This is a genomic window from Brevundimonas sp. (assembly GCF_041648615.1).
Classification (GTDB): Bacteria; Pseudomonadota; Alphaproteobacteria; order Caulobacterales; family Caulobacteraceae; genus Brevundimonas.
In genome coordinates this window covers 1-56,650 of record NZ_JBAZOS010000010.1, presented here as the reverse complement: position 1 = coordinate 56,650, position 56,650 = coordinate 1, and the positions used below count along the sequence as shown (strand labels likewise).

General features: G+C 68.9%; 49 protein-coding genes, 1 pseudogene and 1 riboswitch (1 of these 51 cut by a window edge). Of the genes and pseudogenes, 23 read left to right on the top strand and 27 right to left on the bottom strand.

The window, feature by feature from the left end; genetic code table 11:
- Window positions 1–761, bottom strand: partial view of a DUF4349 domain-containing protein gene (locus WC555_RS06145; protein WP_373252138.1) — the 5' portion only. 220 nt of this gene lie to the left of the window's left edge; the window shows 761 of its 981 coding nt (coding positions 1–761); the start codon lies at window positions 759–761; its stop codon lies beyond the left edge, outside the window.
- A gap of 159 nt (window positions 762–920) precedes the next feature.
- Here WC555_RS06145 and WC555_RS06140 point away from each other — a divergent pair, with 159 nt between their 5' ends.
- Window positions 921–2,192 carry a NupC/NupG family nucleoside CNT transporter gene (locus WC555_RS06140; protein WP_373252136.1) on the top strand — a complete coding sequence of 424 codons (1,272 nt, stop codon included), beginning with the start codon at window positions 921–923 and terminating at the stop codon, window positions 2,190–2,192.
- Window positions 2,193–2,209: 17 nt separating this feature from the next.
- Window positions 2,210–2,830, top strand: a complete 621-nt coding sequence (locus tag WC555_RS06135; RefSeq protein WP_373252134.1) for a glutathione S-transferase family protein — start codon at window positions 2,210–2,212, stop codon at window positions 2,828–2,830.
- A gap of 287 nt (window positions 2,831–3,117) precedes the next feature.
- Here WC555_RS06135 and WC555_RS06130 read toward each other — a convergent pair whose 3' ends face one another.
- Window positions 3,118–3,831, bottom strand: a complete 714-nt coding sequence (locus WC555_RS06130) for an NUDIX hydrolase (RefSeq protein WP_373252132.1) — start codon at window positions 3,829–3,831, stop codon at window positions 3,118–3,120.
- Window positions 3,832–3,884: 53 nt separating this feature from the next.
- On the opposite strand from WC555_RS06130, the gene WC555_RS06125 reads away from it, so the two are divergent.
- Window positions 3,885–4,655 (top strand): hypothetical protein, encoded by a 771-nt coding sequence (locus tag WC555_RS06125; protein ID WP_373252131.1) that lies wholly within the window; start codon window positions 3,885–3,887, stop codon window positions 4,653–4,655.
- Here the strand turns inward: WC555_RS06125 and rnr are convergent.
- Window positions 4,652–6,988, bottom strand: coding sequence for a ribonuclease R (gene rnr, locus WC555_RS06120; RefSeq protein ID WP_373252130.1), 2,337 nt, complete (start codon window positions 6,986–6,988; stop codon window positions 4,652–4,654). The genes WC555_RS06125 and rnr overlap by 4 nt on opposite strands.
- Window positions 6,989–7,098: 110 nt before the next feature.
- Here rnr and WC555_RS06115 point away from each other — a divergent pair, with 110 nt between their 5' ends.
- From WC555_RS06115 to WC555_RS06100, 4 genes are all read left to right on the top strand, one after another.
- Complete coding sequence (locus tag WC555_RS06115; RefSeq protein WP_373252127.1) at window positions 7,099–8,502, top strand: pyridoxal-phosphate dependent enzyme; 1,404 nt, start codon at window positions 7,099–7,101, stop codon at window positions 8,500–8,502.
- Between the two features lie 134 nt (window positions 8,503–8,636).
- Window positions 8,637–9,464: an alpha/beta hydrolase family protein gene (locus WC555_RS06110; RefSeq protein ID WP_373252125.1), complete on the top strand. Its 828-nt coding sequence runs from the start codon at window positions 8,637–8,639 to the stop codon at window positions 9,462–9,464.
- Window positions 9,465–9,471: 7 nt separating this feature from the next.
- Window positions 9,472–10,299 carry a dienelactone hydrolase family protein gene (locus WC555_RS06105; protein ID WP_373252123.1) on the top strand — a complete coding sequence of 276 codons (828 nt, stop codon included), beginning with the start codon at window positions 9,472–9,474 and terminating at the stop codon, window positions 10,297–10,299.
- Between the two features lie 109 nt (window positions 10,300–10,408).
- Window positions 10,409–11,572: a cystathionine gamma-synthase gene (locus WC555_RS06100; RefSeq protein WP_373252121.1), complete on the top strand. Its 1,164-nt coding sequence runs from the start codon at window positions 10,409–10,411 to the stop codon at window positions 11,570–11,572.
- Between the two features lie 104 nt (window positions 11,573–11,676).
- On the opposite strand, the gene WC555_RS06095 is transcribed toward WC555_RS06100, so the two are convergent.
- The 7 genes from WC555_RS06095 to WC555_RS06065 form a co-directional block, all read right to left on the bottom strand.
- Window positions 11,677–11,946 carry a hypothetical protein gene (locus tag WC555_RS06095; protein ID WP_373252118.1) on the bottom strand — a complete coding sequence of 90 codons (270 nt, stop codon included), beginning with the start codon at window positions 11,944–11,946 and terminating at the stop codon, window positions 11,677–11,679.
- Between the two features lie 101 nt (window positions 11,947–12,047).
- Window positions 12,048–12,260, bottom strand: a complete 213-nt coding sequence (locus WC555_RS06090; protein WP_055828885.1) for a cold-shock protein — start codon at window positions 12,258–12,260, stop codon at window positions 12,048–12,050.
- A 222-nt stretch (window positions 12,261–12,482) separates the two neighbouring features.
- Window positions 12,483–13,085 carry a fasciclin domain-containing protein gene (locus WC555_RS06085; RefSeq protein ID WP_373252116.1) on the bottom strand — a complete coding sequence of 201 codons (603 nt, stop codon included), beginning with the start codon at window positions 13,083–13,085 and terminating at the stop codon, window positions 12,483–12,485.
- A gap of 199 nt (window positions 13,086–13,284) precedes the next feature.
- Complete coding sequence (locus tag WC555_RS06080) at window positions 13,285–13,497, bottom strand: cold-shock protein (protein WP_055828888.1); 213 nt, start codon at window positions 13,495–13,497, stop codon at window positions 13,285–13,287.
- A 149-nt stretch (window positions 13,498–13,646) separates the two neighbouring features.
- Window positions 13,647–13,871, bottom strand: coding sequence for a hypothetical protein (locus tag WC555_RS06075; protein WP_373252115.1), 225 nt, complete (start codon window positions 13,869–13,871; stop codon window positions 13,647–13,649).
- A gap of 38 nt (window positions 13,872–13,909) precedes the next feature.
- A complete protein-coding gene (locus WC555_RS06070) occupies window positions 13,910–14,617 on the bottom strand; it encodes a TorF family putative porin (protein WP_373252113.1) in 708 nt (235 codons plus the stop codon).
- 29 nt (window positions 14,618–14,646) lie between these two features.
- A complete protein-coding gene (locus WC555_RS06065; protein WP_373252111.1) occupies window positions 14,647–15,573 on the bottom strand; it encodes an NAD(P)H-dependent flavin oxidoreductase in 927 nt (308 codons plus the stop codon).
- 238 nt (window positions 15,574–15,811) lie between these two features.
- Between WC555_RS06065 and queF the strand changes: the two genes are divergently transcribed.
- Window positions 15,812–16,273 (top strand): preQ(1) synthase, encoded by a 462-nt coding sequence (gene queF / locus WC555_RS06060; protein ID WP_373252108.1) that lies wholly within the window; start codon window positions 15,812–15,814, stop codon window positions 16,271–16,273.
- A gap of 49 nt (window positions 16,274–16,322) precedes the next feature.
- Here queF and WC555_RS06055 read toward each other — a convergent pair whose 3' ends face one another.
- From WC555_RS06055 to WC555_RS06045, 3 genes are read right to left on the bottom strand one after another with little or no spacing between them, the layout of a single operon-like run.
- Complete coding sequence (locus WC555_RS06055; protein WP_373252106.1) at window positions 16,323–17,912, bottom strand: sensor histidine kinase; 1,590 nt, start codon at window positions 17,910–17,912, stop codon at window positions 16,323–16,325.
- A complete protein-coding gene (locus WC555_RS06050) occupies window positions 17,909–18,619 on the bottom strand; it encodes a response regulator (protein ID WP_373252103.1) in 711 nt (236 codons plus the stop codon). The genes WC555_RS06055 and WC555_RS06050 overlap by 4 nt, the downstream gene beginning before the upstream one ends.
- Before the next feature lie 2 nt (window positions 18,620–18,621).
- Window positions 18,622–20,217, bottom strand: a complete 1,596-nt coding sequence (locus WC555_RS06045) for a DUF4173 domain-containing protein (protein WP_373252102.1) — start codon at window positions 20,215–20,217, stop codon at window positions 18,622–18,624.
- Between the two features lie 162 nt (window positions 20,218–20,379).
- On the opposite strand from WC555_RS06045, the gene WC555_RS06040 reads away from it, so the two are divergent.
- Window positions 20,380–21,963 (top strand): phytoene desaturase family protein, encoded by a 1,584-nt coding sequence (locus WC555_RS06040; RefSeq protein WP_373252099.1) that lies wholly within the window; start codon window positions 20,380–20,382, stop codon window positions 21,961–21,963.
- Window positions 21,964–22,018: 55 nt separating this feature from the next.
- Here the strand turns inward: WC555_RS06040 and WC555_RS06035 are convergent, their stop codons facing one another.
- Together WC555_RS06035 and WC555_RS06030 are read right to left on the bottom strand one after the other, a co-directional pair.
- On the bottom strand, window positions 22,019–22,396 hold the full coding sequence (locus tag WC555_RS06035; RefSeq protein ID WP_373252097.1) for a response regulator: 378 nt from the start codon (window positions 22,394–22,396) through the stop codon (window positions 22,019–22,021).
- Window positions 22,393–23,919 (bottom strand): sensor histidine kinase, encoded by a 1,527-nt coding sequence (locus tag WC555_RS06030; protein WP_373252095.1) that lies wholly within the window; start codon window positions 23,917–23,919, stop codon window positions 22,393–22,395. The genes WC555_RS06035 and WC555_RS06030 overlap by 4 nt, the downstream gene beginning before the upstream one ends.
- A 117-nt stretch (window positions 23,920–24,036) precedes the next feature.
- On the opposite strand from WC555_RS06030, the gene WC555_RS06025 reads away from it, so the two are divergent.
- Window positions 24,037–25,563, top strand: a complete 1,527-nt coding sequence (locus tag WC555_RS06025; RefSeq protein WP_373252093.1) for a carboxylesterase/lipase family protein — start codon at window positions 24,037–24,039, stop codon at window positions 25,561–25,563.
- Between the two features lie 164 nt (window positions 25,564–25,727).
- Here the strand turns inward: WC555_RS06025 and WC555_RS06020 are convergent, their stop codons facing one another.
- Window positions 25,728–27,095 (bottom strand): GH1 family beta-glucosidase, encoded by a 1,368-nt coding sequence (locus WC555_RS06020; protein WP_373252091.1) that lies wholly within the window; start codon window positions 27,093–27,095, stop codon window positions 25,728–25,730.
- 205 nt (window positions 27,096–27,300) lie between these two features.
- Between WC555_RS06020 and WC555_RS06015 the strand changes: the two genes are divergently transcribed.
- The 7 genes from WC555_RS06015 to WC555_RS05985 all read left to right on the top strand — a co-directional run bounded on the left by WC555_RS06015 (window position 27,301) and on the right by WC555_RS05985 (window position 39,635).
- Window positions 27,301–28,425 carry a LacI family DNA-binding transcriptional regulator gene (locus WC555_RS06015; protein WP_373252089.1) on the top strand — a complete coding sequence of 375 codons (1,125 nt, stop codon included), beginning with the start codon at window positions 27,301–27,303 and terminating at the stop codon, window positions 28,423–28,425.
- The gene (locus WC555_RS06010; RefSeq protein ID WP_373252087.1) at window positions 28,425–31,502 is read left to right on the top strand and encodes a carboxypeptidase regulatory-like domain-containing protein; all 3,078 of its coding nucleotides are present in this window, start codon (window positions 28,425–28,427) and stop codon (window positions 31,500–31,502) included. The genes WC555_RS06015 and WC555_RS06010 overlap by 1 nt, the downstream gene beginning before the upstream one ends.
- Before the next feature lie 90 nt (window positions 31,503–31,592).
- On the top strand, window positions 31,593–33,053 hold the full coding sequence (locus tag WC555_RS06005; protein WP_373252084.1) for a glucoamylase family protein: 1,461 nt from the start codon (window positions 31,593–31,595) through the stop codon (window positions 33,051–33,053).
- Window positions 33,050–34,327 (top strand): extracellular solute-binding protein, encoded by a 1,278-nt coding sequence (locus WC555_RS06000; RefSeq protein ID WP_373252082.1) that lies wholly within the window; start codon window positions 33,050–33,052, stop codon window positions 34,325–34,327. The genes WC555_RS06005 and WC555_RS06000 overlap by 4 nt, the downstream gene beginning before the upstream one ends.
- 163 nt (window positions 34,328–34,490) lie before the next feature.
- Window positions 34,491–35,426 (top strand): carbohydrate ABC transporter permease, encoded by a 936-nt coding sequence (locus WC555_RS05995; protein WP_373252080.1) that lies wholly within the window; start codon window positions 34,491–34,493, stop codon window positions 35,424–35,426.
- Window positions 35,427–35,604: 178 nt separating this feature from the next.
- The gene (locus WC555_RS05990; RefSeq protein ID WP_373252078.1) at window positions 35,605–36,420 is read left to right on the top strand and encodes a carbohydrate ABC transporter permease; all 816 of its coding nucleotides are present in this window, start codon (window positions 35,605–35,607) and stop codon (window positions 36,418–36,420) included.
- Window positions 36,417–39,635 (top strand): discoidin domain-containing protein, encoded by a 3,219-nt coding sequence (locus WC555_RS05985; protein WP_373252075.1) that lies wholly within the window; start codon window positions 36,417–36,419, stop codon window positions 39,633–39,635. Before WC555_RS05990 ends, WC555_RS05985 begins: the two co-directional genes overlap by 4 nt.
- Before the next feature lie 32 nt (window positions 39,636–39,667).
- On the opposite strand, the gene WC555_RS05980 is transcribed toward WC555_RS05985, so the two are convergent.
- The 8 genes from WC555_RS05980 to WC555_RS05945 form a co-directional block, all read right to left on the bottom strand.
- Window positions 39,668–41,158, bottom strand: coding sequence for a replicative DNA helicase (locus tag WC555_RS05980; protein ID WP_373252073.1), 1,491 nt, complete (start codon window positions 41,156–41,158; stop codon window positions 39,668–39,670).
- Between the two features lie 132 nt (window positions 41,159–41,290).
- A complete protein-coding gene (locus tag WC555_RS05975) occupies window positions 41,291–41,671 on the bottom strand; it encodes a hypothetical protein (RefSeq protein ID WP_373252072.1) in 381 nt (126 codons plus the stop codon).
- Window positions 41,672–41,861: 190 nt separating this feature from the next.
- Window positions 41,862–44,276, bottom strand: coding sequence for a TonB-dependent receptor plug domain-containing protein (locus WC555_RS05970; protein WP_373252070.1), 2,415 nt, complete (start codon window positions 44,274–44,276; stop codon window positions 41,862–41,864).
- Between the two features lie 281 nt (window positions 44,277–44,557).
- Window positions 44,558–44,668, bottom strand: a riboswitch (SAM riboswitch).
- A 108-nt stretch (window positions 44,669–44,776) separates the two neighbouring features.
- Entirely contained in the window at window positions 44,777–45,361 is a 585-nt protein-coding gene (gene rplI, locus WC555_RS05965) for a 50S ribosomal protein L9 (RefSeq protein WP_373252067.1), read from the bottom strand.
- A 1-nt stretch (window position 45,362) separates the two neighbouring features.
- On the bottom strand, window positions 45,363–45,638 hold the full coding sequence (gene rpsR, locus WC555_RS05960; protein ID WP_055828934.1) for a 30S ribosomal protein S18: 276 nt from the start codon (window positions 45,636–45,638) through the stop codon (window positions 45,363–45,365).
- Window positions 45,639–45,651: 13 nt separating this feature from the next.
- Window positions 45,652–46,044 (bottom strand): 30S ribosomal protein S6, encoded by a 393-nt coding sequence (gene rpsF / locus WC555_RS05955; protein WP_373252066.1) that lies wholly within the window; start codon window positions 46,042–46,044, stop codon window positions 45,652–45,654.
- A gap of 204 nt (window positions 46,045–46,248) precedes the next feature.
- Window positions 46,249–47,244, bottom strand: coding sequence for a GGDEF domain-containing protein (locus WC555_RS05950; protein WP_373252064.1), 996 nt, complete (start codon window positions 47,242–47,244; stop codon window positions 46,249–46,251).
- 244 nt (window positions 47,245–47,488) lie between these two features.
- Window positions 47,489–48,910 carry a D-alanyl-D-alanine carboxypeptidase gene (locus WC555_RS05945; RefSeq protein WP_373252062.1) on the bottom strand — a complete coding sequence of 474 codons (1,422 nt, stop codon included), beginning with the start codon at window positions 48,908–48,910 and terminating at the stop codon, window positions 47,489–47,491.
- Between the two features lie 285 nt (window positions 48,911–49,195).
- Here WC555_RS05945 and WC555_RS05940 point away from each other — a divergent pair, with 285 nt between their 5' ends.
- Window positions 49,196–49,702, top strand: a complete 507-nt coding sequence (locus tag WC555_RS05940) for a phasin family protein (protein WP_373252059.1) — start codon at window positions 49,196–49,198, stop codon at window positions 49,700–49,702.
- Between the two features lie 66 nt (window positions 49,703–49,768).
- Here the strand turns inward: WC555_RS05940 and WC555_RS05935 are convergent, their stop codons facing one another.
- Complete coding sequence (locus WC555_RS05935; protein ID WP_373252057.1) at window positions 49,769–50,257, bottom strand: nuclear transport factor 2 family protein; 489 nt, start codon at window positions 50,255–50,257, stop codon at window positions 49,769–49,771.
- 176 nt (window positions 50,258–50,433) lie between these two features.
- Here WC555_RS05935 and clpS point away from each other — a divergent pair, with 176 nt between their 5' ends.
- Entirely contained in the window at window positions 50,434–50,769 is a 336-nt protein-coding gene (gene clpS, locus WC555_RS05930; RefSeq protein WP_300467522.1) for an ATP-dependent Clp protease adapter ClpS, read from the top strand.
- Window positions 50,770–50,781: 12 nt separating this feature from the next.
- Entirely contained in the window at window positions 50,782–53,094 is a 2,313-nt protein-coding gene (clpA, locus tag WC555_RS05925) for an ATP-dependent Clp protease ATP-binding subunit ClpA (protein WP_373252055.1), read from the top strand.
- A gap of 74 nt (window positions 53,095–53,168) precedes the next feature.
- On the opposite strand, the gene WC555_RS05920 is transcribed toward clpA, so the two are convergent.
- On the bottom strand, window positions 53,169–53,474 hold the full coding sequence (locus WC555_RS05920) for a CsbD family protein (protein WP_373252053.1): 306 nt from the start codon (window positions 53,472–53,474) through the stop codon (window positions 53,169–53,171).
- 335 nt (window positions 53,475–53,809) lie between these two features.
- Here WC555_RS05920 and WC555_RS05915 point away from each other — a divergent pair, with 335 nt between their 5' ends.
- A complete protein-coding gene (locus tag WC555_RS05915; RefSeq protein WP_373252052.1) occupies window positions 53,810–54,385 on the top strand; it encodes a DUF2239 family protein in 576 nt (191 codons plus the stop codon).
- Window positions 54,386–54,422: 37 nt separating this feature from the next.
- Here the strand turns inward: WC555_RS05915 and cobS are convergent, their stop codons facing one another.
- A complete protein-coding gene (cobS, locus tag WC555_RS05910) occupies window positions 54,423–55,433 on the bottom strand; it encodes a cobaltochelatase subunit CobS (RefSeq protein WP_373252051.1) in 1,011 nt (336 codons plus the stop codon).
- 121 nt (window positions 55,434–55,554) lie between these two features.
- On the opposite strand from cobS, the gene WC555_RS05905 reads away from it, so the two are divergent.
- Together WC555_RS05905 and WC555_RS05900 are read left to right on the top strand one after the other, a co-directional pair.
- A complete protein-coding gene (locus WC555_RS05905; protein WP_373252049.1) occupies window positions 55,555–56,181 on the top strand; it encodes a TetR/AcrR family transcriptional regulator in 627 nt (208 codons plus the stop codon).
- Window positions 56,178–56,650: pseudogene (locus tag WC555_RS05900) on the top strand (secretion protein HlyD); the annotation flags it as partial. The gene WC555_RS05905 and the pseudogene WC555_RS05900, both read left to right, overlap by 4 nt.

Here is a 56,650-nt window from a genome sequence, read left to right as displayed (position 1 = left end):
TCGGGCGCCAGCTGGCCCTCGGCGGTGTAGCTGATGATCAGGCGCGAGGTCGCCACGCGGGTGCGCATCACCTCAAGCGTCGAGCGGCTGGCGTCTAATTCACCCTGCACACGCGCCAGTTCACGCTCGGTCGCCAGCAACTGTTCCAGCGGGGCGCTTCGGGTGGCGAGAAGCTGTTCCAGCCGGTCGCGCAGGGTCGTCAGCGCCCGCAGCCGGGCCTCGGTGTCGACGAGCGCGCGGGTCAGGTCTTCGCTGTCCGTCGCGGCCATGGCCACCCGGCCGCCGGCGGCCTCGGCGTCGCCCGCCAGACGCGCCCGGAAGGTTGTGATGAAGCCGGGGGTGGCGCGAATCTCGAGCTGCGCTGTCAGCTGGTCTCGGCCGTAGCGGTTGGATTCCGACCCGATGACCTGACAGACGGCTGGCCCGGCGGCTACGCAGGCCTGCTCGTGTCGGCTCATCAACGCGGGCGCGCGGTCGACCGGCAGCTCCAGTCCATAGCGATAGACATAGGCGATGCTGGCGGCCTGAACGGCCGCGGGGGGAGGTGAAGCGTTTGCGGACGCGGTCGCGGCAGCCGCGGGCGGCCGGGCCGCCATGGGGGCGGCGGGAGCCGCGTCAGCCGCCGCCGCAGCCTCGCTCGGAACGGCAAGCTCCATATCGACGGACTGGTTGCTGTTGGCCACCTCATGGCCAGCCTGACCGCAGCCCGCCGTCGCGGCCGTCAGAGCCAGGCCAGCGACGGTCATCAGTCTCGTGCGCATCTCGCGTCTCCCGCTCCGTGCTGATCACGGCAGCGTGAGTGCGCGCCCCGTTCGCGGCGGAAGCTTGACCACATCGCAGCCAGACAGCGGCTTGCCAGACGCGGCCGCCTGGCGTTCAACAGGGCCGGGTCGGCGGGGAGTCGGCGGGGATTGTCGTCCATGTTCAGCCTGCTGAATCTCCAGAGCCTGCTCGGGCTCGTCGTCATCGTCGCGGCGTGCTGGGCCCTGTCCGAGAACCGGCGGGCGTTTCCGTGGCGGCTGACGCTGGGGGCGGTGGCGGTGCAGGCGGCGCTGGTGCTGGCGCTGTTCGCCATCCCGGGCTCGCAGAATGTGCTGGCGGCGGTCACCGGCGCGGTCGACGGCCTGAACGCGGCGACGCAGCGGGGCACGCAGTTCGTGTTCGGCTATCTGGCCGGGGGCGATCAGCCCTATGCGGTGACCAACCAGCCCGCCCTGTTCACCTTCGCCTTCCAGGTCCTGCCGCTGATCCTGGTGATCTCGGCCCTGTCGGCCCTGCTGTGGCACTGGAAGATCCTGAAGTGGATCACCCACGGCTTCGGCTTCCTGTTCCAGCGCACCATGGGGCTGGGCGGCGCCTCGGCGCTGGCGGTGGCGGCCAACATCTTCCTCGGCATGATCGAGAGCCCGATCGTGATCCGGGCTTATCTGGACAAGCTGACCCGGTCCGAACTGTTCCTGATGATGGTGGTCGGGCTGGCGACGGTCGCGGGCTCGACCATGGTGGCCTACGCCTCCATCCTGGGGCCCGTGATGTCGAACGCGGCGGGCCATGTGCTGGTGGCCTCGATCGTGTCCGCGCCGGCGGGCGTGCTGCTGGCCCGGATCATGATCCCGGAGACGCCGGGACAGGGGGGCGCGGTCGCCGACTACAACTCCGCCCTCAAATACGACAGCGCCATCGACGCCATCGTCAAGGGCACGGCGGACGGGCTGATGGTGGTGCTGAACATCTCGGCGGTGCTGATCGTGTTCGTGGCCCTGGTGGCCCTGGTCAACATCATGCTGAGCGGCTTCTGGCTGTTCGACGGCCCGGTGACGGTCGAACGGCTGCTGGGCTGGCTGTTCATGCCGGTGGCCTGGCTGACCGGCGTGGAGTGGTCCGAGGCGGGCAAGGCGGGCTGGCTGCTGGGGGTCAAGCTGACCCTGACCGAATTCGTCGCCTTCATCGAGCTGGGCAAGGTCCCGGCCGGCGAGATGAGCGAACGGACGCGGATGCTGATGACCTACGCCCTGTGCGGCTTCGCCAATATCGGCTCGGTCGGCATCACCGTGACGGGCCTCAGCGTGCTGATGCCCGAGCGGCGCGAAGAGGTGCTGGGCCTGGTGTGGAAGGGGCTGTTCGCCGGCTTCCTCGCCACATTGATGACGGCCGCGGTTGTGGGCGCGATGCCCGCCGCCATATTCCGCTGACGCCGGAGACCAGACGCATGAAGCTCTATACCTCGCACCGCGCCCCCAATCCCCGCCGGGTGCGCTGGGTCATGGCCGAGAAGGGCATCGAGGACGTCGAGCTGGTCGAGATCGACATCATGGTCGGCGAGCACAAGACGCCCGAATACCGGTCGCGCGTGGGCGTGCCCCATGTGCCCGCGCTGGAGCTGGACGACGGGACCGTGATTTCGGAATCCATCGCCATCGGCCGCTATCTGGAGGCCCTGTATCCCGAGCCCAACCTGTTCGGCGTCGATGCGCGGGAACAGGCGGTGATCGAGATGTGGACCCGCCGGTGCGAATTCTATCTGGCCAATCCGATCATGCTGACCGTCCGCCATTCCCATCCGGCCCTGGCCGCGCTGGAGGCGGCGCAGATGCCCCAGCTGGCCGACTACAACCGGGCGGCGGCCGAGAAATTCATGAAGACCCTGGACCGTCGTCTGGCGGACCACGAGTTCCTCGCCGAGGACCGGTTCACCATCGCCGACATCGTCGCCGTGGTCGGCCTGGATTTCGCCCGGCTGATCAAATACCGGCCGCCGGAGGAACTGACCCATCTGGCGCGGTGGCTGGCGACTTGCCACGCGAGACCGGCCGCGAAGGCGGGCGCCTAGAGAATTCGGCAGGCGTTCAGCCGGCAGGGGCGGCGGGAAGAGGTTCATCACAAAGGACACAAAGGAGGCCACGAAGAACACGACGGGACCGAGGGACCTTTCGGGCCGGTGTTCACGGTCGCAGGGGATGAGATTGCGGCTTCGCCGCATAACCCGACACCTCTCACGCCGTCTGCGTTCGAATCTTTCATCCTCTCAGGACCCGTTGTGCCCTTTGTGGCCTCCTTTGTGTCCTTTGTGATGAACCAGCTCTCGCGGGGCAAGAGAGCGAACTCACCGATCGACCCCTAGTCCTGATGCTCGACGACGTGCCGTCCGCGCACCATGCGGACGAAGGGCAGGGGGCGGGCGGGATGCGCCAGCCGCTCCGACACCTCGCCCAGGACGAAGCGGGTGATGGCGGGCAGGTCGACGGCCCGGGCCTGTTCCAGCGGGAGCCAGGCGATCTCGTCGAGTTCGCCCGAGCCGGCGGTGGGTTCGGGGTGAAGCAGGGCCCTGGCGTCGGCCATGAAGAAGCGGGCGTCGAAGCGGCGGCTGCGGCCCGGCGGGGTGATGGCGCGGGCGACGTAGGACAGGGCGGCGAGGTCGGGCAGGGCGCCGATGGCGCGGAACTCTCGCCACGGGCCGGCGACCGAGGCGACGGGCGCGGGCTCGGCCAGCAGCAGGCCGACCTCCTCGAAGGTCTCGCGCACGGCGGTCAGGGCCAGGGCGCGGGCGCGGCGGGCCGCCATCTCGCGGGTCAGGCGGGCCATCTCGACGCCCGGCAGGTGGGTGGCCGAGGCCGCCGCGAAGTCGGAGCGGTCGATGCGGCCGCCGGGAAACACCCATTTGGCCGCCATGAAGACATGGCCGGGGGCGCGGCGGCCCATCAGCACCTCGGGCGCGCCCTTGCGGACCCGGGTCAGGATCAGGGTGGCGGCGTCCTTCGGCGTCTGGCGGCCGCCGGTGCGCGGGGCGTCTGACAGATCCTGGGCGGCGTCAAAGATTTCTGGTGTTCGCACCGGGGCGGCATAGCATGACCTTCGGGCCCGGTCGTCAGCGGGGGATGCGAACGATGAAACAGACCGTCGGACCCCGGAAGGGCGACGCCCTGACGATCGCCGCGATCGCGGTCCTGGCCGCGCTGACCGTGACCGTCAGCCATGAGGCCATTGGCCATGGCGGGGTCTGTCTGGCGATCGGCGGGCAGGTGACGCTGCTGACCTCGTCCCTGTTCCGGTGCGACACGCCATCGGACCTGATCGACCTCGGCGGCCCGCTGTTCAATCTGGTCGTCGGGCTGGCGGCCTTTCTGACCAGCGGCATCGTCGGCTCCCGACGGCCTGGCCTGAAGTTGTTCCTGATCCTGGTCGCCGCCTTCGTCGCCTTCTGGGAGGGTGGTTATCTGATGAAGGCCATGCTGCTGGCGGAGGGCGATCTCTACTTCGCCTGGAGCTATCTGGTCGGCCCGCCGAGTATGCTGGTCCGCGGCGTGGGGGCAGCCGCGGGACTGGCGCTCTGGCTGGCGGCCGTGGTCTTCGCCAATCGGAGCCTGTCGTCGCTGGCGGGCGCCGAGGGGGCGCGCCGGCTGGGGCGGATCGCCTGGCTCGCGGCTACGGCGGCGACCGCCGCCGCCGCCCTGTTCTATCGCGGAGGCCCGGGGCCGAATCTGAGGGATGCCTTCCTCGAGATCGGCGCGGCCTCGCTGCCGCTGCTGATGATCCGCGGTCGGGCCGTCGACGATGCGACGTATGCTCCGATCGGCCGGCGTCGGGGCGTGGTCCTGCTGGCGGCCGTGGTCTGGGTCGCCTTCGCCCTGACCCAGGGGCGCGGGCTGGGCGGCTAGCGCCGCTTGCCCTTGCGCACGCCTTTCAGCCCGCCGGAGGGCCGGCCGCCCTTGGGCGGCTTGGGTCCGCCCGGACGCTTGTCGCCGCGCTTGGGGAAGTCGCCGCCGCCGGGACCGCGACCGCGCACGCCCAGACGGGCGGCGGGCGCATTGGGATCGCGGGCGGCGGGCTCGGACAGCATTTCGAAGACCAGACCGCCGGTGATGGGCGTGGCCTCCTTCAGCCGGACCTCGACCGTGCGGCCCAGGGTCCAGCGCTGGCCGGAGCGTTCGCCGATCAGGGCGTGCTGCTTCTCGTCGTGGTGGAAATATTCGCCGCCCAGCGACGAGACGGGCACCAGACCGTCGGCGCCGGTTTCGTGCAGCCGGACGAACAGGCCGAAGCGGGTCACGCCGGTGATGCGGCCGGGGAAGGTCGCCCCCACGCGCTCCTGCAGGAAGGCGGCCATGTAGCGGTCCATGGCGGCGCGCTCGGCGGCCATGGAGCGGCGCTCGGTCATGGTGACCTGTTCGGCGATGGCAGGCAGTTCGACGACCTCGCGGTCGGTCAGCCCGTCATGGTTCCCCTTTGGGCCCAGCCCCAGCGCCCGGATCAGGCCGCGATGGACGATCAGGTCCGAATAGCGCCGGATCGGCGAGGTGAAGTGGGCGTAGCGATCGAGGTTCAGGCCGAAGTGGCCGACGTTCTCGGCCGAATAGATGGCCTGCATCTGGCTGCGCAGGACCACTTCGTTGACGACCTCGGCGTGGTCCCCCCCGCGCGTCTCGTCCAGCAGCTTGTTGAACCGTTTGGTCGTGGCCGGCTCGCCCTTGGTCCACGGCTTGCCGATGGTGTGGAGGAAGTCGGCCAGGTTGAACAGCTTCTCCTGGCTGGGGGCGTCATGGACGCGGTACAGCAGGGGCGTCTTCTTCTGCTCCAGGGTTTCGGCGGCGCAGACGTTGGCCTGGATCATCATCTCCTCGATCAGCCTGTGGGCCTCGAGGCTGACGCGGGGCTCGATCGAGATGATCTGGCCCTGGTCGTTCATGCGGATGCGCCGCTCGGGGCTTTCGATGGCCAGCGGGCTGCGCTTCATCCGGCCCTTGAGCATGGTCCGGTAGGCGTTCCACAGCGGATAGAGGATGGCCTCCATGATCGGGCCGGTGGTGTCGTCGGTCTGGCCGTCGATGGCCGACTGGGCCTGTTCGTAGCTGAGCTTGGCCTGCGACCGCATCAGGCCGCGGACGAACTTGTGTCCCGTCTTCCGGCCGTCCCGGTCGAAGACCATGCGCACGGCCATGCAGGCGCGGTTCTCGCCCTGCTTGAGACTGCACAGGCCGTTCGACAGCCGCTCGGGCAGCATCGGCTCGACGCGGTCGGGGAAGTAGGTGGAGTTGCCCTTCTCGCGCGCCTCCCGGTCGAGGTTGGTGTTGGGCCGGACGTAGGCGGCGACGTCGGCGATGGCGACCCAGACGACCCAGCCGTCGGCGTTCTTCGGGTCCTCGTCGCGCATCGCATAGACGGCGTCGTCGTGGTCGCGGGCGTCGGCGGGGTCGATGGTGATAAGGGGCAGGTCGCGCAGGTCCTCGCGGCCCTTCAGCGAGGGCAGCTCCTGATCCTCGGCCTCCTTCTCGACGGCCTCGGAGAAGCCCATCGGCACGTTGTGGGCGGCGATGGCGATCAGGGAGGCGGCGCGGGCGTCCCCCTCATGGCCGATCTTCTCGAGGATCTTGCCGCGTTTGGGGCCGTAGCGCTGGTCGCCCTTTTCGATGGCGGCCAGCACGAGGTCGCCGTCGCGCAGGCCCTCGGCCTGGGCGTGGGGGACGATCAGAACGTCCTTCGACTTGCGGTCGACGGGTTCGACCCGGACCTCCTTGTTGGACTTGCGGATGACGCCCAGCACCTTGTTGGCGCCGGCGTCGAGCTTCTTGATCAGCCGCGCTTCCCAGCCGTCCTCGCCGCGGGCGAATTTGACCAGGACCCGGTCGCCCATGCCGGGGGCGGGGCCGGTCTTGCCGCCGTTGTCGGGGACCAGCAGCGCGCGCGGGGCGTCCGCCGAGGCCTCGACCAGACGGACGTAGAGTTCGCCGTCGAGGTCGCGCTCGACCACGTCGGCGACGCCGACGGGGGGCAGGGCGCCGACCTCCGACAAGCCCTTGCGGCCGCGTTTGCCCAACTTTCCGGCGTCCTCAAGGGCGCGGATCATTTCGCGCAGGGCGCGGCGCTCGCCGCCCTTCAGGCCGAAGTGGCGGGCGATATCGGTTTTTTCGGCTGTTCCGGCTTCGCGGAGGAAGGCGATCAGCGTGGCTTCGTCGGGGAGTCCGGCGACGGGCCGGCGGGGTGATTTGCTCATTTGTATCCTTGATACCGCACGAAGGGCCTCTTCGGAGGCGAAATCTTGCGCGGCTTGTGATGGGCAGGGGCTGCGCCTAGCTTCCGGCGCGAACCTTCTGGAGTGATTGAATGTCGTTGGCCGCCAAGCCCGTCCTGTCCGGTCCGACCGGCTCGTTGCTGGACCTGATCGGCAAGACGCCGATGGTGGAGGTGACGAAGATCGACACCGGACCCTGCCGTCTGTTCCTCAAGCTGGAAGCCCAGAACCCGGGCGGGTCGATCAAGGACCGCATCGCCCTGTCGATGATCGCGGCGGCGGAGGCGGAGGGGTTTCTGAAACCCGGCGGGACCATCGTCGAGGCGACGGCCGGCAACACCGGTCTGGCGCTGACCCTGGTGGGTCAGGCCAAGGGCTATAAGGTGCTGCTGGTCATTCCGGACAAGATGTCCAAGGAAAAGATCCAGCATCTCAGGGCCATGGGCGCCGATGTTCGCCTGACGCGTTCGGACGTGCCGCACGGGCATCCCGAATACTACACCGACATGGCCGAGCGGCTGGCGCAGCAGATCCCGGGCGGCTTCTACGTCAACCAGTTCGCCAATGACGCCAACTCCCTGGCCCATTTCCAGACCACCGGGCCGGAGATCTGGGAGCAGATGGGCGGCGACATCGACGCCTTCGCGGCCGGCATCGGCTCGGGCGGCACCATCACCGGCATCGCCCAGTATCTGAAGAGCGTGGGATCGAAGGCCGAGATCCTCCTCGCCGATCCGGTCGGCTCGACCCTGGCCGGGATCGTAAATGAGGGCGTGCCGGGACCGGAGGGCAGCTATACGGTCGAAGGCATCGGCCAGAATTTCGTGCCCGACACCGCGAAGATGGAGCTGATCGACAAGGCCTATTCCATTCCCGACGCCGAGGCGATCGCCACCGTGCGGGAGCTGCTGCTCAAGGAGGGCATTCTGGCCGGCTCGTCGTCAGGCACCCTGATCGCGACGGCCCTGCGCTGGTGCCGCGAACAGACCGAGCCGAAGCGGGTCGTGACCTTCGTCTGCGACACCGGGGCCAAATATCTGTCCAAGGTCTACAATGACGCCTGGCTGGCCGATCAGGGGCTGGGCGACCAGCCCCTGCACGGCGACCTGTCCGACCTGATCTCGCGCAAATACGAGAAGGGCGACGTGGTCGTCGCGGGTCCGGACGACACCCTGGACACCGCCTTCAAGCGGATGCGCGGCGCCGACGTCTCACAGCTGCCGATCATCCAGGACGGCCGGCTGGTCGGGATTCTGGACGAGAGCGACATCGTGCATGTGATGAACACCGACGAGATCACGCGCCAGGAACGGTTCAAAAAGCCCGTCGGCACGGTGATGACCCGCGACCTCGACACGGTGCAGGTCGGGGAGAGCCTGGACGCCCTGATCCCGCTGTTCGACCGGGATCGCGTGGCGATCGTGCTGGACGGCGAGCGGTTCGTGGGTCTGATCACCCGGACAGATCTGATCAATCACCTGAGCCTGAACCGCTAGGTCGCTTCGCCAAACTGACGCGCTCGTGGCGCCGGCGCGTTCATAGTGTGGCGGATTCGTGGCGAATCGTCTGGACGGCGGCGAATTTGTAGGACTGACTGAGGGCCGGACTTCCTTTGCAGTCGAGACGATCGATGACACGCCTGCCGACCCTTGGCCTCGCCGCCGCCAGCCTGCTTTTGCTCGCCGCGCCCGCCTCCGCCCATACTCCGCCGCAAGCCGCACCCGCGGCGCCGTCCGCGACGGGGTGCCCGGAGGATGTGCGCCAGAATGCGACGCGCGAGTTGATCGAATTCACCAGTGACGGCCACGCCATCCACGCCCTCATCTACAAGCCGCGCTACCATAACGGAGCCGCCGTCGTGCTGCTGCCCGGCGCACTGGGGTTCGGGGGCGATGCCCAACGCTTTGACCCTCACGCCATCCAGCTGGCGTCGCGCGGCTATGTCGTGCTGGTCGCGAACTATTTTGACGCCCGCCCCTTCCGTGCGCGACGGACGGGCGTGGACATGGCCGCCTGGGCCCGGGTCGGGGCGGACGCGGTGCGCTTCGTCGGAGGCCAGCCGAACGTCGATCCGCGGCGGGTCGCGTTGTGGGGCTATTCCTACGGCGGCTTCCTGGCCACCGACGGCTCAGTGGTTCCGGACGCCCCCGCGGCTGTCGCCATCGGTCTGGAAACCGGCACGGATATCTGGAGCGAGCCCTCGCGCGGGCGGCGCGAAATGCCGGTGCTGTTGATGCACGGGCGCGCCGATACGGCGGTCAGCCCCAGCTCGATGCGCAGCCTGGCGGCCAACCTCCGCCTGCGAGGCGCGACCGTCGACATTCAGATGCTGGATTCCGGCCAGCACGACCTGAATCCCGCGGCCTGGTGCGAGGCGTTCCGGCTGACGCGAGGCTTCCTGGACGCGAACCTGCTGGTCGAGGGCGCGCCGCCGGTCCCGACGACGCCCGCCGGGTGAGCCGCCCATGCGCCGCCGCGACCGCCTGAACCTGCTCGCCGCGAGCCTGGCCACGGCCACGGTTCTGGGGCTCGCGGGCGGGTCGGCCGCTATAGCGCAGGCCCCGCAAGCCGCTCAGGTCGGCGTTCCCGGTTGCGCGGACGACGTGGCGGTGCGGGCGTCGCGCGAACTGATCACCTTCCGGAGCCGGGGCCGCCCGGTGCGGGCCTACCTCTACACCCCGCGCGGCGAGGTCAACGGAGCGGGAGTCGTGATGCTGCACGGCGGCACGGGGTTCGAGATGAACGCCATCCTGTTCGACGCCCACGCCATCCAGCTGGCGTCGCGGGGCTACCGGGTTATCCTGCCGGCCTATTTCGACGCCGCCGCGCCGGACCCCCGCCGGCGCACGGTCAACGCCCGGGCCTGGCGTGAGACGGCGTTGGACGCGGCCCGGCGCCTGGCCGCCGAGCCCGGGGTCTCTCCCGGCCATGTGGCCCTGTGGGGGTACTCGCGCGGCGCGGGCGTCGCGGTCGATGCGGCTGCGTCGGATGGAAATATCCGTTCCGCGGTGATCGTGGCCGGGGGCGGGCGGGTCGACGAGCCGCTGGGCGGCCGCGACCTGTCGTTTCTCCTGCTCCACGCCCGGAGCGACGAGGCCGTGCCCGTCCGCGCGACCCTGGACCTGGCCGACAGTCTGCGGGCGGCCGGCGCGGCGGTCGAGGTTCAGGCGCTCGACTTCGACGGGCATCAGTATGACCTGCCGGCCTGGTGCTCGGTCATGGCGCTGACGCGGGCCTTCGTCGAGGCGCGGCGCGAGCGGTCCCCGGCGGCCCCCGGCGCTCCGACGGGTTGAACTGTCGGCCCGTCCCGGCCATCTGTTCCTGCCGCCCGAAACGGACGGACACAGTCCCCGCCGCCGGCCTTTCATCCGGCGCATCCGCCGCCCCGCCCAAGGACAGACCATGACCAAGCTGAAGAACAGCCAGGGGTTCTCGACCCGCGCCATCCACGCCGGCCAGCGGCCGGACCCGACCACGGGCGCGGTGATGACGCCGATCTACGCCACCTCGACCTATGCCCAGGAAAGCCCGGGGGTGAACAAGGGCTATGAGTACGCCCGGGGCAAGAACCCGACGCGCGAGGCGTTCGAGGCCTGTCTGGCCGATCTGGAGGGCGGGACCCACGGGTTCGGCTTCGCCAGCGGCATGGCCGCGACCTCGACGGCGCTGGAGCTGCTGGACGCCGGTTCGCACATCGTCACGGGCGACGACCTGTACGGCGGCTCGTGGCGGCTGTTCGAGCGGGTGCGGCGGCGGTCGATGGGGCTGGACTTCGCCTATGTCGACCTCAGCGATCTGGCGAAGGTCGAGGCCGCCATCACGCCGAAGACGAAACTGATCTGGGCCGAGACGCCGACCAATCCGCTGATGAAGCTGGCCGACATCGAGGGACTGTCGCGGATCGCGAAAGCCCATGGCCTGCTGCTGATCGTCGACAACACCTTCGCCACGCCCTGGAGCCAGCAGCCGCTGAAGCTGGGCGCCGACGTGGTCATGCATTCGGCGACCAAATACCTGAACGGCCACTCGGACATCATCGGCGGGGCGCTGGTGACGGCGAACCCGGACCTGGCGAAGGAGATCAAGTTTCTGCAGAACTCGGTCGGCGGTGTCATGGGGCCGTTCGACGCCTTCCTGGCCAACCGGGGCCTGAAGACCCTGGGCCTGCGCATGAAGGCCCACAACGAGAACGCCATGGCCGTGGCGCGCTGGCTGGAAGACCGGAAAGGGGTGGCGAAGGTCATCTATCCGGGGCTGATCAGCCACCCGCAGCACGCCCTGGCGTCACGCCAGATGAACGGCCAGTACGGCGGCATGGTCACCGTCCTGATCGACGGCGATCTGGAGCGGACCAAACGGGTGCTGGAGCGGGTCCGGGTCTTCACCCTGGCGGAGTCGCTGGGCGGCGTCGAAAGCCTGGTCAATCACCCGGCCATCATGACCCACGCCTCGGTGCCGAAGGAGCTGCGCGAGGCGGGCGGCGTGACCGACAACCTGATCCGGCTGTCGGTCGGCGTGGAGGAGGTCGAGGACCTGATCGCGGATCTGGATCAGGCGCTGGGGTAGTCGCTTCGGAGGCCGGCCCGTCTCGCGGGCCGTCGTCCGGGGCGCGGCCCCACGTCGGATCCTCGGGTCAAGCCCGAGGATGACGGTGGGGGTGGGCGATGGGCTCAGGCGGCCTTGGAGTCCGGCAGGGCGGTCTGGTGGCCGGTGGCGGGGACGACCTTCTTCTTGGCCGGGGCGCGGGGCTTCTTGACGGCGGTGGTCTTGTCGGCGGCGCGTTTCGCGATCTCGGCGTCGATCAGCGGGACCACGTCGGTGGCCGAGGCGATCTGGGTCAGCGAGGCGGTGGTCGAGGCGGACAGGCGCAGGGCGTTCAGGCGCAGGGCCTTCAGGTCCGGGTCGCTCATGGTCGGGATCATGTCGGCAAGCGGGGTCATCGAAGTCTCCTGGATTTGAAAAGCAGTCGGGCCGGCGCCTGTTCGGCGGCCGGCCCTTCCGTCAGCCGGGGATTACCCCCGGCAGGGTCGCTTGTCGGAAACTATTCGGCAGCCTTGAGGCGACCGGCCGATTCCTTGCCCGAACGCGAGTCGCGTTCGACTTCGTAGGAAATCTTCTGATTTTCGTTGAGCGTGCCCAGGTCGGACGTTTCAACGGCCGAGGCGTGGACGAAAACGTCCTTGCCGCCGTCGTCGGGGGCGATGAAACCATAGCCCTTGGTGGAGTTATACCATTTTACAGTGCCGGTAGCCATTTTGAGACCTCCGTTAGGCGTTGACCGCCGGAAGAGGTTCCGGATCGGCCTGTCGGGTCTGAATGGATCGGCTTTGGACCTCGGTGCGCGATGCAAAGGGGCAGCAGCGTTTCGCAAGAGATCGACGTAGCCTCAGATGGGCGCTTTCCGGCCCAATAGCAAGCGCCGTGATTCCGGGCAGGGAGGGCGGAGCCCGCCGGGGCAGGCTCCGCCTCGCTTTCGTCAGTTCGGCATGGAGACGGTGTCGGTGACGTGGATGACGCCGTTCGACTGGAAGACGTCAGCCTGGGTGACCGTGGCGACGCCGCCCGTTTCGTCGGTCAGGATGACGGCGTTTCCGCGCATCGAGGCCGTCAGTACGCCGCCCTCGACGGTGGTCAGACGGGCCTGGCCGCCGTCGGCGCGGATCTGCGCCATCAGGTCCGAGGCGCTGACCCGGCCCGGGACCACGTGATAGGTGAGGATTTTCGTCAGGGTCGCCTTGTTGGCCGGCTGGACGAGGGTGTCGACCGTGCCGGCCGGCAGCTTGGCGAAGGCGGCGTTGGTCGGGGCGAAGACGGTGAAGGGGCCCGGGCCGGACAGGGTGGGGACCAGTCCGGCGGCGGTGACGGCGGCCACCAGGGTGGTGTGGTCGCGCGAGTTGACCGCGTTCTCGACGATGGTCTTCGTCGGATACATGGCGGCGCCGCCGACCATGACCGTGGCCGGGGTGTCGGCGCCGGCGTTCATGGATCCCATGCTGTCCATCGAGGAACAGCCGGCGGCGGCGAGGGCGCCGGCGGCCAGGGCGGCGATCAGAGCGGTGCGGGTGAAGGTCTGTGTCATGGCGTCTCTCCTGAGCGGCCGTCGATACGGCTCGCCCCAGAGACGACGTCGGGCGCCGGACGGATGCCGGACGCGGCATCTGGCCACGCGGCGCATCCGCCGGCCAGGTCGCACCGTAGGCGCGAAACGAAAACGGCGGCGAAGGCTCTCGCCCTCGCCGCCGTCGAAATCATGCATCGGCCGGGGCCGACGCGAGACCTCAGCCTTCGGTCTTCAGCTGGCCAGCCGATTCCTTGCCCGAACGCTTGTCGCGCTCGATTTCGTAGGAAACCTTCTGGTTTTCATCGAGGCCGCGCAGGCCCGCCTGCTCGACGGCCGAGATGTGGACGAACACGTCCTTGCCGCCGTCGTCAGGCTGGATGAAGCCGTAGCCCTTGGTGGAGTTGAACCATTTAACAGTGCCGGTAGCCATTTTCAGGACCTCCGTTAGCGTTGGCCCCAGGGAAGAGCCCCTGCGGCCTGTCGGGTCTGAAAGGAGCGGCTAGACCTCAGTGCGAAAGCAGAGGGTGGCGTTTCGCAGAGAGATCGACAAAACGCTTTTGACCGGTCAGCGCGGCAAAATCAAGTGGTGGGCTGCTCAGTCGCCTCGCCCTCGGGCGTCGGCACATAATGCTCCTGGCACAGCTTGCGCAGGGCGGCGGTCAGGGTCGGGCCGTACAGGGAATCCTGGATGCGCTCGAAGCCCTCGGCCTGAAGCGCGGTCTTGATGTCGCCGACGGTGCGGCAGCCGCCTTCACGCGCCAGCTGGTAGGCGCGTTCGAGGGTCGTGGGACGATGGTTGGTCATCGCCCTTAAATAGGAGCTTCGCCACAGAAAGCGAGGCTTCAGAAAGCGATGCTGATCCCGGCGACCAGGGCGTCGGCGTACTGCTCGCCCGAAACGTCGGCGTCGGTCGCGTGATAGCGGAGCTCGGCTTCCAGATTCCGGCTCAGGGCGTAGGTGAAACCGGCGTTCCAGCCCGTGTAGTCCACACTGTTGTCCTGTTCGCGACGGCCGATGGAGGCGGTCGCTTCCAGCTTTTCGGTGAAGGCCCAGCCGAGGCGGGCTTCATACCAGGTCCAGGCTTTGGTCGAGCCCGTGCCGTCGGGCGAATGCTGCAGGCGGAGCCGGCCGCTGGCGGGGCCGATCGAGCGTTTGACGTCGGCGGTGAACTCCCAGGCGTTGTCGTCCGTACCCGGATCAGCGTCGACCTGCTGCTTGTAAGTCGCGTTCAGGTCCAGATCGAAGCCGGCGACCTCGGGGCGCAGGCCGGCGCCGGCTTCCAGCTCCAGTTCGGAGCCGATCGAGCTCTTGATCGTCTCGAACCCGGTGGCGGCATAGAACAGGCCCGACGCATTCTCCCATTCCGCCTGACCCCAGACGAAGGCCTCGCCGTCGGACTTGGAGGCGTCCTTGGAGCGGTTGTCGGTCGCGGCGCCGAAGGCGAAGGACCAGCTGCCGGCCGCCGGAGCGGCGTCCTGGGCGGCGGCGGAACCGGCGAAAGCCAAGGCGGCGGTCGCCGCAACAGCGACGGTCGTCAGGATGCGGAGCATGATTTGGCCTCGTGTGAACGAGGCGGGGTCTAGAGCCGCTTCTTGTCGAATTTGTTACAGGCTTCCGAAAATTCGTCCGTCAGCCGACGAACAAGCTGCGCCGTGGGCAGAACGTCATGCACGCCGCCGGAGCCCTGGCCGGCCGACCAGACCGTCTTCCAGGCCCGCGCTTCCTCGCCCATGTCGAGCTTGTGTTCCGGCAGGGATTTCGGATCGATGCCGTTGGCGACCAGCGACGGCGTCAGGAAATTGGCCGGGATGCCCGAGACGGCGGGGGTGTAGGTGATGTCGCTGGCTCCGGCCTCGACGATCATCTGCTTGTACTCGGCCTGGGCCATGGACTCGGTCGTGGAGATGAAGCGGGTGCCCATATAGGCGAAGTCGGCGCCCATCATCAGGGCGGCGGCGACGTCCGAACCGGTCGAGAGGCAGCCGGACAGGATGATGGTCCCGTCGTAGAAGGACCGAACCTCCTCGACCAGGGCGAACGGATTGACCACGCCCGCGTGACCGCCGGCGCCGTTGGCCACCAGGATTAGGCCGTCGACCCCGGCCTGGGCCGCCTTGCGGGCGTGGCGGACGTTGGCGATGTCGTGGAAGACCACGCCGCCGTAGCCGTGCACCGCCTCGACCACGTCGCGCACCGCGCCGAGCGAGGTGATGACCAGCGGCGCCTTCTCCTCGACCGTCACCATCATGTCGGCCATCAACCTCGGATTGGTCGGATGGACGATGTGATTGACGCCCCAGGGGGCGGCGTCGTCGTTGAGGCGGGACTTGATCTCGTGGATCCAGTCCCGATAGCCCTCGGTGGTGCGCTGGTTCAGCGAGGGGAAGGTGCCGATGACGCCGGCGTTGCAGGCCTCGACCACCAGATCCGGTCCGGAGACCAGGAACATCGGCGCCGCGATGACCGGCAGCTTGAGACCCTTTTGCAGCGATGCCGGAATGGCCATGGCGTTTCCCCGAGTTGTCTTTCGCTACGGATAGCGGGCTGTCGCGGGGGAAGGCAAATGGAGGATGAGGGATGAGGGATGAGGGATGAGGGATTAGGGATTAGGGGCTTGGGATCAGGAGGGCTGCGCGGCCCACCCCGCGCTGAACGTCAGCGAGTAGCGGATTGCTCTCTCATCCCTCATCCCTCATCCCTAATCCCTGAATGACGGCGCGGCCGCGAGCCGCTAAACCCCGCCCATGACAACAGACACCTCCGGCCTGCACCAGCTCGGCCAGCACACCGTCCAGCCCACCTCGCCGGAAACGGCCGAGCTCGAGCGGGTGCCCAATCCGCACGCGGATGCGCTTTATCTGACGCGCTTCACGGCGCCGGAGTTCACCAGCCTGTGCCCGGTGACGGGCCAGCCGGACTTCGCCCATATCGTCATCGACTATGCGCCGGGCGACTGGCTGGTCGAGAGCAAGTCGCTGAAGCTGTATCTGACCGCCTTCCGCAACCACGGCGCCTTCCACGAGGACTGCACGGTGGCCATCGGCAAGAAGATCGCCGACCTGCTGCAGCCGAAATGGCTGCGGATCGGCGGCTACTGGTATCCCCGGGGCGGCATTCCGATCGACGTCTTCTGGCAGACGGGCGCGGCGCCGGAAGGCCTGTGGCTGCCGGACCAGGGCGTGCCGACGTATCGCGGACGGGGATGACTCCCGGCTTTCGCCCTTCCAGGTCTTCGCTTCGCGCGGCGGGCGGGCGTCAGGTCGTCGTACCCTCCGCCAGCGGCAGGGCCAGTTCGAATGTCGCGCCGGCCGCCGAAGGGACCAGGTCGAGGGTCGCCTGGCTGGCGGCCAGCAGGGCGCGGGCGATGGACAGGCCGAGGCCGGCCCCGCCCTCGCCCCTGCGGGTGGTGAAGAAGGGCTCGAAGACCCGGCCGGCGTCCGCCGGCGTGACGCCCGGGCCATCGTCGGAGACGGTCAGCACCAGCCGGTCCCCGACGGGCTTCGCCTCGACGACGACCGAGGCCGCACCGGCCTGGCGGCTGTTCTCCAGCAGGGTCGAAAGGACCATCTCCACGGTCGAGGCGGGCACGGCGACGCGCGGCGCATCCGCCGGCAGGCGGACGGTGATGGCCAGCCGGTCCGAGCGGGCGTCCACGGCCTTCATCACCGGCGGGCGGGGATCGACCGAGAGGCCGGCCTCGGGCCGGGCCATGTCGGCGCGGGCGAGGTCGAGCAGGCGGGTGACCAGGGCCGAGAGGCGGCGGCCGTCGGCGGCGATGTTGTCGAGGAAGCGTCGGCGTTGCCCGGGCTCCATGTCGTCATGGTCCTGCAGCAGTTCGACCGCGCCCTGGATGCCCGCCAGCGGGGTCTTGAACTCGTGGCTGACGGCGGCGGCGAAGTCGCGCAGATAGCGGGAGCGGCGATCGACGGCCTCGGCCATGCGGCCGAAATCCTCGTAGAGGGTGCGGATCTCGACGGCGGCGGTGGCCGGGGTGGGCGGCAGCGGCCCGCCCCCGGTGGCGACGGCGCGGGCGGCGCGGCTGAGGGCCTCGATCGGGCCGGCGATGCCCCGGGCGACCAGGACGGCGAGGAAGGCGATCAGGCCCAGGGTGCCGACGACCCCGAGGCCGATCTTGATCCGGTCCTGGTAGATGCCGCGGAACAGGGCCCGGGGCGAACGTGAGGTCAGGATCACGCCGCGCACCTGACCGTCCACGATCACCGGCCGGGCGTGGTGGATGCGCAGGCCCGAGGCGCGGCTGAGCCATTCCATCGAGTAGCGGGGGCGATAGGCGTCGTTGCGCCGCAGGACGGTGCGGGCCTCGCCGGCCAAGGCGGCGCGCACCTCCGCCAGGTCGCCGAGCGCGCCGCCGCGGTCGTGGCCGCGGATCACCACGCCCCGGCGGTCGAGGAAGAGGATGGAGGCCAGGGTCGTCCGGCTGGTCCGCTCCATGATTGGATCAAGCCGGGCCGCGACGGCCAGGGCGTCCGGGTCGGGCGGGGCGGCGGCGCTGCGCGCGGGCGGCCGGGCGGGCAGGATCGGCGTCGAGCCCAGGTCGATGGTCGCCGCCTCGGGCCGGTAATATCCGGGCGCGCGGCGGTCGGCGGGATCGAAGGGGACGACGACCACGCCCGGCCAGTCGGTCTCGGCCACCGCCGACAGGGCCGCAGCCTGGGTGATCAGTTCGGCCTCGGTCTGACGCACCAGGGTGTTCTCGTAGACGCGCAGGAAGATGGCGCTCAGCCCCGGAAGGATGGCGGCGAACATCAGCACCGAGAGCAGGATGGTGCGCAGCCGCAGCGCCGGCCAGTGCGAGCGGACGAAGGCGCGGAACCGTGCGATCACCCCGCCGCGCCGAGGCAGGGGCCGAGCTGATAGCCGACGCCGGCCCGGGTCTCGATCACATCGGCCCCGCCGGCCGAGGCGAATTTGGCGCGCAGGTTGCGGACGTGGCTGTCGATGGTCCGGTCGGTCATGGCGAAGCCGGGGCCGTGCACGCGGTCGATGATGGCGTCGCGGGTGAAGACCCGGCGCGGCGCGTCGGCCAGGACCCGGACGATGCTGAACTCGGTCACCGTCAGCGGCACCTCGACATCCTGCCAGCGGGCCCGCCAGCCGTCGGCGTCGAGGCTGAGCCGGCCCCAGGCGAAATGGCCGGCGGTCGGCGGCGGCGGGGTGCGGGCCGCGCGGCGCAGGATGGCCGCGACCCGGGCCACCACCTCGCGCGGGCTGAAGGGTTTGACGACATAGTCGTCCGCTCCCAGCTCCATGCCGAGGACCCGGTCGATCTCGTCGTCGCGCGAGGACAGGAACAGGATGGGCAGGTCGCCCCGGGCGCGGATGCGGCGGCAGGTCTCGATCCCGTCCATGCGCGGCATGTTGATGTCGAGGATCACCAGATCCGGCGCGCGCAGGGCGATCTCGGCCAAGGCCGCCTCGCCGTCGGCGGCCTCGCGGGTGGCCAGTCCGGCCTTCTGCAGGGCGAAGGTCAGGAGGTCGCGGATGTGCGGGTCGTCGTCGACCACCAGGACGGTGCATTGCATGATCGCCATGTTCAGCCTCCCGCCGGCGAGGTCAACGGTTCAGGCGCGGGCCAGGCCGAAGGGGGCAGGACCGCGGCGGGCGCGGGCGGCGGCGGCGGCGGGCGAAGGCGTCCGTCCCAGTATCGCGGGCCGGGCCGGGGTGGCGACAGCGGGCGGCCCCTCGTGAGCCGATCGACCCGATCCAGTCGTCGCTGGTCGCGCCACGTCCAGCCGCGCCATTCGCTCTGGCTGCGGCGGACATTGGCCATGACTTCGAGACGGACGGCGGCCACACGGTCGCGCAGTCCGGGATCGTCGGTGGCCTGTTCCAGCTCGACCAGCGAGACCAGGGCCGGGGCGCCGAGGCCGCGCAGATAGCCGAGGTCCAGTTCGACCCCGCGGCCGCCGACCTCGCGGGCATGGCGCACATTCCAGGCCGCGGCGACGCCGCCGAGGTCGATCACGCTGATCACGGCCAGCACGCCCAGACTGACGCCGACATTGGCGTTGATCAGCCAGTGGGCTGACCGGTCGCGCAGCATGCGCCAGCAGATCAGCAGCAGGCCGACGGCGACCAGCGCCATCCACACCATGGCGGCGATGCGGAAGCGGGTCAGGGCGTAGGCCTCGATATAGTCGGCGGTGCGCAGCAGGCTGGAGGCGACCAGGACGATGTTCTGGGCCACCCAGACCACCACCAGCCCGCGCACCAGCGGGCGCCGGGCCGTGTCCGAGCCCGGCTGCAGGGCGACCAGCACGAACAGGCCGGCCAGCAGGGCGGTGACGATCAGGGGGTAGGCGCCGCGGTGGGCGTAGTCGGCCAGGCCCATGTCGCCGGGCAGGGGCGCGCCGCTCCACAGGAAGGCGATGTCGAGGCCGTTCTGCAGGGCGAAGACGGCGTTGAAGACGACCAGGGACCAGGTGATGGAGGTGGTCAGGGCGGGCGACGGCCGCGCCGCGCCGCGTGTCGGCAGGGCGATCAGCCGGCGCCGCCAGCGGGGGCGCAGCGCGCCCCAGACCATGACGGCGACGACACCCCAGAGCATGGCCCGGGCAAAGCCTTCGGCTGACAGGGTCGGTCCCGTCAGTCCGGCGAAGAAGTCCGAGATCAGCGGGTTGGCGGCCGCGAACAGGGCGAGGAAGATCGCGCCGCCAACGACCGGCATGACCAGCAGACCCAGGATGGCGACCGCGGAGAGCCCCGTGCGCCGCCGCCGCCTGAACTGTGAGGGCCGGAACAGGTCGAGCAACGGGCCGACGAGGCCCGCCACGCCCATAACCACCAGCCTCTGGCCCCAGGCCCAGGCCGGCTCGCCGGAGCGGACCCGGGCGGACAGCACGGCCACGGCCGTCGCGAGGCCGAACAGCCCCCAGGCCAGCGGGCCGGGCCGGTCGACCATGACCAGGGCAAGGGCGACGGCGGCGACGACGGCGGCGAGGGCGCGCCACTCCCGCAACAGGCCGGGCCGCGCCACGACCAGCGCCCCGAGCCAGGCGAGGGCGAACAGGCCCACGGTCGATCCCGGCTCATGCCAGACGAAGAAGAGGTCGGCCAGGGCCACGAGGGCGATGGCCAGACCAAGCTTAAGCCGGAAGGACGAGCGGGACAGGACGGGGGTGTGAAGCATGGGGCCTCCCTTTCGGTCCCGCTTGTCGGCGCGCGGCGTCCACCCCGGTTGCGCCCGCCGGGGAGTATCCGCGCAGACCCCGTGCAGGTCCGGTGCAGACGCCGCCGGGCGCTTGCCCGGAGGTGGCGATAGCTTCTAGGAGGGACGCGCAGCGGAGGCCTCATGACCACCACCCAAACCGACGTCGTCATTCTGGGCGGGGGCCACAACGGCCTGGTGTGCGCCTTCTATCTGGCCAGGGCCGGGTTGAAGGTGACGGTGCTGGAGCGGCGGCATGTGGTCGGCGGGGCGGCGGTGACCGAGGAATTCCATCCCGGTTTCCGCAACTCGACCGCCAGCTACACCGTCAGCCTGCTGAACCCGAAGATTATCGCCGATCTGGAGCTGGCCCGGCACGGACTGAGGGTGGTCGAGCGCAAGGTCTCCAACTTCCTGCCCTTCGACGACGGCCGCTATTTCCTCGCGGGCGAGGGGCGGACGCAGGGAGAGCTGGCGAAGTTTTCGGTCCGCGACGCGGAACGGCTGCCCGACTATGAGGCGCGGCTGGAGGTCGTGGCCTCGGTGCTGCGCGACTGGATCCTGAAGGCTCCGCCCAACATGGTGGAGGGCGGCTGGATGGCCATGCTGCCGGAACTGCTGAAGGGGGCGTCGCTGGGCCGGCAGGCGGCGGGACTGGATACGCAAGGCCGGCGCGACCTGCTGGACCTGTTCGCCAAGTCGGCCGGCGACTGGCTGGACGGCTGGTTCGAGAGCGATCCGATCAAGGCCCTGTTCGGCTTCGACAGCGTCGTCGGCAACTACGCCAGTCCGTATACGCCGGGCTCGGCCTATGTGCTGCTGCACCATGTCTTCGGCGAGGTGAACGGGCGCAAGGGCGTCTGGGGCCACGCCATCGGCGGCATGGGGGCGATCACCCAGGCCATGGCCGCAGCCTGCGCCGAGGTCGGGGTCGACGTGCGGCTCGATACGCCGATCGCCTCCGTCCTGACCGGGAAGGGCCGCGCGGCCGGCGCGGTGACCGAGGCCGGGGACGTGGTCCGGGCTCGGGCGGTGGTGTCGAACCTGCACCCGCGCCTGCTGTTCGAGCGGTTCGTGGACGACGCGGTCGTGCCCGCTGACTTCCGGGAGCGGATCGGCAACTACCAGTCGGGCTCGGGCACCTTCCGCATGAACGTGGCGCTGTCGGAACTGCCCGACTTCGCGGCGCTGCCGGGGCGGGGCGACCACCTGACCGCCGGCGTCATCATCGCTCCGACGCTGGGATACATGGACCGGGCCCATGCCGAGGCGCGGCTGAACGGCTGGTCGTCGAAACCGATCGTCGAGATGCTGATCCCCTCGACCCTGGACGACAGCCTGGCGCCGCCCGGACAGCACGTCGCCAGCCTGTTCTGCCAGCACGTCTCGCCCGATCTGGCGGACGAGCACCGCGACACGGTGGCCGATCTGATGATCGACACGGTCGACCGCCATGCCCCGGGCTTCAAGGCGTCGGTGGTCGGCCGGCTGGCGCTGGGACCGCGCGACCTGGAGCGGCGCTTCGGCCTGGTCGGCGGCGACATCTTCCACGGCCGGCTGAGCCTGGACCAGCTGTTCAGCGCCCGACCGGTGCTGGGCCATGCCGATCACCGGATGCCGGTGCCGGGTCTCTATCTGTGCGGATCGGGCGCCCACCCCGGCGGCGGAGTCACGGGCGCGCCCGGTCACAATGCGGCGCGGGCGGTGCTGAAGGATCTGGGGCGGTAGGGGCGAGGGCCAGGCGCGAGGAAGGTCCCGGGGGGTTACTCGCCCTCGATCCTGATCAGGCTTGCTCAATCCCCATCGCCTTCATCAGGGCGTCGCGGACGGCGGCCTCGGTGAAGGGCTTCTGGATCGTGGCCTGGCCGCGCCATTCCTCTGGCAGGCCGCCCTCGCCATAGCCGGTCGAGAAGACGAACGGCACGCCGCGGGCCTTGAGCGCGTCGGCGACCGGGAAGACCAGCCGGCCCGAGACGTTGACGTCCAGCAGGGCGGCGTCGAGCGACTCGGCGCCCGTGGCCATTTCAAGACCCTCGTCCACGGTGGACGCCGGGCCGACGGGCGTGCAGCCCATGTCCTCGAGGATGGTTTCCAGCAGCATGGCGACCAGCGACTCGTCTTCGACGATCAGAACGCGGCGATCCGACAAGGCTTGGGTCATGAACGTCTCCCCCGATCCAGCGGCGCCGATATTTCCGCGCTGAAACCGCTGCTTGCGTAGTCGAGTTTGACCTCGCCCGCCAGATCATGGCGCACGTTTCGTTCAATCAGCCGACTGCCGAAACCCTTGCGCTCCGGAGGCGTGGCCGGCGGGCCGCCGACCTCGCGCCACGTCAGGGTCAGGACCGGGTTGAGCTGATCCGAGACGGCCCAGTCCACCAGCACCCGGCCCTCGGGCGCCGACAGGGCCCCGTATTTGGCGGCGTTGGTGGCGAGCTCGTGGATGATCATGCCGAACGACAGGGCCGCGGCGGGGTCCAGAGCCACGGGCGGGCCGACCAGGGTCATACGGTGGGGCCCATGGGCCTCGGTCTCATGGGCCAGAACGGCGCCCAGATCGGCGCCCTCCCAATGGCTGCGCGTCAGCAGGTCGTGGGTATGGGACAGGGCCATCAGACGAGCCTGGAAGCTCTCGGCGAAGGTGCGGGGGTCGGGATGGGACCGCGCCGTCTGCATGGCGATCGACTGGACGGTGGCCAGGGTGTTCTTCACCCGGTGGTTCAGCTCGTCGATCATCAGCTTCTGGCGTTCGGCCGCCTTGACCACGTCGGTGACGTCATGGCCCTGGACGAAGACGCCGACGATCCGTCCGTCAACGTCGCGGATGGGCTGATAGACAAAGTCGACATAGGCGTCCTCGGGCGCCTCTCCCGGCGAGCGCTGAAGCTTGACCAGACTGGCCTGGCCATGGACCGGCTCCCCGGTCTCGAAGACGCTGTCCAGCAGGTCGATAAAGCCCTGGTCGACCACCTCGGGCAGGGCCTGCGCGGTCGCGAGCCCCTCCAGGTCGCGATGGCCGGTCAGACGGCGATAGGCCTCGTTGTAGAACTGGAACACATGGGTCGGTCCCGACAGGACGGCGACGAACCCGGGCGACTGCATGAACATGTCGACGAGCCGGTTGCGCTCGCTGGCCAGGCGGAGGTTGTCCTCCTGGACGATGCGCGCCCGCTCCAGGACGTTGCCCCCGATCATCGCGTCCAGGGCGGTGGAGGAGGCCGCGCCGTGAGTCGCGGCGGTGCTCTGGCGCAGCCGTTCCAGCTCGGTGATGTCGGTGGTGTGCTGCAGCAGCCAGATCACCTCGCCCTCGGCGTTCAGGATCGGCGTGTGGGTGGCGCTCCAGTACCGTTCCTCCAGGACCGGTTCGCCGGCCGGCGTCGCGCGCGGAATGGAAAAGCGCACCAGGGCGAGGTGGTCGCGCTGACGCGTGTCGCGCGCCTTTTCCAGCGAGGCCTGGACCTGCCGCACGTTTTGCGGCGCTTCGTCGCCCGGCCCGGAGTCGAAGGCGGCGAACAGGGGCTGGCCGATGATGGCGTCCCGCGTGCTGTTCGTGACGTCCAGGTAGGCCTGGTTCGCGCCCGCGATCCGCAAGTCGGGCGTCAGCAGGACATACGGATTCGGCGAGGCGTCGAATGCGCCCGCCAGATCGACCGCCAGGTCGCCCGATTTCGCCAGCTGCTTCAAGTCAACTCCACCCCGGTCCGGCCATAACGCCGTGAACCGCAATCGGTTCACCCCATCGCGAGCCCGGAGCAGAGTCGTTATTTGAGACATCGCTCCCGCCCGCGCTAGTGTCCGGCCATGGTTCTGGCTTCAATTTTCGTCGCGGCGGTTCTGATCATGACTCCATCGGAGGCCGGGCCGTCCAACCCTCGCGTCGCGGTCGAACAGGGCGAGCTGGTCGGCCGGCGGGACGGAACGGTCGTCAGTTTCAAGGGCGTCCCCTACGCCGCGCCGCCGGTGGGCCCGCTGCGCTGGCGGAGGCCCCATCCCGCCGCGTCGTGGCGCGGGCCCCGCGACGCCGGACAGGTCGGGGCGATCTGCATCCAGCCCCCGTCGGGCGGCGATCCGGGTGTGGGGCCCCTGCCGATGAGCGAGGACTGTCTGACGCTGAACGTCTGGACGCCGGCGGACCGGGCCGGGCCTCGGCCGGTGATGGTCTGGATCCACGGCGGCGGGTTCAACAACGGCTCGGGCACGGCGGCGCTGTACGACGGGACGAATCTGGCCAGGCGCGGCGTGGTGGTGGTGACGATCAACTACCGGCTGGGGCGATTGGGCTTTTTCGATCATCCGGCGCTGGCGGCGGAGCGCGAGCAGGGTGAGCCGGCGGCCAACTACGGGATGATGGACATCGTCGCCGCCCTGAAATGGGTGCGCGACAATGCGGCGGCCTTCGGCGGGGACGCCGGGAACGTCACCGTCTTCGGCGAATCGGCCGGCGGGGCGGCGGTGACCCGGCTGATGATCTCGCCCGAGGCGCGCGGCCTGTTCCACCGGGCGGTCGTGCAGTCCGGTCTGGGCCGCGACTCAGGCGTTCCGCTGGACGCGCCTTCGGCCATCGGCGGTCCGTCGCTGCGGGACCGCGGCGCGGCCTTCGCCCGGACGGTCGGCGCGACGACGGCGGAGGCCCTTCGCGCCCTGCCCGCCGAGGCCCTGCTGAACCCCGCGCCGAACTTCTACGGCGGCGACAATCTGGTCGTCGACGGCCAGCTGGTCACCGAGGATGTCGAAGCCGCCTTCGCCGCCGGCCGCGAGGCGCCGGTCCCGCTGATCATCGGCACGAACAGCGCCGAGTTCTGGTGGATCCGGCCGCAGGAGATCAGCCCCTATGGCGCCATCGACGACGCCCTGACGTCGCAGGAACGGGTCGATCTCTACGCGGCCTATGGCGGGGAGGACGGCTATCGCGCCCATGTGGTCAGCGACCTGGCCTTCAACGAGCCCGCCCGCCACCTGGCGCGGCTGCACGCCCGGAACGGGCATCCGACGTATCTGTACCGCTTCGACGTCGTGCCGGATTCCAACCCCGAGCCCAGCGGCGGCGCGACCCATGCCTCCGAGCGGCCCTATGTGTTCGACAATCTGCACACGGTCGGGCGTCCGATGGGCGAGCGGGACGACCGCGCGGCCAGGGCCATGGCGGACTACTGGACCCGATTCGCGACCCGGGGCGATCCGAACGGGGAGGGGCTTCCCATCTGGCCCGGGTTCGGCGCCGAACGCGACCGGCTGCTGGAGTTCACCAACGACGGTCCGGTGGCGAAGGCGATCCCGTTCGCCGACCGGCTGGACCTGATCGAAGCCTATTACGCCCGGGTGAGGTGAAGCGCGGCTTTCTCCCTCCCCCGAAGTGGGGAGGGACGGCGAGGCGAAGCCGAGCCCGGGTGGGGAAGTGCGGACATTCCACCGTCCGGGCTTGCCGCTGCAATTCCCCACCCCGATCGCTGCGCGATCGACCCTCCCCATGAAGGGGAGGGAGAGGGGTGTGGCTACAGCGTATCCAGCACCGCGCCGTGGGTCCGGATGACCTCGGCGTACAGCAGGCCGGAATCCTTGATGGTCCGTTCCTGGGTCAGGAAGTTCACGTGTGTGATGCCGAACCGCTTGGAATAGCCCAGCGACCATTCCAGATTGTCGAGCAGCGACCAGGCCATGTAGCCGCGGATGTCGACGCCCTTGCCGATGGCGTCGTGCAGGGCCTTGAGGTGGTTCTTCAGATAGTCGACCCGCATCGGATCCTGGATGCGGCCGTCGATGGCGTGGGGCGGATCGTACCAGGCCGAGCCGTTCTCGGTGACCATCAACGGCAGGCCGTTGGTCTGTTCGTGCAGCCAGACCAGGGTGTCGGTGAGGGCCGGGGGATAGACCTCCCAGCCGGTCTCGGTGTGGGCGTGCTGGATCTGTTTCACCGGGCGCGAACGGGTCGGCCAGGCGTCGGGTGCGTTCTCGGGCACCGAGCGGGTGTACCAGTTCAGCCCCATCCAGTCGGTCGGCTGGGCGATCAGGTCGAAGTCTTCCTGCGGGAACTCGCGGTACGCCTCGCCATAGACGTCCTTCAGCTCCTCCGGATAGCCGCGGCCCATCAGCGGGTCGAGGAACCAGCGGTTCATCTGGGCCTCGGCGCGCTTGCGGGCGGCCTCGTCCTCGGGCTTGTCCGACGCGGGATATTTGGGCTCGATGTTGAGGACGATGCCGATCTGGCCTTCGCCGACTTCACGGAAGCGCTTCACCGCGGCGCCGTGGGCGCGCAGCACGTTGTGGCCGGCGATCATGGCCTCGAAGGCCGACTTGTGGCCGGGGGCCAGGGCGCCGTGCAGATAGCCGCCGTCGACGATGACCCAGGGCTCGTTGATCGTGCCCCAGGTCTTCACCCGGCCCTTGAATTTCTCGAACAGGACCTGGCCGTAGTCGGCGAACCAGTCGGCGATGTCGGGGTTCAGCCAGCCGCCGCGATCGTCCAGCGCCGCCGGCAGGTCCCAGTGATAAAGGGTGCACAGCGGCTCGATGCCCTTTTCCAGCAGGCCGTCGACGAGCTTGTCGTAGAAGTCGAGCCCCTTCGGATTGATGGCCCCGCGGCCCTCCGGCATGACCCGACTCCAGCTCACCGAAAACCGGTAGGCCTGCAGGTTCAGGCGGGTCATCAGGTCGATGTCCTCGCGCCAGCGGTTGTAATGGTCGCAGGCCACGTCGCCGGTGTCGCCGTTCAGCATCATGCCGGGGGTGTGGCTGAACCGGTCCCAGATCGACGCCCCCGCGCCGTCGGCCATGGACGAGCCCTCGATCTGATAGGCGGCCGTCGCTGCGCCCCACAGAAAACCTTCGGGAAACCGATAGTTGCCTGTGTTTTCTGAAGTCATCTGAAGGAGCCTCGGCGAGCTGGGACGCGAACTGGAAGGACGGATTGGCGACGGTCGGTACCTGTGTAGCCCTGCCGACACAACCTCGGTGTGTCCAAACTAGGGCACTTGCGGGGCGTATTACTAGTGTGTCATGTAATCGGTTACAGAGATTTTCCGGACGGACCCGCACAAGCGGGCCGGCACCGGTGGAAACACAGGGAGGATGACGCTTGACGCCGACGGCGCCCCGACAAATCTGCGTGGAGACCGCGGCGTGAAGGCCGCCACGATTCGCGATGTCGCGGAGCGGGCGGATGTGTCCGTGGCCTCGGTTTCGCGCGTCCTCAACGGCGCCGGCCCCGTGACCGAAGCGACCCGCAACAAGGTGCTCGAGGCCGCCAAGGCGCTGCAGTACGTGCCGCATTCGGGCGCCCGCAGCCTGTCGACCAGCAGGAGCCAGACCATCGGCGTCATCCTGCCGGACCTGTACGGCGAGTTCTTCTCGGAACTGATCCGCGGCATGGACGTCGCCGCCCGCTCGCTCGGCTATCACCTGATCGTTTCCAGCTCGCACGACGACGCGGAGGAGGCCTCGGCCGCGATCCGTTCGATGCGCGGCCGGGTCGACGGCCTGATCGTGCTGTCGCCCCATCTGGACGCCGCCAACCTGGCCGCCGGCCTCGCGGGCCGCACGCCCATCCTGCTGATGAACGGCGGGGCGGACGACAACCGCGCCTCGATCGTTGTCGACAATCATGGCGGCGCGATTCAGGCCGTCGAGCATCTGATCGCCACGGGCCGCCGGCGCATCGCCCATATCTCGGGCCCGACCGGCAACCTCGAGGCCGAGGCCCGGCTGGCGGGCTATCTCGAGGCCATGGCCAGGGCGGGCCTGCCGACGACCGTGGTCGAGGGCGCCTTCACCCAGGCCTCGGGTCATGACGCCGGCGTGGCGCTGGCCGCGAGCCAGACCCGCCCCGATGCGGTCTTCGCCGGCAACGACAACATGGCCGTCGGAGCCATGCTGGCGCTCCAGGACGCGGGCCTGCGCGTGCCCGAGGACGTGGCCATCGTCGGCTTCGACGACGTGCCGATCGCCAGCCTGGTCCGGCCCGCCCTGACGACCCTCAGGATCCAGATTGCAGAAACCGGACGCGGCGCGCTCGAGCGCCTCGTCCGCATGATCAACGCAGCGGGCGAAGCCGTCGCCGACACCGCATGCGAGGTCGTCCGGCCCGAGCTGGTCGTACGCCCGTCAAGCCAACCGGCGACATCCGACATCACCAAATCCGGCGGGCGTCTTCGCGCCGACGCCGACACGCCATCTCTGAAGGGGGAGAATTCCTGATGACCCGCAAGTCCATTCAGTACATGGGGGCGGCCTCCGCTCTCGCCCTGGCCGTCTCGCTGGCGTGCGCCGGCGGGGTTTCGGCCCAGGTGACCACTTCGACGATCCGCGGCTCGGTCACGGACGACGGCGTCGCCGAGGCGGGGGCCACGGTCGTCGCGCGCGACACCGCGTCGGGCTTCACCACCCGCTCCACCGCCAACGCCAACGGCGGCTATGTGCTGTCGGGTCTGCGCCCCGGCACCTATGAGGTCACGGTGACCACGACGGAGGGCGAAACCGCGTCGGACGTCGTCACGATCGGCGTCGGCCAGGTCGGCGATCTGGATCTGGCCGTCGGGGCGGCGGTCATCGCCGCCGACAGCGACGCTACCGAGCTGGGCGATGTGGTCGTCACCGGCCGCCGTCTGGCCGAGGTGCGCACGCCGGAGAACGCGACCAACGTCACGACCCAGCAGATCAACACCCTGCCGCAGATCAACCGCAACTTCCTCAATTTCGCGGCCCTGGCGCCGGGCGTTCGCCTGTCGCAGGACGAGAACGAGCAGACCATCACCGCCGGCGGCCAGCGCGCGGAATCGGTCAACGCCTTCATCGACGGCGCCAGCCTGAAGTCCAACATCATCGCCGGCGGCATCATCGGCCAGGACGACAGCCGCGGGAACCCGTTCCCCCAGGCCGGGATCCAGGAGTTCCGGGTCGTCAGCCAGAACTTCAAGGCCGAGTATGAGCAGGCCTCGTCGGCGATCATCACCGCCGTCACCCGGTCCGGCACGAACGAGTTCCACGGCGAGGTCTTCGCCACCTATCGCGACCAGGAATACATCGCCCAGGACACCTTCTCCGAGCGTCGCGGCGACCCGAAGGCCGACCTCGAGGTCCAGCAGTACGGCTTCGCCCTCGGCGGTCCGATCATCCAGGACACGCTGCACTTCTTCGGCACCTATGAGCACAAGCAGGAAAACCGCGCCCGCGCCGTCAACCTGGGCCGTCAGGACGCGCGCTTCGTCACCCAGTTCGGCCAGTACATCGGCACCTTCGCGGCGCCGTTCGAGGAAGACCTGTTCTTCGGCAAGCTCAGCTGGCAGCCGATGGAAGGCCATCTGCTCGACTGGAGCGTCACCTATCGCGACGAATCCGACCTGCGTGACTTCGGCGGCGCGGATTCGTTCGAGCGCGCCAACAACCTCCAGCAGACGACCCTGACCAGCAATCTTCGCTACCAGTGGCAGACGGACTCGTTCCTGAACGAGTTCGCGATCGACTATCGCGACTACAATTACAATCCGGGCGCCGCCAACTTCTCGGCCGCCGGCGCGACCTATCGGCTGTTCGAGAACGACACCAATGCGGGCCTTCCCGGCTTCCAGCCCGACTATTTCGGCGGCGCCGCCATCATCAATCTCGGCGGCCGCGACAGCACCCAGGACATCCACGACAACGCCATCACGATCCGCAACGATCTGACGTTCAACGATCTCGAGATGAGCGGCTTCCACACCATCAAGCTGGGCGCCAAGGTGTCGCTCCAGAACTATGAGGTGAACAAGCAGTTCGGCCGCAACCCGAACTTCTACTACGACGTCGACGGTCGGCCGGAACTGAGCGGCAGCACCACGGTGCCGTACCGCGTCGAACTGGGCCAGGCCTTCCCCGAGGTCGATCTCGATAACACCGTCATCGGCCTGTACATCCAGGACGACTGGCGGATCACCGACCAGCTGGAGCTGAACCTCGGCCTGCGCTGGGACTATGAAACCGACGCCAACAACAACGACTATGTGACCCCGGCCAGCGTCATCGCCGGCCTGGACCAGTGGATCGCCTCCACCGACGGCGGCAAGCCCGCGGGCTATGCGCCGAGCTGGTTCAACAGGGACGACTACATCTCGACCGGGAACAACCGCGACCCGTTCGCGGGCGCCTTCCAGCCCCGCATCGGCTTCTCTTACGATGTGTTCGGGGACCGGGCGACGGTGATCTTCGGCGGCGCGGGACGGTACTACGACCGGGTCAACTTCAACTTCTCGTACGACGAACTGGTCAAGCCGTTCGACATCCGCAAGAACGCCTTCTTCAGCACCACCGGCCGGCCGGCGGGCCAGGACCGCGATCCCGGTCCGGGCGTCGATCTGCCGGGAGACGCCGGTGATCCGATCCTGTGGCAGGCCTCGTACGGCACCGCCGCCGGCCTGGATCCGGTTCTGGCGACCATCCCCGGCAAGGGCGAAGCCTTCCTGCTGTCGAACGACTTCGAGCCGCCCCGGACCGACCAGTTCAACCTCGGTCTTCGCCAGCGCTTCGGCGACTGGCAGAGCGAGTTCACCCTCGCCTACGGCAAGACCGAAAACGAGTTCACCTGGGCCTATCTGAACCGCTGCCGCGAACCCACACGCGGCAACGACGGCGGCGGCTTCGGCGACAACGGCGGCTTCTGCTCGCCGGGCGGCACGAACCCGTATCGCAGCTATCTGGTGTCGGACCACAACAAGAGCCGTGAGTTCAAGGCTCTCTACGTCAAGCTGGACAAGAACTACACGGCCGACTCCGGCTGGGGCCTGAACGTCGCCTACACCTGGTCGCAGGCTGAACAGAACGGCGGACGGGACGCCTTCTGCTTCGACTGCTTCAGCATCGAGAGCTCGCCGGTCCGTCCGACCGACAATGACGAGCGTCACCGCATCGTCGCCAACGGCATCGTGGATCTGCCGTTCGACTTCCAGCTGTCGGGCATCCTGACGCTGGGCTCTGGCACGCCTTTCGACGTGTTCGACGGACGCGGCCCGAACTTCGTTTACCGCCCGAACCACGGCCGCCCGCAGCAATATAACTTCATCATCCCGAACTCCTTCGCCTACCGGAACCTCGATCTCCGCCTGACGAAGGACTTCACGGTGTTCAGCGGATCGGAACTGTCGCTCTATCTGGACGTCATCAACGTCTTCAACTTCGACAACTTCAGCGGCTTCGACGGCGGGACGGGCTCTACGGCGAGCCCCAATCCGAACTTCGAGCAGCCTTCGACCGTGCTGTTCCCGACGCGCACCTTCCAGTTGGGCATGCGTTACAGCTTCTAACGGCTCCTGAGCCTGGCGGCCGCCCCCCGGTCCTGACGGGGGGCGGCTGTTTTTTTGACTGTGTCGAGTTTGCGTATGAGGATGGAGTCCATGGATCGCCGCCGGTTTCTGATGGGCTCCACGGTCGCGGGAGTCGCGGCCCTGTCGGTCGGCGGGTGCGGCGGCGCGGGACTGGATTACTTCAGGCCGGAGGCGCCGCGGATCGATCCCGAGATCGACGAGCTGCAACAGCGCACCTTCAACTGGTTCGCCCATGTCACCAACCGGGCCAACGGCCTGACGCCCGACCGCTGGCCGACCGAATCCTTTTCCTCGGTGGCGGCCGTCGGCTTCGCCCTGACCTGCTGGCCCATCGGCGTCGAGCGCGGCTGGATGAGCCGCGAGGAGGCGCGCGAGCGCGTCCTGACCACGATCCGCTTCTTCCACGATGCGCCGCAGGGGCCGCAGGCGACAGGCGTGACCGGCTACAAGGGCTTCTTCTACCACTTCCTCGACATGGAGACGGGCCACCGGTTCGGCCGCACCGAGCTTTCGACCGTGGACACCACCCTGCTGGTGGCGGGCATGCTGTTCGCCGCCCGCTGGTTCGACGGCGGCCATGCCGACGAGGTCGAACTCCGTCGCCTGGCCCAGGCCGTCTATGAGCGGATCGAGTGGGACTGGGCGGTGGTTCGTCCGAACCGGATCACCATGGGCTGGCACCCCGAGACCGGCTTCATCGAGGCCGACTGGCACATCTACAACGAAGGCATGCTGACGCTGTTGCTGGCCATCGGCAGCCCCACCCATCCGGTTCCCGCCGCGGTCTGGGAGGAATGGTGCAGCGTCTACGACCAGAGCTGGACCGACCGCTGGGGCCCGGCGCACCTGCATTTCCCCCCGCTGTTCGGCCATCAGTACAGCCATATGTTCGTCGACTTCCGCGGCCTCTACGACCCGTGGATCCGGGCGAAAATCCGCGAGACCGGCGAAGAGTTCGACTACCGCATCAACAGCGTCCGGGCGGTGCAGGCGCAGCGCAAATACGCCATCGACAACCCGATGGGCTGGGCCGGCTATTCGGCGGATGTCTGGGGCCTGACCGCCTGCGACGGGCCGGGCGATTTCAGACAGGTCGTCGACGGCCGCGAGCGCCAGTTCTTCAGCTATTCGGCCCGCGGTCCCGGCGATCGCGACGACGGCACCATCGCCCCGACGGCGGCCATGGCCTCCTATCCCTTCGCGCCCGTCGAGGTGACGGCGGCCCTGAAGGCGATGAAGGCGCGCTACGGGGCGGGGATCTACACCGAGTTCGGCTTCCTCGACTCGTTCAACCCGACCCTGACGGAGCGCGACGGGCGGCTGCAGCACGGCCGCATCGTGCCGGACGTCGGCTGGGTCGACGGCGACTATCTGGGCATCGATCAGGGACCGATCGTCATCCAGATCGAGAACCATCGCTCCGAGGCCGTCTGGAGCCGGATGCGGCTGGAGCCCAATCTGGTGCGGGGTCTCAAACGCGCCGGCTTCACCGGAAGCTGGCTCAATCTCCCGGCGGTGCGCGCGCTGTGACGGCGCTGCGTCCCGATCGGCGCACGGCCCTGGGCCTGCTCGCGGGAGCGGCGGCGGCCAGCGTGGCCGGGTGCGGCGTACGGAACGACGGGATCGTCCGGCTGCGCTTCTGGGCCATGGGCAATGAGGCGACCAATGTCCCGCAGATCCTGCCCGAGTTCGAGCGGCTGAACCCGGACATCAGGGTCGAGGTCCAGGCCCTGCCGTGGACGGCGGCCCATTCCAAACTCCTGACCTCCTACGCCGGCGACTCGTTGCCGGACCTCAGCCAGGTCGGCAACACCTGGGTGGCCGAGATGGCGGCCATCGGCGCGATCAGCGCCCTGCCGGCCTTCGCTTCGGATCTGCTGACGGACCAGTTCCCGGCGGTGCTGGAGACCAACCGGATCGGCGGGCAGGTGGTGGGCGTGCCGTGGTACGTCGACACGCGGCTGATCTACTATCGCGCCGATCTGCTGGAGCAGGCCGGCTTCCCCGACGGCGTGCCGCAGACCTGGGAGAGCTGGAAGGCGGCGATGCACGCGGTCAAGCGGGTGGCGGGGCCGGGGAACTACGCCGTCCTGCTGCCGGTCAACGAGTTCGAACAGCTGCTGACCTTCGGCCTGCAGGGCGAGGAGCCGCTGCTGCGCGAGCGCGACACGCGCGGCAATTTCTCCAGCGCCTCCTTCATCGCCGCCCTCGAATTCTACAAGAGCCTGTTCGACGAGGGCTTGGCCCCGGTCGCCTCCTCGACGCAGATTTCCAACGTCTGGACCGAGTTCGAGCGCGGCTATTTCAGCTTCTACTTCTCCGGGCCGTGGACCATCGGCGACTTCAAAAACCGGCTGAAGCCGACGACGCGGTGGATGACCTCGGGCGTGCCGGGGCCGAGCGGACCGGGAGCCTCGGCGCCGGGCGGCTCGTCGCTGGTCGTCTATCGCCAGTCGCCGCATCAGGAGGCGGCGTGGAAATTGGTGCGCTATCTGGCCGATCCGGCGGTGCAGGCGCGCTTCAACACCATCACCGGCGACCTGCCGGCCCGCGAGAGCGCCTGGGCGGCGCCGGCGGTGGCGAACGATCGCTATGTCGCCGCCTTCAAGGGCCAGCTGTCGCGGGCGAAGGCCGTGCCCAAGGTGCCGGAGTGGGAGCGGATCGTCACCGAGATGCAGATCGTCGCCGAACGCATGGTGCGCGGCCAGTTCACCCCCCGCGCCGCCGCCGCCGAGATCGACCGCCGCGCCGACCGGCTGCTGGAAAAGCGCCGCTGGATGATCGAACAGGGGAGGGCGATATGAATTGCCCGCGTTTCCCTTCTCCCCTCGGGGGAGAAGGTGGCCCGAAGGGCCGGATGAGGGGGCTGTCGGCCCGATGCTCATCCGCCGCCGGCATGCCCGCTGAGCCATACCCCTCATCCGTCTCGCTTCGCGAGCCACCTTCTCCCCCAAGGGGAGAAGGATCATGACGATGGACGCCGCCGTCGTCGCCAAGCCGCCGCGCAAGGCCGGCACGCCCCGCTCCCGCGAGCGCGCGGCCTGGGGATTCGTGGCTCCGGCCCTGATCGCGATCGCGGTCTTCTTCGCCATCCCCGTCTTCTCGGCCCTGCTGCTCAGCCTGACCGATTTCGACATCTACGCCCTGGCCGACATCGGCAATGTCCGCTTCGTGGGGCTGCAGAACTATGAGCGGCTGCTGGGCAATCCGCTGTTCTGGGGCGCGATGCGGAACACCGGCCTGTTCGCCCTGATCGGGGTGCCGGTGTCGATCGGCGCCTCGCTGGCGGCGGCGGTCATCCTCAACGCCCGGGTGATCAAATGGCGGCCGATCTGGCGGGTGATGTTCTTCGCCCCCTATGTCACCACCCTGGTCGCCACGGCGGTGCTGTGGAACTACCTGCTGCACACCAAGTACGGCGTCATCAACTGGGCCATCCAGAGCATCGGCCTGCCGGCCGTCGACTGGCTGGGCCAGCCCTCGACCTCCATCCCCGCCATACTGATGTTCGTCGTCTGGAAGATCTTCGGCTACAATATGCTGATCTTCCTCGCGGTTCTTCAGACCGTGCCGGACGATCTGTACGAGGCCGCGCGCATCGACGGGGCCGGGCCGTGGAAGCAGTTCCAGCACGTCACCCTGCCGGGCGTCGCCCCGACCCTGCTGCTGGTGTCGATCATTTCGGTCGCCGGCTTCTTCCAGCTGTTCGCCGAGCCCTATGTGATGACCCAGGGCGGGCCGGCCCAGTCGACCGTGACGGTGCTCTACTTCATGTACGAAGAGGGCTTCAAATGGTGGAACCTCGGCTCCGCCAGCGCCGTGGCCTTCATCCTGTTCCTGTGCATCCTGGCCGTGACCCTGGTGCAGCTGGCCGTGGCGAAGCGGATGGGGGCGTACGAATGAGCGCCTCCCACCCCGTCATCCCGACCGTCATCCTCGGGCTTGACCCGAGGACCAGACCGTCCGGTGCTCAGTGGTCGGGTGAACGTACGGCCTGGAGGGCCATCGGCCGTGCGCCGTGCGGGCCCACATCCGATCCTCGGGTCAAGCCCGAGGATGACGGTGAGAGGGGGGTGGCGGCATGAAGGCCAGAGCGATCGCCCTCAACCTCGCCGTCGGCCTGATCGGCCTGATCGTGCTGTTCCCCCTGCTGTGGATGCTGTCGGTCAGCTTCATGACCACGGGCGAGGCCGCGACCTTCCCGCCGCCCCTCCTGCCGAAGAGCTGGACGCTGCAGCATTACCGCGACCTGTTCGTGACCCAGGGCATGGGCCGCTATCTGTGGAACAGCTTCGCCCTGGCGTCGCTGGCCACGGGGCTGGCGCTGCTGTTCACCGTGCCGGCCGGCTACGCCTTCGCCAAACTGGCGTTCAAGGGCAGGGACCGGGTGTTCCAGATCCTGGTCGGGGCGCTGGTCGTGCCGGCCCAGATCGGCACCCTGCCGCTCTTCCTGATGCTGAAATCGATGGGGCTGGTGAACACCTACGCCGGCGCCCTTGTGCCGTGGCTGGCCTCGATCTTCGGCCTGTTCCTGGTGCGCCAGTATTCGCTCAGCATCCCCGACGAGATGCTGGAGGCGGCCCGCATCGACGGCGCGTCAGAAGGCCAGATCTTCCGGCGCATCGTCCTGCCGACGCTGCAGCCGATCATCGTCACCCTGGCCCTGTTCGTCTTCCTCGGCAGCTGGAACGACTTCCTGTGGCCGCTGATCATCCTGACGGACCAGTCCAACTACACCCTGCCGGTGGCGCTGGCGGCGCTGTCGCGCGAGCATGTGCAGGACATCGAGCTGATGATGGCCGGCGCCGTCATCACCGTGGCCCCCGTCCTGATCCTGTTCCTCGCCCTGCAGCGCTACTACATCCGCGGCATGCTCGCGGGCAGCGTGAAGGGATGAGGGTGTTCGCCGTTCTTTCGGGCGCGTTCGCCCTGCTGGCGACCGCCGCTCAGGCCCAGTCTCCTCGCGCGCTCGACAGTTTCGAAACCCTGACTCCATGGTCGGCCGACGCCTCGACAGACGTGTCCTCGGCCATCATCGGCGTGCCCGGCCACGACGGTCGGGCCATGCGGCTGGACTACGACTTCAACGGCCGGTCCGGCTACGCCTTCGCCGCCCGCGCGATCGCTCTGGACGTCCCCGCCAACTATGAGATCAGCTTCTGGCTGCGCGGCGAGATGCAGCCCAACACACTGGAAATCAAATTCGTCGACGCCTCGGGCGACAACGTCCACTGGCGCCAGATCCGGGGATTTCAGGCCAACGCCGAATGGACCCGCTATACCATCAAGGCGCGCCAGATCATCCGGGCCTGGGGACCGAACCCTGACCACACCTTCCGCGGCGCCCAACGGATCGAGTTCGTGGTCACGGCGGGCGAGGGCGGCAAAGGCTGGATCGAGGTGGACCAGCTGGAGCTGCGGGAGCTGCCGCCCGAGCCCTCGGTCCCGCCGCGTCCGCTGGCCAGCGCGACCAGCGAGGACGGCTTGAACGTCGCCGCCCGGGCGGTAGACGACGACCTCGGGACCGGCTGGCGCACGGGGGCGGCCGGCGCGCAGAGCCTGACGCTGGACCTCGGCTATGAGCGCGAGTTCGGCGGCGTGACCCTGCGCTGGGCCGAGGGGCTGGCGGCGTCGCGCTACCGGCTGATGGCGTCTTCGGACCGGCAGGACTGGCGTGAGCTGGCGAAGGTCAGCGACGGCGACGGCGGCGTCGACTGGCTGCGCACGCCCGAGGCCTCGGCCCGCTGGCTGCGGCTGGAGCTGGTGGCCCCGACCGGCGACGGCCCGGCCCATGCGACCCAGGCCGGCGCGGGCCAGATGCCCGGCGCCCGGCGAGCGACCGGCTATGCGCTGAACGCGCTGGAGATCGAGCCCCTGTCGTTCGGCGAGACGGCGACGACCTTCATGCGCGCCGTGGCGGGCGAGAGCCGGCGCGGCCTCTATCCGCGCGGCTTCGTCGGGGAACAGCCCTACTGGACCCTGGTCGGGGTCGACGGCGGCGGCGAGAGCGGTCTGATGGGCGAGGACGGCGCCATCGAACTGCGCCGCGGCGGGCCGTCGATCGAGCCGTTCGTGCTGGACAACGGGCGGCTGGTGACGTGGGCCGATGTCGGGATCAGCCAGTCATTGCAGGACGGCGACCTGCCGATCCCGACCGTGACATGGACCGGAGACGGCTGGACCCTGGTCACGACCGCCTTCGCCGAGGGGACGCCGGAGCAGGCGCAGCTCTACGGGCGGTATGTCCTGACCAACACCTCGAACCGGCCCCGCACCCTGACGCTGGCGCTGATGGCCCGGCCGTTCCAGGTCAACGGGCCGACGCAGTTCCTGACCACGCCGGGCGGCGTGGGGCCGATCGAGCAGATCGACTGGAATGGTTCGACCCTCGTGCTGAACGACGCCATCCGCATCAGCAGCCTCGCCGCGCCCGACGGCGTGGCCATGGGCACGTTCGCCAGCGGGGCGGACCCTCAGAGCCTGCTGGCCGCCGCCGTCCGGCGCCGCGATCCGGGCGGGCGGCATGTGGAATCGGACAGCACGACCCTGACCGCCGGCGCCCTGCTGTATGATGTGACCCTGCAGCCGGGCGAGACCCGGACCTTCGGCCTTGTCGCCCGGCTGGCGGGACCGACCCCGGATCTGGGGCCGGTCGCCGACGTCGCCGGGGTTCTCGCGGCCGCCCGGACGCGCGTCGCCGCCGCCTGGCGCGAAAAGCTGGATCGCTTCGACCTGATCCTGCCGCCGCAGGCCGGCCCCGTGGAGGCGGTGATGAAGTCCTCGCTGGCCCATATGCTGATGTCCCGTCAGGGGCCGATCCTGCAGCCGGGGACGCGCAGCTATAACCGCAGCTGGATCCGCGACGGGGCCATGATGGCCGAAGGGCTGAACCGGCTGGGGCATGCCGACCTGTCGGCCGACTATCTGCGCTGGTACGCCCCCCATGTGTTCGACAACGGCAAGGTCCCCTGCTGCGTCGATGAGCGCGGGGCCGATCCGGTGCCCGAGAACGACAGCCACGGGGAGTTCGTCTTCCTCGCGGCGGAGACATACCGTTACACCCGCGACGAGGCCTTGCTGCGCGAGGTCTGGCCGCAGGTGCAGTCGGCGATCGGCTATATGGACGGGCTGCGGGCCTCGACCCGCACCGCCGCGTTCCAGGCGGCGGACCAGCGCCATCTCTACGGCCTGCTGCCGCCGACGATCAGCCACGAGGGCTATTCGGACAGGATCGCCTACTCCTACTGGGACGACTTCTGGGGTCTGCTGGGCTATCGCGACGCCGCCTTCATCGCTGACGTCCTGGGCGATGCGCCCGCCGCCGCCCGCATCCGCGCGGCCGAGGCCGAGTTCCGCACCGACATCATGGCCTCGATCGAGGCGACGGCGCGGGTGCACGGGATCGACTGGATCGCCGGCGCCGCCGACCGGGGCGATTTCGACGCGACGTCGACCACCATCGCCCTGTCGCCCGGCGGCCTGATCGACGAACTGCCGCAAGGTCTGCTGAAAGGCGCCTTCGACAAATGGTGGGCCAATTTCACCGCCCGGCAGGAGAACCGCCAGGCGTGGAAGGACTACACCCCCTATGAGCTGCGCAATGTCGGGGCGATGGTGCGTCTGGGGCGCCGCGAAGACGCCCTGCGCGCGCTCGATTTCTATTTTGCCGACATGCGCCCGGCGGCCTGGAACGGCTGGGCCGAGGTGGTGGGCCGCGACCTGCGTGAGCCGCGCTTCATCGGCGACATGCCCCACGCCTGGATCAGCTCTGACTACATCCGCTCGGCCCTGGACCTGCTGGTCCATGAGCGCGCCCGCGACCATGCGCTGGTGCTGGCCGCGGGCGTCCCGACGGAATGGCTGGCCGGGGAGGGCGTCGGCGTCGTGGGCGTGCGGACGGCCTGGGGGCCGCTCAGCTATCGGCTGCGGCAGGACGGCGACGGCTATGTGCTGACGCTGGACGGCCGGGTCACGCCGCCCGGAGGCTTAGTGATTCAGTGGCCCGCGGGCGAGACCCCGCCCGCGCGGGTGCGTATCGACGGACGGGCGGCGCGCTGGGCCGGCTCGCAACTGGCCATCCCGGCGGGCGCGCGACGGGTCGAGATGCGCTGACGATACCCTTCTCCCCCGCGGGGAGAAGGGCGTCAGTCCCCGTAGTTGTCGTACCGCTGGCCCTGCGCCAGGTTTCCGAACTTGGTCGTATTGGCGTCGAAGCTCAGCTTGATGATGCCGATGGGGCCGTGGCGCTGCTTGCCGATGACGACCTCGGCCTGGTGCTCCAGCCGGTCCATGTCCTCCTGCCACTGCAGGTGTTCGGGCGAGCCTTCGCGCGGCTCGGCGCGGCCCAGGTAGTAGCTCTCGCGATAGACGAACATGACGCAGTCGGCGTCCTGCTCGATCGAGCCGGATTCCCGCAGGTCGGACAGCTGGGGCCGCTTGTCCTCGCGCTGCTCGACCTGACGCGACAGCTGCGACAGGGCGATGATCGGCACCGACAGCTCCTTGGCCAGGGCCTTGAGGGCGCCGGTGATCTCGGACACCTCCTGCACCCGGTTCTTCTGGTTGTTGCCCTCGCCGACCGTGATCAGTTGCAGGTAGTCGACGATGATCAGGTCCAGCCCGTGCTCCTGCCGCTTCAGCCGGCGCGCGCGGGCGGCCAGTTTGGAGATCGACAGGCCGCCGGTGGCGTCGATGAACAGCGGGCTTTCGCCGATCTCGACCGCGGCCTCGCGGATCTTGCCGAAGTCGCCCGCGTCGATCTCGCCCTTGCGCAGCTTGTCCGACGACACGCCCGAGGCGTCGGCCAGAATACGCATGGCCAGCTGTTCGGCGCTCATTTCCAGGCTGTAGAAGGCCACGACCCCGCCGTTGACCGTCTTGCGGCCCTCGGGCGTCGGCTCCCAGCGATAGTTGCGGGCGATGTTGAAGGCGATGTTGGTGGCCAGCGCCGTCTTGCCCATCGACGGGCGGCCGGCGAGGACCAGCAGATCGGAGGGGTGCAGCCCGCCCAGCTTGGCGTCCAGATCGTCCAGATGGGTGGCCAGACCGGCCAGCTTGCCGTCGCGCTGATAGGCCTCGGCCGCCATCTGCACCGCGCCACCGAGGGCCTGGGAGAAGCTGACGAAGCCCGACGACGGCTTGCCCGTCTCGGCCAGGGTGTAGAGCCGCTGCTCCGCCTGTTCGATCTGGTCGATGGCGGCGGTCTCGGGCTGGGGCGCCTCGCGTACGATCTCGCCGCCGATGCGGATCAGGTCGCGGCGCAGGGCCAGGTCATAGACGACGCGGGCGTAGTCGGGGGCGTTGGCCGCCGGGGGCGCGCGGTCGACCAGATCGGCGAGGTAGCGCAGGCCGCCGAACTCCTGGAACGCCGGATCCTGCTTGAACCGCTCCATCAGGATGGTCGGCTCGGCCAGCATCCCCTGGCGGATGTGATCCTCGATCGCCTCGTACAGACGCTGGTGGAAGGGCTCGTAGAAGTGCGAGCCCCGCAGCCGGTCGCTGAGCCGTTCGAACACGGCGTTGTCGAACATCAGCGAGCCCAGCAGGGCCTGTTCGGCCTCCAGATTGTGGGGCATGGACGGGATGGAGCCGGACTCCATCGGCGACGGGAAGGCGAGGGGGGACAGGGCGTTCATCGGAGGCATCCAGTGCCCCTAAACGACCGGTACGTCATGCTTGGACGCATCCGTGATCGGGGACAACAGACCGCCTCTGTGGATGCTCCGGAATTCCGTAGTCGGATCAGTTAACGGTCACGCTGGAACGGCTCAGGCGGGGCAGGGATAGCGGCTGGCCATCCAGGTGCGAATGCCGTCGGTGACCGTCATGCGCTGACGGCGCTCCTGCGGGATGGCGTTGAGGAAGCCCAGCAACTGCTGCGGATTGAGGCTGATGGTTTCAGGCGGACAGGCGGGGGGTCTGCGCCCACCGGCGCGGGCGGTCTGAATCTCGCCGCGGACGGCGCCGAACGCGCGCTGGACCTCGCCCTTGAGCCGGTGCGCGCTGGGGCGCAGCGCCGATGTCGCATTCATCGGGATGCGGTTCGCCTCGGTGACGACGCCGTCCAGGGTGCGGGAGGCTTGCGCCCCGGCGGCGCCTGGCGCGAGCAGAACGCCCGCCACGAACAATACCGATGCGAGCCGCTTCATTCGTTCCTCCCGTTCGCCGGACGCCGACGTGGGGCGGATGAAGCGCAAGCTTTGCTGAACGCTCGATGAATGGGCGCCGCGCGGCGAGAAGGCGGCGCGGACCGGGCCCGCGCCGCCTCGTGAATCAGCCATCCAGGCCGGCTTCAGGTCCTCTACCGGAAGTCGCCCCGTCGGCTTTCGTCGCCGGTGCTCACCAGTTCAGGCCGACGCGGGCGTAGACGAAGCGTCCGTTGAACCCGAACGGCGAGTAGAAGGGGAAGCCCAGCACGCCGTTGCTGTTCAGGGCGGTGGGCACGGCTTCCGGATACTCGTCGAAGGCGTTGTCGACGCCCAGGGCCAGGGTGACCCGCTCATTGGGCTGGAAGCGGCCCTCGAAGTCGAAGACGGTCTTCTCGCCGGTGGAATAGTCCGTGGCCGGGGTCGTGCCGGGCTGAAGGACGTCGCCATAGTAGGTGGCCCGCGCCGTCAGACCCCATTTCCCGTAGCTCCAGTCGGCGTTGCCCGAGACCTTCGCGTCCGGCGTGCCCTGCTGGATGGTCTCGATCCGGCTGCGCGCGAACAGCGGCGGCACGGGGTTGAGCACCGATGACGAGGTCGGGACGCGGGTGACCTCGACGTCGTTGAAATTGGCCGCCACGGTGAAGTTGAAATCGCCCTGGGCTTCGGTGCTCAGGCGGTAGCGGGCGACCACGTCGACGCCCTTGGTGGTCGTGTCGACGCCGTTCAGGAAGAAGCGCGCCGCCTGGATGCCCAGGGGGTCCAGCAGCGAGGCGACCTGCGGGCTGAAGCTGCGGTTGATATTCTCCGACAGAACGATCTGGTCCTCGATGTCGATCTGGTAGGCGTCGACCGTCAGGTCGAAATCGCCCAGCCGGAGGACGGCGCCCAGAGTGTAGTTGGTCGAGGTCTCGGCATCCAGCGGCTCGGCGCCCAGCACCGCCGCGACCGGGCTGGTGGCCGGGAAGGTGCCGGTTTCGACCACGGCGCCGTTCTGGATCACCGAGGCGGTCGAGGTGAAATACGACTGCTGCAGCGACGGGGCCCGGAAGCCGGTCGAGACCGAACCGCGCAGGGCGAAGGCCGGGGTGAAGTCGTAGCGGGCCGAAACCTTGCCTGTGGTCGCGGTCCCAAAGTCGGAATAGTCCTCGAACCGGACCGCGCCCGCGACGGTGAACTGTTCGGTCACCGGCGCCTCGACATCCAGATAGACGCCGACGGCGGTGCGATCCTCGTCCACCTCATTCGACGGCTGGAAGCCCACGAAGCCCTGGGCGCCCCCGGCGAGGGCCGTGTTCCCGCCCAGAGGCCCGCGATTGTAGGATTCCGGCTGACCTGCCTGAATTTCGTAGCCCTCGCGGCGCGCCTCCAGTCCGGCGGCGACGTTGACGGGGGCGTACAGGCCGACCTCGTACTGACGGCTGAGATCGACGCCGAGGACCAGCTGGTCATAGATCAGCGAGCCGGAATCGAAACTGGTCGGGGAGGCCGCGCCATAGGTCGCGTTCAGGGACTCTTCGGTGCGGAAATCCAGGGCGTTGCGGCCGTAGACCAGGTTGACGTCGGCCTGCCATCCGCCGACCTCGCCGCGCAGTCCGCCCGCCAGCGACAGGTCCTGCGAATTGATGGCGATCTTCGGCAGGAAGCCGTTCGGATAGAGGGCGACGACGTTGTTCGTATTGTTGGCCAGACGCGGGAAGGCCGCGCTTTCGCTGTCGCGGTTCTGATAGCCGGCCCAGCCATAGGCCTCCCAGCCATTGCCGAGCGGCGCGCCGGCGTTGGCGAAGACGGTCCATTGCTCGACCTCCGGATCGCCGAAGCGGGCGGTGACGGCGTTGGGGGTGACGCGCGGATCGATGTCGGCGCGGTTGGTCGGATCGCGCTGCAGATATTCCGCGCTGAGGGTCAGGAAGCCCTCCACGCCGAGGCCGAAGCCCTGCCAGCCCGAGGCGGTCAGGGTCCCGCCGTCCTCTTCATCGCGGCCCCCGGTCCGGGCCGTGTCGATCGTAGTGTAGTACTGGCCGGCGGTGAAGGTCGCGCCGCCGCCGCTCGAAGCCTCGCGCAGGCGCAGGTTCACGACCCCGGCGATGGCGTCCGACCCATACTGGGCCGAGGCCCCGTCGCGCAGCACCTCGATCCGGTCCAGCGCCCCGGTGGGGATGGTGTTCAGGTCCACGGCCGCCGAGCCGCGCCCGACCGAGCCGTTGACGTTGACCAGGGCCGAGGCGTGCCGGCGCGTCCCGTTGACCAGCACCAGCGTCTGGTCGGGCGACAGGCCGCGCAAGGTCGCCGGGCGGATGGAGTCCGTCCCGTCAACGACGGAGGGCCGCTGGAAGGTCAGCGACGGCACGGCCTGGGCGAGGGCCGCGGCCAGTTCGGTGGTGCCGCGGTTCCGGAGGTCTTCCGACGTCACGACGTCGACCGGCGACAGCGTGTCCAGCCGCGAGCGGTTGGGCGTTCGTGTGCCGGTGACGACGACCTCGTCGATGACGGTCGTGTCGTCCCGGGGCGGAGACTGGGGTGCGGACTGGGCCGAGGCCGCGCCGGCGATCAGGGCGGAGGCGGACACGGCCGCGGACAGGGCGATGCGGAAGGGGGTCTGGGTCATGGTCTGTTTCCCGATGGGACGCAAGTTTCCGCACGGCGTCGCGCGCGGCGACCGTCGGTGTCGGGTTCTGCGATTGTGGAAGGTTCAGGTCCGGCGCGAGGGCCGGGCGACGATCAGCCGGTTACAGCGAACGTCGACATCGCATCGGCCCGGTGCAACGCGCGCGCAGGCCTGCGGCGAGGAGGGTCCGGGGGCGGAGCGCGGAGTCACGCATGGTCGTCTCCCGCTCGATCGGGAACCGCCTCGGTGACGGATGAGGGGGAGTCCGGGCGTCGCCCGTCCTCTCATCTGCCGCGACCCGGGGAGGGGTCCCGAAGGAGTTGGCACCTTACGGAGGTCCGCAGGTTGCCCCGACGTCAAAGGGCCTATCCCTCAGCCGGTCTCGATGAGCAGATGCGATATTGCGATGCGTCACAAACGGATCAAGTCCGTGTCGGAAAAAAGTGCGGCGGCGCGGGGTTTCCCCCGCGCCGCCGTGACTTTCAGGCATCAGGCCGGATTCAGGCTTCCGAACCGAGACCGTCCTGCTGGCCGGCGCCGCCGGCGACCATGTCCTTGGCCTGTTCGAGGGCCGCTTCGCGGTCCTCGTCATAGGCGGCCTTGATCACGTCCTCGCCCTTCGCCTGACGTTCGGCTTCGTCGGCCGAGCGGGCGATGTTGATCTTGACGGTGGCCGAGACTTCCGCGTGCAGACGCACGGTGATCTCGTGAACGCCCAGCGTCTTGATCGGGGTGTTGAGCACGATCTGGCTACGCTCGACCTTGCCGCCTTCGGCCACGACGGCCTCGACGATGTCGCGCGCGGCGACCGAACCGTACAGCTGACCCGTCTCACCGGCTTGCCGGATCATGACATAGGTCTGGCCGTCGATCTTGGAGCCGATCGAGCCGGCGTCGGCCTTGTTCTTCTCGTTGCGGGCCTCGATGGCGGCGCGGTCGAGTTCGAACGCCTTCAGGTTCGCCGACGTGGCCCGACGGGCCTTGTCGCGCGGCAGAAGGAAGTTACGGGCGAAGCCGTCCTTGACGGACACGACGTCGCCGATGGCGCCGAGATTCTCGACGCGCTCAAGCAGAACGACCTTCATCTTACTTCACCACATAGGGCAGGAGGGCCAGATAGCGGGCGCGCTTGATGGCCTTGGCCAGTTCGCGTTGCTTGATCTGGGAAACGGCCGTGATGCGCGAAGGGACGATCTTGCCGCGTTCGCTGATGTAGCGTTGCAGCAGCTTGACGTCCTTGTAGTCGATCTTCGGCGCTTGCGGGCCCGTGAACGGGCACACCTTGCGGCGGCGATAGAAGGGGCGGCGGGCCGGGCCGGAGCCGGCCGGCGCGCCCGGCGACGGGGCGGTGGTGTCGGTCATGTTCCGGGTTCCCTTAGAATGCAGCTTCGGCGGCGGGGGCGTCGTCGCGCGGGGTGCGCTCGCGCTCACGTTCGCGCTCGCGCTCGCGGCGGGCCAGCAGGGGCGACAGTTCCAGGTCGAGTTCCTCGACGCGGACGGTCAGCCAGCGAAGGACGTCCTCGTTGATCGACAGCTGACGTTCCACTTCGGCCATGGCGGCGGGCGGGCAGTCGACGGCGAGCAGCGAATAGTGCGCCTTGCGGTTCTTTTTGACCCGATAGGTCAGGTTGCGCAGACCCCAGTACTCGATCTTGGCGACGGTGCCGCCGCCGGCTTCGATCAAGCCCTTGATGGTGTCGTTCAGCGCTTCGGCCTGTTGCGCGCTGATATCCTGGCGCGACATGACCGTGTGCTCGTAAAGAGCCATGCGGTAGTCTCCCTTGTAGGGCGTCGGCGCGAGGGGACCGGGTAAGTCCTCTCCCACGATGGATCCTGGCGCGGCGGCCGGGATGACTTCCCGAACCCTTTGGAGCTCCGCAGCCAGGACCGAAGCCCTGGAAAGGCGGCGCGTATAGGGGAAAAGGGCCGACGGGGCAAGGCGCGCGTGGCCCGGCGTGGCGGGCCCCGGCGATCAGGCGGCGTTGGCCCCGCGCTTCGGCGGCAGCAGGGTGACGGTCTCGACCCGGTTCCGGCCCTTGTGCTTGGCCCGATACAGGGCCCCGTCCGCGCCGATCAACAGGCCATCGGGCATGGCGATGGCCCGGCCGACCGTCCCCGTGGCCGTGGCGGCGCCGAGGCTGAGGGTCAGGACCCCGCAGGCGCTGTCGACGTGGGGGATGCCCAGACCCTGGACGGCGAGCCGCAGCGCCTCCGCCACCTTGGCGGCGCCCGGGCCCGGCGTGCGCGGCAGGATGACGGCGATTTCCTCGCCGCCGTAGCGTGCGGCCAGATCGCCGGGGCGCCGCACGACATTCCGCACCGCACCGGCGACGTCGCGAAGGCAGGCGTCGCCCGCATGATGTCCATAGCGGTCGTTGAACTGCTTGAAGTGATCGACATCCAGCAGGATCAGCGACAGCTCGCTGTCATTGCGCACGGCGCGCGCCCATTCCCGTTCAAGGGATTCGTCGAACGCCCGCCGGTTGGCCAGGCCGGTCAGACTGTCCGTGGTGGCCTCGCGCTCCAGCCGGCGCTGCAACGCCTGCCGCTCGGAGACGTCGCGCAACGCCATGATGATCTCGGTGTGCTGGCCGGTGACCGGGTCGCGCAGGGTGCGCGCTGTGGTTTCGGCCCAGATCATGCCGCCATCGGGCCGCGGGACCCGGACGATGGTAGGCTCGACCTCTTCGCCCGCCGCCACGCTCCGGGCCACCGCCGCGATGATCGGGCGATCTTCTTCAAGCACGAACGACGAAGGGCGGCGGCCGATCAGTTCTTCCGGAGATCGACCCAGAACCGCCATGGCCGAAGGCGAGCAATAGCGGATCAGAAAGTCCGGCCCCAACCGGCACAGGACATCGCGGCTGTTCTCCACCAGCAGTTTCAGATCGGCTTCGGAGTCCCGGTCGGCGCGCGAGGCGCGGTTGAACAGGCGGTCGAACAGGCGACGGACGTAGGACGGAGCCATTGGGCCTCCACACCATACCCCAAACCTCAAGGGTGCGCCCGGCTGCTTAAGCGTCGGCTTACGCCTATGGTGAACGACGGTCCGCAGGGACGAAGCGAAAGCCAGCCGATCGGTCCCGTGGCCGGAAGGCAGAGCGGCCCTGGCGTGCCGCCTCGGTCGCCGGACGAAGGTCAGTGAGGCGAACCCCGCCGACACATCGGATCGATCAGACGCGTCCTGGGCAGACTTCCGATGTCCGGACCGCCTATTCCTGCGGGCGCACGACCATGCAGGTGACGCGCCGCTCGGCCAGGGCCGCGCAGGCGCCCTGGGCGGCCTGTTCGGTCATGCCGGTGAAGCGGGACCGGTACCAGCCCTCTGCATTCTGGACGGTGCGTTCAGCCGAGGCGAACTGTGCGCGGAAGCGGCGGTTGACCTCGGTCAGCCAGTTGCTCGCCACGGCTTCGTCGCGGAAGGCGCCGACCTGGACCGACCATCGGCCGGCGGGGGGGCGGGCCGGCGGGCGCGCAGCGGGACGGGCGGGTGCGGCCGTGGCGCGTGGAGCGGCGCCGCCGTTCAGCGACGCCGTCAGGTCGGCGGTCGTCCGGACCTCGGCCCGCTGGACCGTCGCGGGCGGGCGGACCTCGGACGGCGCCGGGGTGATCCGCGTCGGCTGAGGCTGGGCGGCGACCACGGCGGTATAGGCGACGCCCTCGGCGCCGATGTCGGTCGAATCGTCCTCGGTGGCGGCCGAGGCGTATTCAACCCCTCCCGACGACTCCGGGCCGAGGCCGAAGCCGCGGGACTCGAAATAGGTCTGGGCGATCTGGATGGTCTCGCCCCGCGCGCGGGCGCGTTCGACATCGAAGCCGGTGTCCATAAGGGCGGCGACATGGGCGTTGCGGCTGGCGGTCGAACGGCCGCCCAGCACGATGGTGATCAGCCGCTTGCCGTCCCGCACCGACGAAGCCGCCAGATTGTAGCCCGAGGCGTTGGTGTAGCCGGTCTTCATGCCGTCATACCCGGCGCCGCTGCGCAGCAGGCCGTTGGTATTGCGGTATTCGCGTCCCTGGTAGACCCAGTCGTGCTGGCCGAAATACCGGTAATATTGCGGATAGTCGCGCATGACGGCGCGGGCCAGGATCGCCAGATCGCGCGCCGAGGTCGTCTGGCGGCTGTCGGGCAGGCCGTTCGGATTGACGTAATTGGTCCGGGTCATGCCCAGCTCGCGGGCCTTGCGTGTGGACATGGCGGCGAAGCGCTCCTGCGAGCCGCCGATGTGTTCCGCGATCGCCATGGCCATGTCGTTGGCGCTGCGCACGGCCGTGGCGCGCATGGCGTCGTCCAGGGTGATGGTCTGTCCGGCTCCGAGGCCCAGCTTGGAGGGCGGCTGGCTGGCGGCGCGCGGGGAAACCGTCAGCACGTCGTCCAGTTCGGCCTTGCCTTCCGCCAGCGCCTCGAACGCCAGGTACAGGGTCATGACCTTGGTGATGGACGCGGGGAAGCGGCGTTCATCGGCATACCGTGAGAACAGCACCTCGCCGGACTCGGCGTCCACGACGATGGCGGCGTACCGGGCGTTGTCCGAGGACTGGGCGACCAGGGGGGCGGTCGTCGGCGTCAGGGCCAGGGCGGCCACCAGCATCAACGAAAGCCATCCGCGGCGGATCAGGGCGGAGATCGACAAAGGCAGGCCTCACAAGACATTGAGCGCGACGGCGGCCCCACCACGCGACGCTGACGAAAGGCTAACATGCGTCATCGGGGTTTCGTGAGGGTAAACAAGCCGTCAACGGTTTTGTGAAGCGGCTTCGCCTGTCAGGCGGCCAACGTGAACTTATTGTGCACTGCACAAAAACTCTTGACCCGCCTTCGCACCTGCACCATATAACGTCCTGCCGCGATGGACTCGTTCGTCGCGCCAGACATTCCAGGCGGTCCCCCGACCGCGAACAGGTTCAGGAGACTTATCATGGCTGACAACACCGCCGAGACCGTCAAGAAGACCGTCGAAACCGCCGCCACCACCGTCAAGGCTTCGGCCGAGAAGGCCCAGGCCACGTTCCAGGCCAACGCCGAACAGGCCCAGGCCGCCGGCGCCAAGGCGTTCCGCGAAGTCGCCGACAAGTCGGCCGCCGGCATCAGCGAGCTGAACGCCCAGGGCAAGCAGAACCTGGAAGCCCTCGTCGCCTCGGCGACCGCCGCCCAGAAGGGCGTCGAGGCCCTGTCGGCCCAGACCGCCGCCTTCACCAAGAAGTCGTGGGAAGACGGCGTCGCCGCCGCCCAGTCGATGTCGCAGGCCCGTTCGATCCAGGAGCTGCTCGAACTGCAGACGACCTGGGCCAAGTCGGCGACCGAAGCCTATCTGGCTGAAGTCACCAAGGCGACGGACGTCCTGACCGCCTCGGTCAAGAACAGCTTCCAGCCGATCAACGAGCGCGTCACCGCCTCGGTCGAAAAGTTCCAGGCCGCCCGTTAAGCCTGAGAGTTCAGTAAGCGTAAAGCGAGGGCCCCGGCGGAAGCGCCGGGGCCTTTTTGCTGCCCGCTATTCCACCGCGGCGTGGTCGATGCTGAACGCGCGGGACAGGCGCCAGACACCGTCGTCCAGCTTCCACAACACCGAGAACCGGGCCCGGCCGACCAGTTTTTCAGGCCCGTCGCCCTGACGCTCATAGAAGACGTGGCTGCCTTCCTCGACAGCGCCGAAGCCAGGGATGGCGTAGGTCCGCATCGAACCCGCCACCAGCTCGCGCCGTGACCGGAAGGCATCGGGCGCTTTCCGGGCTTCGCAGGCGCCCCGATAGTCCTCCACGAAGGCGGCGCGGGTGGCCATCCGGCCGCCGCGGTCATGATAGAATTCCAGATCCTCGGTGACCAGGTCCGCCAGTGCGGCCGGATCGCACTGATCAAACATCACCGCGAACAGGGCCGTGTCGCGCGCGGCGATCGTCTCGGCCAGCAGGGGCTGGTCCGGAATGGCGACGGCCGGCGTCTGGAGCATGGCGAGTGTAGCCAGCAGGGCGGAAAGGGACATGGGCTTTCGGTTCCGGCGTCGCACGGACGGTCAGGCCGAGCCTGTGCCCCGGAAGACCCCGAGTCCCGTGAATCTTTGGTCATCCGCTCTCGTCACGCAAGCTGTGACTGGACGCCCCTGTAAATCAGGCCATCATTCCCTATCTGATCCATCTACTCCCCGAAATTGGACCACGAATGCCGCCGACACGCAGGCCAGGTGAACAGAACGATGGAGGCCTCGGCGCCGCCACCGTCACCGAGACCAAGCCGAAACTTCAGAAGCCCTCGCTGTACCGGGTGCTGATCCTGAACGACGACTACACGCCGATGGAATTCGTCGTCTATGTGCTGGAGCGGTTCTTTCAGAAGGACCGTGAGGCCGCGACTCGCATCATGCTGCATGTGCATCAGCATGGAGTCGGGGTCTGCGGCGTCTTCACCTACGAGGTGGCCGAAACAAAGGTCGCACAGGTGATCGAGACCGCCCGCCGCCACCAGCATCCCCTGCAATGCACGATGGAAAAAGACTGAGAGGATCCGTCCATGCCCTCGTTTTCTCGTCCTCTCGAAGAGACCCTGCACCGCGCGGTGCACTACGCCAACGAGCGCCGGCATGAGTACGCCACGCTCGAGCACCTGCTGCTGGCCCTCATCGACGACCCCGACGCGGCCAATGTGATGACCGCCTGCAACGTCGACCTTGTGAACCTCAAGGCGGCGCTGACCCTGTATGTCGACACCGATCTGGCGGCCCTGGCCACCAGCGACGGCGAGGACGCCAAGCCCACGGCCGGCTTCCAGCGGGTGATCCAGCGCGCCGTCATCCACGTCCAGAGCTCGGGGCGCGAGGAGGTCACCGGCGCGAACGTGCTGGTCGCCATCTTCAGCGAGCGCGAAAGCCACGCCGCCTACTTCCTGCAGGAGCAGGACATGACCCGCTATGACGCGGTCAACTACATCGCCCACGGCATCGCCAAGAAGGCGGGCGGTTCGGGCGACGCGCGTCCGGCCAAGGCCGGCGCCTCGCCGGAGGACGCCGACGACGCCGCCGCCGCCAAGACCGGTGGAGAGGCGCTCGAGGCCTATTGCGTCGACCTCAACGAGAAGTCGCGCAACGGCAAGATCGATCCCCTGATCGGCCGTCACGCCGAGGTCGAGCGGGCGATCCAGATCCTGTGCCGGCGGACCAAGAACAATCCGCTGCTGGTCGGCGACCCCGGCGTCGGCAAGACCGCCATCGCCGAGGGCCTGGCCCGCAAGATCGTCAACCACGAGGTCCCGGAGGTGCTGGAGGGCGCCACCATCTACAGCCTCGACATGGGGGCGCTGCTGGCCGGCACCCGCTATCGCGGCGACTTCGAGGAGCGGCTGAAACAGGTCGTCAAGGAGCTGGAGACGCACGACAACGCCATCCTGTTCATCGACGAGATCCACACGGTGATCGGCGCCGGCGCGACGAGCGGCGGGGCCATGGACGCCTCCAACCTGCTGAAGCCGGCGCTGGCTTCCGGCAGTCTGCGCTGCATGGGCTCGACCACCTACAAGGAGTACCGCCAGCATTTCGAGAAGGACCGGGCCCTGGCCCGCCGCTTCCAGAAGATCGACGTCAACGAGCCGACGGTCGAGGACACGGTCAAGATCCTCAAGGGACTGAAGACCTCCTACGAGGGCCACCACAAGGTCCGCTACACCGACGCGGCCCTGCGCACGGCGGTCGAGCTGTCGGCCCGCTACATGACCGACCGCAAACTGCCGGACAAGGCCATCGACGTGATCGACGAGGCGGGCGCCAGCCAGATGCTGCTGCCCGAGTCGAAGCGGAAGAAGGTCATCGGCCAGAAGGAAGTCGAGGTCGTCATCGCCCGCATGGCCCGCATTCCGGCCAAGTCGGTCTCCAAGTCCGACACCGAGGGCCTGCGCCAGCTGGAGACCGACCTGAACCGCGTCGTCTTCGGCCAGTCGTCGGCGATCGAACAGGTTTCGGCGGCCATGAAACTGGCCCGGGCCGGCCTGCGCGATCCGCAGAAGCCCATCGGCGCCTTCCTGTTCAGCGGCCCGACGGGCGTCGGCAAGACCGAGGTGGCCAAGCAGCTGGCCTCGACCCTCGGCATCGAGATGCTGCGCTTCGACATGTCGGAATACATGGAGCGGCACACCGTCAGCCGGCTGATCGGCGCGCCTCCGGGCTATGTCGGCCATGACCAGGGCGGGTTGCTGACCGACGCCGTCGACCAGCATCCCCACGCCGTGGTCCTGCTCGACGAGATCGAGAAGGCCCACCCGGACGTCTACAACATCCTGCTGCAGGTGATGGACAACGGCATGCTGACAGACGCGGTCGGCAAGAAGGTCGATTTCAGGAACGTCATCCTGATCATGACCACCAACGCCGGGGCCGCCGACAACGCCCGCGCCTCGATCGGCTTCGGCCGCGGCAAGGTCGAGGGCGAGGACGACAAGGCCATCCAGCGCCTGTTCGCGCCGGAGTTCCGCAACCGCCTCGACGCCATCGTCGCCTTCAAGGCGCTGGACGCCGGGACCATCAAGTCGGTGGTCACGAAGTTCATCATCCAGCTGGAGGCCCAGCTGGCGGACCGGAACATCACCATCGAACTGACCGACGAGGCGGCCGACTGGCTGGCCAAGAACGGCTTCGACGAACTGTACGGCGCGCGGCCTCTGGCCCGGGTCATCCAGGAGCACATCAAGAAGCCGCTGGCCGACGACATCCTGTTCGGGCGCCTGACCCGCGGCGGCCATGTGAAGGTGACCCTGACCGACGGCAAGATCGCCTTCGACGTCGCCGGGCCCAACGCGGCCCAGGTCAAGGCGGTCGAGGCCCAGGCCGCGGACTGATCGGGTCACCGCCGGAAACGAAAAAGGCCCGGGCAGCGATGCCCGGGCCTTTTGACTATGGGGCGGTGGACGCCCTAGCGGCGGCGGCCGAGGCCGCCCAGCAGGATGGCCAGGCCGGCGACGATGCCGGTGGTCAGCAGCGGCTTGCGGCGGGCGAAGTCCAGACCTTGGCGGGCCTTGTCCTGGTACTGGGTCGGGGCCTTCTCGACGAGGCCGTCGAGGCCGTCGATGACGCGGCCGTAGGCGTCCAGCGCCTTGCCCTTGACCTCATTGATCTTGCCGTCGAGCTGAAGCTTGCTGTCGCCGGTCAGGCGGCCGAGGCCGGACTGGGCCTTGCCTTCGAGTTCGGTGGCGGCGCCGTCGATGCGTTGGTCGGTCATGGTCTGGAATCCTTGTCTGGAAAGGGCGGGGGAGGCCTGCACCGGAAGCGCATGTCGGGTCCGGCGGTTCCTGCGGCAAGAGGTCCGCGGCGGATGATTTCGCCGTCACGGCGCTTCCCAAATGTGCCCGGGCGATATTGACGGCAGGTATTTGATCCGGGTAGAAATCGGCCTGTCAGGGCGGGGCGAGGAAAAACACCGTCCGAAGCGTCCGGACCGTCCGGATCGTCCGCCCGATTCACCGCGCCCCTGCGGCGCCGGGTTTCCCGGCTGCGGCAGGACAGGGCGCCCCTACGTCAGAAACGGACGCAGCCGCGTCCGCCGAGGAATCCGCCATGTCCGCGTCCATCGACCTGCCCGTCGTCGTCTTCTCGTCCGACCGTCTGATCGCCCGCGGGGCGTTGGGGGCGGTGCTGGCGGACATCCAGGCGGCGGCGGGCGCCGCGGCGGCGCCGCTGGTGTTCGATCTGGCGACGGGGCGGGTGGTGGACCTCGACCTGCGCGGAACCCTGGCCGAGGCGACGGCGCGGCTGATCCCGGCGCCCGGGGCGGAGAAGCGCGGGCCGGGCCGGCCGAAACTGGGCGTCACGGCGCGCGAGGTGACCCTGCTGCCGCGCCACTGGGACTGGCTGGCGGCGCAGCCGGGCGGGGCGTCGGTGGCGTTGCGGAAGCTGGTCGAGGGGGCGCTGCGCGAGGCGGAAGGGCCGGACCGGGCGCGCAAGGCGAAGGAGGCGGCGTACCGCTTCATGACCGCGATGGCGGGGGATTCGCCCGGCTATGAAGAGGCGACGCGGATGCTGTTCGCCGGCGACTGGACGGCGTTCGACGCGGCGGTGGAGAGCTGGCCGGAGGGGGTGCGGGAGACGGCGCGCGGGATGGCGGCGGGGGCTTGGCGGAACGAGGCGGGGTGAGCGTTCCTTCTCCCGCAAGGGGAGAAGGAAAGAGGCCCTATCCCACCTTCACCCGCGTCGCCGCCTCCGGCAGGTCCTCCCCGAACGCCCGCTGGTAGAACTCCGCGATCGTCGGCCGTTCCAGCTCGTCGCACTTGTTGAGGAACGTCAGCCGGAACGCCAGGCCCACGTCGCCCGCGAAGATGATCGCGTTCTGGGCCCAGGTGATGACCGTGCGCGGGCTCATCACCGTGGAGATGTCGCCGTTCATGAAGGCGTTGCGGGTCATATCGGCGACGCGGACCATGGCGGCGATGCGGCGCTGGCCCTCGGCGTTGTTCCACTCGGGCACCTTGGCGACCACGATGCCGGCCTCGACGTCGTGGTCGAGGTAGTTGAGCGTGGTGACGATGTTCCAGCGGTCCATCTGACCCTGATTGATCTGCTGGGTGCCGTGATACAGGCCCGAGGTGTCGCCCAGGCCGATGGTGTTGGTGGTCGAGAACAGGCGGAACCACTTGTTGGGGCGGATGACGCGGTTCTGGTCCAGCAGGGTCAGGCGCCCTTGCGCCTCCAGCACGCGCTGGATGACGAACATCACATCGGGACGGCCCGCGTCGTATTCGTCGAACACCAGGGCGATCGGGCGCTGGATGGCCCAGGGCAGCATGCCCTCGCGGAATTCCGTGATCTGCTTGCCGTCCTTGAGGACGATGGCGTCCTTGCCGACCAGATCGATGCGGCTGACGTGGCTGTCGAGGTTCACGCGCACGGTCGGCCAGTTCAGCCGGGCGGCGACCTGCTCGATGTGGGTCGACTTTCCGGTGCCGTGATAGCCCTGGACCATGACGCGGCGGTCGAAGGCGAAGCCGGCGCAGATGGCCAGGGTCGTCTGCGGGTCGAAGCGGTAGGATTCGTCGATCTCGGGCACATGGCTGTCGCGCTCGACGAAGACCGGCACGATCATGTCGGAATCGACGCCGAAGATCTCGCGCACCGTGGCGCGGCGATGGGGTTCCAGCGTCAGCAGGGGATCGGGAGTGGCGTCGAGCGGGGAGGTCATGGTCATCCCTTAGAAAACCGGGGCGGCGGGGTCCAGCGTCCGCTGCGAAACCCTTTCGGAGAACGGCGCTTTACACGGGCGTCTCTCGAACGTAATAACTGACCGGTCAGTTATTAGAGGCGTCATCGTGCTTCCCCTTGGCGAGCCCAAATTCCGGCGCCGGCCGGCCGATCGCCCGGCGGAAATCCTCGCGGCCGCGCTGGAGGTGTTCGCCGAGCGCGGCTTCCAGGCCGCGCGGCTGGAGGAGGTGGCGAAGCGGGCCGGGGTGTCGAAGGGCGCACTGTATCTGTATTTCGAGACCAAGGCCGACCTGTTCCGGGCCGTGGTGACCGACGCCATCTCTCCGAACATCGAGCGGGTGAAGGCGGTCGCCTCGGCGGAGGTTCCGTTCGAAGCCGCCGCGCGTATGGCGCTGGGCCTGCTGGCCCGCACCGTCGTGACGGACCGGCGCATCAGCGGGGTGGTCAAGCTGGTCATCGCCGAAAGTCGCAACCATCCCGAACTGGCGACCATCTGGCACGAGACGGTGATCGAGCCGGGCCTGCGGCTCATCAGCGGCCTGATCGCGGCGGCCCAGGAGCGCGGCGAGGTGCGCCCGGGCGATCCGCGGCTGTTCGCCTTCGGACTCATGGGCCCCATGTTGCTGTCCATGGTCTGGCGCGAGACCTTCGAGCCGGTCGGGGCCGAGCCGGTCGACGTGGTGAAGCTGGCCGACCAGCATCTGGATACGGCCCTGAAGGGGATGAGGCCATGACGCTTCCGAAACGCGGTTTGCGGCCGGTGCTGGCGATCGCGGCGATCGCCGTGATCGGCGCCCTGGTCTGGCTGCTGTTCCTGCGCGACGGCGAGGCGCGGACCCTGACCGGCTATATCGAGGGCGAGCGGGTCTATCTGGCCGCGCCGGTCTCGGGCGCGGTGGCGGCCCTGTATGTGCGCGAGGGCGATCGGGTGGCGGCGGGCGGCCGGACCTTCCTGATCGATCCGGCCGTCCAGCGGGCCCAGGCCGCGGGCGCCGCGGCGGCCGTCGGCGCGGCCGAGGCCCGGGCCGAGGACCTCAGGAAGGGCCAGCGCGCCGAGGAGCTGTCGGTGTTCGACGCCGAGATGCAGGCGGCGCTGGCGACCGAGCGCGTCGCCGAGGCCGACTATGCGCGCATCGCGCCGCTGGTGCGCCAGGGCATCTACGCCCCGGCCCGGCTGGATCAGGTGCGGGCGGCGCGCGACGC

What these genes read in the sequence shown, in the direction of transcription:
- WC555_RS06140 (WP_373252136.1), top strand. Translation starts at nt 921, where the DNA reads ATGTTCAGCCTGCTGAATCTCCAGAGCCTGCTCGGGCTCGTCGTCATC.
- WC555_RS06135 (WP_373252134.1), top strand. Translation starts at nt 2,210, where the DNA reads ATGAAGCTCTATACCTCGCACCGCGCCCCCAATCCCCGCCGGGTGCGC.
- WC555_RS06125 (WP_373252131.1), top strand. Translation starts at nt 3,885, where the DNA reads ATGAAACAGACCGTCGGACCCCGGAAGGGCGACGCCCTGACGATCGCC.
- rnr (WP_373252130.1), bottom strand. Translation starts at nt 6,988, where the DNA reads ATGAGCAAATCACCCCGCCGGCCCGTCGCCGGACTCCCCGACGAAGCC.
- WC555_RS06115 (WP_373252127.1), top strand. Translation starts at nt 7,099, where the DNA reads ATGTCGTTGGCCGCCAAGCCCGTCCTGTCCGGTCCGACCGGCTCGTTG.
- WC555_RS06110 (WP_373252125.1), top strand. Translation starts at nt 8,637, where the DNA reads ATGACACGCCTGCCGACCCTTGGCCTCGCCGCCGCCAGCCTGCTTTTG.
- WC555_RS06105 (WP_373252123.1), top strand. Translation starts at nt 9,472, where the DNA reads ATGCGCCGCCGCGACCGCCTGAACCTGCTCGCCGCGAGCCTGGCCACG.
- WC555_RS06100 (WP_373252121.1), top strand. Translation starts at nt 10,409, where the DNA reads ATGACCAAGCTGAAGAACAGCCAGGGGTTCTCGACCCGCGCCATCCAC.
- WC555_RS06095 (WP_373252118.1), bottom strand. Translation starts at nt 11,946, where the DNA reads ATGACCCCGCTTGCCGACATGATCCCGACCATGAGCGACCCGGACCTG.
- WC555_RS06090 (WP_055828885.1), bottom strand. Translation starts at nt 12,260, where the DNA reads ATGGCTACCGGCACTGTAAAATGGTATAACTCCACCAAGGGCTATGGT.
- WC555_RS06085 (WP_373252116.1), bottom strand. Translation starts at nt 13,085, where the DNA reads ATGACACAGACCTTCACCCGCACCGCTCTGATCGCCGCCCTGGCCGCC.
- WC555_RS06080 (WP_055828888.1), bottom strand. Translation starts at nt 13,497, where the DNA reads ATGGCTACCGGCACTGTTAAATGGTTCAACTCCACCAAGGGCTACGGC.
- WC555_RS06075 (WP_373252115.1), bottom strand. Translation starts at nt 13,871, where the DNA reads ATGACCAACCATCGTCCCACGACCCTCGAACGCGCCTACCAGCTGGCG.
- WC555_RS06070 (WP_373252113.1), bottom strand. Translation starts at nt 14,617, where the DNA reads ATGCTCCGCATCCTGACGACCGTCGCTGTTGCGGCGACCGCCGCCTTG.
- WC555_RS06065 (WP_373252111.1), bottom strand. Translation starts at nt 15,573, where the DNA reads ATGGCCATTCCGGCATCGCTGCAAAAGGGTCTCAAGCTGCCGGTCATC.
- queF (WP_373252108.1), top strand. Translation starts at nt 15,812, where the DNA reads ATGACAACAGACACCTCCGGCCTGCACCAGCTCGGCCAGCACACCGTC.
- WC555_RS06050 (WP_373252103.1), bottom strand. Translation starts at nt 18,619, where the DNA reads ATGGCGATCATGCAATGCACCGTCCTGGTGGTCGACGACGACCCGCAC.
- WC555_RS06045 (WP_373252102.1), bottom strand. Translation starts at nt 20,217, where the DNA reads ATGCTTCACACCCCCGTCCTGTCCCGCTCGTCCTTCCGGCTTAAGCTT.
- WC555_RS06040 (WP_373252099.1), top strand. Translation starts at nt 20,380, where the DNA reads ATGACCACCACCCAAACCGACGTCGTCATTCTGGGCGGGGGCCACAAC.
- WC555_RS06035 (WP_373252097.1), bottom strand. Translation starts at nt 22,396, where the DNA reads ATGACCCAAGCCTTGTCGGATCGCCGCGTTCTGATCGTCGAAGACGAG.
- WC555_RS06025 (WP_373252093.1), top strand. Translation starts at nt 24,037, where the DNA reads ATGGTTCTGGCTTCAATTTTCGTCGCGGCGGTTCTGATCATGACTCCA.
- WC555_RS06020 (WP_373252091.1), bottom strand. Translation starts at nt 27,095, where the DNA reads ATGACTTCAGAAAACACAGGCAACTATCGGTTTCCCGAAGGTTTTCTG.
- WC555_RS06015 (WP_373252089.1), top strand. Translation starts at nt 27,301, where the DNA reads ATGACGCTTGACGCCGACGGCGCCCCGACAAATCTGCGTGGAGACCGC.
- WC555_RS06010 (WP_373252087.1), top strand. Translation starts at nt 28,425, where the DNA reads ATGACCCGCAAGTCCATTCAGTACATGGGGGCGGCCTCCGCTCTCGCC.
- WC555_RS06005 (WP_373252084.1), top strand. Translation starts at nt 31,593, where the DNA reads ATGGATCGCCGCCGGTTTCTGATGGGCTCCACGGTCGCGGGAGTCGCG.
- WC555_RS05995 (WP_373252080.1), top strand. Translation starts at nt 34,491, where the DNA reads ATGACGATGGACGCCGCCGTCGTCGCCAAGCCGCCGCGCAAGGCCGGC.
- WC555_RS05990 (WP_373252078.1), top strand. Translation starts at nt 35,605, where the DNA reads ATGAAGGCCAGAGCGATCGCCCTCAACCTCGCCGTCGGCCTGATCGGC.
- WC555_RS05985 (WP_373252075.1), top strand. Translation starts at nt 36,417, where the DNA reads ATGAGGGTGTTCGCCGTTCTTTCGGGCGCGTTCGCCCTGCTGGCGACC.
- WC555_RS05980 (WP_373252073.1), bottom strand. Translation starts at nt 41,158, where the DNA reads ATGAACGCCCTGTCCCCCCTCGCCTTCCCGTCGCCGATGGAGTCCGGC.
- WC555_RS05975 (WP_373252072.1), bottom strand. Translation starts at nt 41,671, where the DNA reads ATGAAGCGGCTCGCATCGGTATTGTTCGTGGCGGGCGTTCTGCTCGCG.
- WC555_RS05970 (WP_373252070.1), bottom strand. Translation starts at nt 44,276, where the DNA reads ATGACCCAGACCCCCTTCCGCATCGCCCTGTCCGCGGCCGTGTCCGCC.
- rplI (WP_373252067.1), bottom strand. Translation starts at nt 45,361, where the DNA reads ATGAAGGTCGTTCTGCTTGAGCGCGTCGAGAATCTCGGCGCCATCGGC.
- rpsR (WP_055828934.1), bottom strand. Translation starts at nt 45,638, where the DNA reads ATGACCGACACCACCGCCCCGTCGCCGGGCGCGCCGGCCGGCTCCGGC.
- rpsF (WP_373252066.1), bottom strand. Translation starts at nt 46,044, where the DNA reads ATGGCTCTTTACGAGCACACGGTCATGTCGCGCCAGGATATCAGCGCG.
- WC555_RS05950 (WP_373252064.1), bottom strand. Translation starts at nt 47,244, where the DNA reads ATGGCTCCGTCCTACGTCCGTCGCCTGTTCGACCGCCTGTTCAACCGC.
- WC555_RS05940 (WP_373252059.1), top strand. Translation starts at nt 49,196, where the DNA reads ATGGCTGACAACACCGCCGAGACCGTCAAGAAGACCGTCGAAACCGCC.
- WC555_RS05935 (WP_373252057.1), bottom strand. Translation starts at nt 50,257, where the DNA reads ATGTCCCTTTCCGCCCTGCTGGCTACACTCGCCATGCTCCAGACGCCG.
- clpS (WP_300467522.1), top strand. Translation starts at nt 50,434, where the DNA reads ATGCCGCCGACACGCAGGCCAGGTGAACAGAACGATGGAGGCCTCGGC.
- clpA (WP_373252055.1), top strand. Translation starts at nt 50,782, where the DNA reads ATGCCCTCGTTTTCTCGTCCTCTCGAAGAGACCCTGCACCGCGCGGTG.
- WC555_RS05920 (WP_373252053.1), bottom strand. Translation starts at nt 53,474, where the DNA reads ATGACCGACCAACGCATCGACGGCGCCGCCACCGAACTCGAAGGCAAG.
- WC555_RS05915 (WP_373252052.1), top strand. Translation starts at nt 53,810, where the DNA reads ATGTCCGCGTCCATCGACCTGCCCGTCGTCGTCTTCTCGTCCGACCGT.
- cobS (WP_373252051.1), bottom strand. Translation starts at nt 55,433, where the DNA reads ATGACCATGACCTCCCCGCTCGACGCCACTCCCGATCCCCTGCTGACG.